Here is a 55,169-nt window from a genome sequence, read left to right as displayed (position 1 = left end):
CCGCCGAGCGCGGCCTGCACGGTCGAGAAGACGTTGGGCAGCGGCACGTTGAGCATGCGCGCGATGGTGCGGTCGATGTCGAGGTAGAGTTGCGGCGTGTCGTTGCCGAAGGTCGTGAAGACCCGCGTCACGTCCTTGCTCTGGTTGGCCTGCCCCATCACCTCGCCGGCAGCCGCGAGCAGCGGGCCGGTCGCCGAGGATTGGCGGCTCTCGATCTGCATCTTGAAGCCGCCGCCCTGGCCGAGGCCGCGCACCGGCGGCGGCGGGATGACGATGACCCGCGCCTCCTGGATGCCCGCGGTCGCCTTCATCACGTCGCCGGTGATCACCGCCGCGCTGCGGCCCTGCGCGGCCCGCTCCTTGGCGCCCTTGAGGGTGAGGAACATCACCGCCGCGTTGGTGGTGTTGGTGAAGGTGGCGCCGTCGAAGCCCGCGATGATGACGGTATTGGTGATGCCGTCGATCTTGCGGGCGATGGCGGCGGCCTTGTTCACGACCTCCGTGGTGCGGTCGAGCGAGGCGCCCGAGGGCAACTGCACGACACCGATCAGGTAGCCCTGGTCCTGGTCCGGGATGAAGCCCGTGGGCGTCGTCCGGGCGAGGTGTAAGGTTCCGGCGATCACGCCCGCATAGAGGATCAGCATCGCGATCAGGCCGATCGCCGTACCGGTCAGGAAGCGGATGGAGTGGCCGTAGGCGTTCGAGAGCCAGTCGAAGGCGCGGTTGAACAGATGCGCCAGCCAGTTGACGAAGCGCGTGAGGAAGAACTTCGGCGGCTTGTGCTCGTGGTGCGGCTTCAGCAGGATCTTGCAGAGTGCCGGCGAGAGCGTCAGCGAGTTGAAGGCCGAGATGATGGTCGAGGCCGCGATGGTGAGCGCGAACTGCTTGTAGAACTGGCCCGAGATACCGGGGATGAAGGCGGTCGGGATGAACACCGCCGAGAGCACCAGGGCGATGGCGATGACCGCGCCGCCCACCTCGTCCATGGTCTTGTGGGCGGCCTCGCCGGGCGAGAGCCCCTCGGCCATGTTGCGCTCGACGTTCTCCACCACGACGATGGCGTCGTCGACGACGATGCCGATGGCGAGAACGAGCCCGAACAGGGTGAGGTTGTTGAGCGAGAAGCCGAGCGCGGCCATGACCGCGAAGGTGCCGACCAGCGACACGGGAATCGCGATCACCGGGATCAGCGCCGTGCGCCAGCTCTGGAGGAAGACCAGCACCACGATGACGACGAGGAGCACCGCCTCGAACAAGGTCTTGTAGACCTCGTGGATCGATTCCTCGATGAACTCCGTCGGGTTGTAGGCGATGCGGTACTCGACGTCCGGCGGGAACCGCTTCTTCAACTCCTCCATCGTCGCCTTGACCGATTCCGCGGCCTCGAGCGCGTTGGTGCCCGGCCGCTGGAAGGCGCCGATGCCGATCGCGGGCGTGTCGTTGAGGAAGGAGTTCGTCGTGTAGTCCTTCTGGCCCATCTCGACGCGGGCGATGTCGCGCACGCGCACGAGGCGCCCCTCGCTCGCCTTGACGATGACGTCGGCGAACTCCTCCGGCGACTGGAAGCGCCCCTGCGACTGCACCACGAGCTGGAAGGCGGCGCCCGGCGCGGCGGGCGGCCCGTTGAGCTGGCCGGCGGCGACCTGGACGTTCTGCTCCTGGAGCGCGGAGGTGATGTCGGTGGTGGTCAGGCCGTAGGCGGCCATCTTCTGCGGGTCGATCCAGACCCGCTCGGCGTACTCGTTGCCGCCGAAGACCGTGATGTCGCCGACGCCGTTGAGGCGCAGCATCTCGTCGCGGATGTTGAGGTAGATGTAGTTGGCCAGATAGTTCTGGTCGTAGGTCCGCTTCGGCGACAGCAGGTGCACGACCAGCATCAGGTCGGGCGAGGCCTTGCGCACGGTGACGCCGAGGTTGCGCACGTCCGGCGGCAGGCGCGGCTGCGCCACCGAGATGCGGTTCTGGACCAGAACGTTCGCGATATCGAGGTTGGTGCCGACCTTGAAGGTCACGGTCAGCTGCATGGCGCCGTCGTTGGTCGACAACGACGTCATGTAGAGCATGTTGTCGACGCCGTTGATCTCCTGCTCCAGCGGCGTGGCGATCGTGGCCGCCACCGTCTCGGCGTTGGCGCCGGGGAAGGAGGCGCGCACCGTCACCGTCGGCGGGACGATCTCGGGATACTGCGCCACCGGCAGAGACAGGTAGGCGACGTAGCCGACGAGCAGGAAGACGATCGACGTCACCGAGGCGAAGATCGGCCGGTCGACGAAGAAATGGGCGAAACGCATCGTTCAAACCTCTCGCCGCCGGGATGCGCGCGCTCGCGCCACCCCTCGCAGCTTGCCGGTTGCGTTCAGGCCGGCGCCCCGATTGGTCCGGAGCGCCGGTGTTCGATTGTCAAGGTCCGCTCCGCGCCCACCCCCGCGGCTGGAGCGGCATCACTTCTTGGTCGGTGGCAGTTCGACCGTCTCGGCCTTCACCTGGGCGCCCGGGCGAACCTTGGCGACGCCGTTGATGACCACGAGTTCGTCACCCTTCACGCCCTCGTTGATCACCCGGTAGCCATCGACGATCGGCCCGAGCTTCACGGTCTTGGCCGCCACCTTGTCGCCCTCGAGCACGTAGACGATGCGCTTGTCCTGGTTGGCCGAGACCGCCTCGTCGGGCAGCAGGACGCCCTGGTAGGGCTTGGTCGCCGGCATCGAGACGATGCCGAACAAGCCCGGCTTGATGAAGTTGTCCGGGTTCTCGACGGTGGCACGCAGGAGCATCGTGCCGGTCTGGTTGTCGACGCGGTTGTCGACGAAGTCGAGCGTGCCCTTGCGGGTCGGCTTCGTCTCGCCGGACAGGGCGATCAGAACCGGAGCCCCCTTGCCGCGCTGCATCTGGCCCATGCCGATGCCGAGCGTGCCCTGATATTTCAGGAACGACCGCTCATCGACGTTGAAGCCGAAATAGACCGGATCGAGCGAGACGATCCGGGACAGGATCGTCTGGTCGGTGCTGACGATGTTGCCCTCGGTGACGAGCCGCTGGCTGATCCGCCCGTTGATCGGCGATTTCACTTCCGTGAAGTCGTAGTTGAGCTGGGCATTGCGAAGCGCCGCTTCCGCGCTGTCCACGTCGGCCTGGGCGGTCTGCGAAGCCTGACGGCGCTGGTCGGTGACCTGCTCGGAGATGTTGCCGCCGCGCGACAGCACCTGGGCACGCTCCAGATCCGTTTGGGTGAAGGAGAGCCGCGCCTTGGCCGAGGTGAGCGCGGCCTGGGCCTGCTCCAGCGCCGCCTTGTAGGGGCGGCGGTCGATGATGAAGAGCACTTCGCCCTTCTTCACGTTCGCGCCGTCCTGGAACATGATCTTGTCGAGGTAGCCGGTCACGCGGGCGCGGACCTCGACGAACTCGATCGGGTCGAACCGGCCGGTATACTGGTCCTGCTCGACGATCTCTCGCACCACCGGCTTGGCGACGGTCACGCCGGGCGGCGGCGCGCCCGGCATCTGCGCGCGGGCCGGCCCGGCACCCAGCAGCGCGGAAGCGATCAGCGGTGCGGTGAGAAGAAGAGGCCTGAGGCTACGCATCATTCGGTTCCCTGCATGGCGCGGCCTAGTCCCCGCAACCTCGAGTGGGGCGTGCGCTCCCGCACATGACTGTCCGTCGTGGAAGGAACTGGTCAACGTTCTGCAACGCAGGCGTGTTGAATCTACGATTCAACCGGCTCTCCGGCGGCGTACCAGTCCTTGAAGGCACCCGCGTAATGCTCGCTCACGTCGAGGCCGGACTGCTGCGCCGCGGCGATCGCGTGGACCGAGCGCACGCCCGAGGCGCAGGAGAAGACCGGACGGCGCCCGTCCGCCGCAATCAACGCCTTCAGCGCCTCGGGATCGAACCCCGAGAGCGGGTGCGAGACGGAACCGGGGATGCGCCCGCGGGCGAATTCATGGTCCTCGCGCACATCGATGAGCAGCAGCGAGCCGTCCGCCAAGCCCTGCTTGACCGTCTCGCGGTCGAGGTCGACCACCTTCATCGCAACCGAACTTTCCAGAGGGAGGGAGCCGCCGCGGAAGAGGCGGGTCACAAGGGGGTGGGTCACAGGGAGCGCGGAATTCTTAAGTCCTCTCGCCCGTGCGGCGCAACAGCGGCGGGCAGGTCGGCGAGTGCGGCATCGACCCGCTCGAAATGCGCGGTCCAGCTCGGCGGTTCGTAACCGGCGAGCCGCCCCGCCAGCTCCGTCCGCAGCCGAGAGCCCGGCTCGCTCAGGGCACACACGGCCTCCCTCCAGCCCGGACCGTCCAGGGGGTCGAGGAAATGGGCGAAGCCGCCGCCGATCTCCCGGTGGACAGGGATGTCGGAGGCCACGACCGGAAGGCCGCTGGCGGCGGCCTCGACCACCGGCAGGCCGTAGCCTTCGATGAAGGACGGCATCAGCAGGGCGGTGGCGCCGCGCATCAACCGCGCGAGGCCGTGGGTGGACAGGCCGACCACCTCGCTCACATGGGGGCCGAGGGCCTCGCAGCGGTCGAGCATGTCGGCGACATTCTCGATCTCCCAGCCGCGCCGGCCGATCAGGACCAGCCGCGGAGTTGCCGCACCGATGCGTCCGGCAAGATCGCGCCAGAGATTGAGCAGCAGCAGGTGGTTCTTGCGCGGCTCGATGGTGCCGCAGACGAGGAAGGTCGACCGCGCGAGCCCCGGCAGTCCCGCCTCGCCCGCTCCGCTCGAGAAGACGGGCTCGACGCCGAGGGGTACAACGGTCACCGGCTTCGGGCCCAAGCCCCGCCGCTGCGCATAGTCCGTGAAGCGGGCGCCGACATCGCCCGAATTGACGAGCACGTGCGCGGCGTGGCGCGCCACCGTCTCCATTCGCAGGGCGTGGCGCGCGGCCTCGCCCGGCCGGCCGTACTCGGGGTGGGAGATTGGGATCAGGTCGTGAACGAAGAAGACCGGCCGCACGTCGCGCCGGGTATAGAGCCAGTCGAAGCGTTCGGGCCGGTCGAGCCTCAGGTGCGAGGTGTGAAGATAGATCGTTCCCTCGGGAAGGCGCTCGATGCCGCCCGAGCGGAGCACCCGCAGGCCGGTTTCGGCCTGAAGGCGGCGGCGATCGAGCCCGCCCTCCCCCCGGCGTCTCGCTGCCGTCGGCGACGGGCGGCCATCGCCCGAAAGCGAGGCCGCAAGCGTCTGAAACACCGGATCGGCCTCGGCGGTCACATCCTCGACCCAGCCCGCGGCGACCGCCTCGACGATGCCGCGCGCGGTCTCGCGGTCGAGAACGCGCGGGCCGAACGCCGTCGAGACGAGCCCGAAGCGGGTGCCCTCCGTACCCTGCGACAGGATATGCCGGGCATAGGCCAGATCGACCCGGTCGATGCCGGTGGGGCTGGCATGACGGAGCCGGGTGATGAGACGGGTCAGGTCTATGGCGAGGCAGGCTTGCATGGCCCGCTGCATAGACCGGATTCCGTGATCCTGGCGACCGTCCCCGCGGCATCGCCACGGGTCTTTGGCTGCAGGTCTTTTCCCGCGGGCCTAGTGCTGGTGCCGATCCGCGTCGCCGCTGCGGCTCGCGATCTCCCGGCCGATTTCGAGCAGGAGGACATCGACGAGCTGGCGCAGACGAGGCCTGCCGCTGGCATCGATCGCACGGCGTGCCGCGATGACGAGTTCGGCGGCCTCGTCGATGGCATCGGCCTCGGCCGCGCATTCCAACTCCCGCAGGGTCCGCGCCGGCACGCCGGGATCGGCGGTATCGATCAGCGTCCCCTCCCCGCGCAGGGGTTGCTGCTGCGCGTCCCGGTAAATCCGGCCGCGGCACAGAAGCCGCCGCTCGGGTCCGGACAGGGACGGAACCCAGAGATCGACCGCGACGTCGTCCTCCTGACCGGCAGCGTGGCGGACGTCGCTGAGGAAGCGAGCCGCCGCCGACGCATCGAGGCCGGCGGTCGCCCGCTCGCTGCGCAGTGGGTGCCCGGCGAGGCCGGCATCCCCCGCCATCAGCTCGGCGGCACCCTCGTCCAGGATGAAGCATCCCGTCTCCGGGTCCCACTCCCAGGTTCCGACGGTTCCGGGCGTCGCCAGGGTTCCTGTGAGCCCCGGAGCGGTTGCGCACCGGGTGTCACTGCGTCTGCGTTTCAAGGTTCTACTCCCCGCGCACAATGCGTCAGGCTTGCTGATTTCTACGTCCCGCCATGGCGGCCGGATCGCGGTGGCGATGACCGGCGGCGGATGCGGCGCACCCGTCGCCGCGTCTGTCAGGAGGCGAGCCGTGCGATGCTGGCGCGCGGCGGAGCCAGCACCGAGCGGATGTCACCGCGCTTGTTCTGAAGCCGGCGCAGCGAGCGGCCGTCGAAGGCCGCCTCGACCGCGACGATCTCCTCACCCTCGATCTCGTGGGGCAAACCGAGAGGCATCGCGCGCAGATGCAGTTGCAGGAGGCGCAAGATCCAGCTCGTCGGCATTTCCGAGATGAAGCTGGTGATCCCCCGCGGCAGCCCCCACTCGACGATGGCCGTCATCAGGGCCAGGGCCGTCGGGTTGAGCCGCCGGCCCGAGGTCCGCGCGCATTCCGCAACGCAGATGCGGCCCCATTCGACGATATGCGTCCCCGACGGGGCCGCCCCTTCGCAAAGCTGCGGCAACACCATCGGCAGCAGGTAGGGTCGGGTCGTCGGCAACAGGCGCGAGTAGCCGACGACGGAATCGGCTTCGTCGAGGGCGAGGAGGTGAGTGGCGTGCTCGTCGTCGAATTCGTCGATCTCGCGCCGGTCCGGGCGGGCGAGGTTGGACCAGCCCAGTTCTTCGACGAAGACACGGTGTCTCAGGCGGAAGGCCTGATCGAGTGCACCGGCATAGTCCTGCATGTTCTCAGCGGTCACGACATGGATCATCGGAACACCTCTTCAGAAACTTGAAGGGGTCGTCCCAAATTCGGTCGTGCCGCGGCACTACGAGAACCCGTAGGTTTTCGTTCGATCAGCCTTTTGCCGTTCGAGAATTGAGCCCGTCCGCGAGCGCTTGTTCTTGCACCCTAGCGAATCGCGCTGCCAATATCTCTATCTTGGATTGAATGTCCAAAACAATACAGAACTTGCCGGCAGGCGGCGGCAATACGGCTCGCATCCATCGCCGTCGTGATCGGTGACGCGCGATCCTCCACCGCATCCGGGCCCTGGCGGACGTCGGCACCCTGTGCGGCGATCCGGATATCGCAACGGGCCCGATGCGCCGGATATTCAATCTTGCATTGTCTTTTCCGAAGGCACGCCGCACTCGGCCCTTCGGTCGCGCCGCGGCTCACCCTTTTGAGGGGGGGCTCTCGACCTGAGGCCGGCGGTCGGTGGCGACGCGGTCCGGTCCGCTCAGACGATCAGGCCGCGCCTGAACCCTTCGGCCACCGCCTGCGTACGGGAGACGCAGCCGAGTTTCACCCGGGCGGAGCGCAGGTGGAAATCGACGCCGTGCCGCGAGATGCCCATCAGCTCGCCGATCTCCCAATCGGTCTTGCCCTCGGCGACCCATTGCAGGCTCTCGCGTTCGCGCGGGGTCAGGCCCATCCGGCGCTCGCTGGGGCCGTTGTCGATGAGCAGCGTCTGCCCAACCACGTAGGAGGCGAGCAGGGTGAGCATCCCGCGCTGTCCCGGGCTGATGTCGAGTTGCCGACCGGCAAAGGTCAGGCCGCCGCGCTCCTCTTCAAGGGTGGCGAGCGGTACGGTGAAGCCGTCGCCGAGGCCGAACTCGCCGGCCTCGTTCATCACCTGCCGCGAGCGGGGGTCGAGTTCTCCCCCCGGTTCGATTTCCGACCAGCGGAAGCCGGTCGTGCTGGACAGGGTCGCCTGCACGATCGGATCCGTATACATATAGCCTTTCGAGAAGTAGAGCCGATTCCACTCGTCGGATGTATTCTCTAAAATTATGTAATTCTTCTGTGTTCGCGCAGGCAGGCGTTTCAGCGGAATCATGGCCGAGATGACGTAGTCGATGCCCAGCGCGTTGAGCCGCGGCATGATCGCTCGCAGAATATCCTCACGCGAATGCGCTCGATCGAGCGACTTTAAGATTTCCAACGTCAGGTCAAGTGATTTTCTAGACATGGCCCGGCAAAATCATCGTACTCCCATTACGATAAGTCGTTGCTACGCTTTTGAGAAGGGCGCTGGTAAATTTCGTTGAAGTTGCCTCGCTGTTGCCTGCGCGGAGTCAACGAAACCAATGGCTGGCGCGTCACCCTGCCTGCCGTCCTGCGCGACGCCGTGCGGCCCAGCAATGCGCTGAACTGAATTTCGAGGGTCGGCATGCGCTCATGCATCGGTTTCATCGAGCAAGTGCGAGACCGCGCTTCGTAGCTCCAGGGCCGCGGAAGGGCTTGCGCTGTCCGTAGCGGCCAGCTATGAGCCGCGGGCCGTAAGGGCGTCGGAGTGTAGCGCAGCCCGGTAGCGCACCTGTCTGGGGGACAGGGGGTCGTCGGTTCAAGTCCGGCCACTCCGACCATTACTTACCAACGACTTAGGGCCGGCTCAGCCTTTCGCCCCGTCGCCGTTTTGCAGAGCGTTTTGCACGCTCCTGTTCCGGCGGTGTTCGTCGAGCTTCGCGATCGCCGACTCGGCCAGCTTCTGAGTTCGAGCGAGATAGCGGTCCAAAAATCTTCTGGGCGTGCGCCTGCGAGTGGCCTGTAATGGTCGCGATTTCCGGCACCGTGCAGCCAGCCTCAGCCAGCATCGTCACGGCTGTTCCGCGCAGGTCGTGGAAGTGAAGATCGTCGGCGATCTTTGCCGCTGCGAACGCCTCGCTCCACAACTCATGGAAGTGCCGCTTGCGCCAAGCCGTGCCGCGGGGCGCAACGAGGATCGTGGTGGCACGCCGCGGTGCCGCATCGAGCGCTGCCTTCAGGGCGCGGGTCGCGGGCACTTAGACGAGACGGCGGCTCTTGCTCTGGCTGCGGACCGTAAGCGCCGTGCCGTCCTGACCTGACCTGTATTTTGGACCGAGCCGAGTGAGAGGCTACTGTATGGCCGCTGCCATGGGTAGCCGGAAGGCCAGATCGGGGAAGCTGACGGGCGCGGGCGGGCGGTAGCCTAGGGACGAGTGCGGCCGGACCCGATTGTAGGTGTTCTGCCAGAGGGCGATCACGGCTTGGGCTTCCTTGAGCGAGTAGAAGATCTCTTGGCGCAGGCACTCGTCACGCAGCTTGCCATTGAAGCTCTCACAGTACCCGTTCTCCCACGGCGAGCCCGGCGCGATGTACCGGATTTGCGAGCCAGCCTTGGCGCCCCATTTGCGCAGTGCTTTCGAGATCATCTCAGGGCCATTGTCGCAGCGGATGTACTCCGGGATGCCATGCAGGCACATGGCGTCGGCCAACGCCTCGATCACACCGAGGCTGTTGATGCGCCGCGCCACCTTCAGCGCAAGGCACGCCCGGCTGTGCTCATCGATCAGCGTTAGGATGCGTAGGCTTCGCCCATCGTGCGTCTGAGCCTGCACGAAGTCGAAGCTCCAGACGTGGTTGCGGTGGAGCGGCCGTCGTCGCACGCACGAGCCGTCGTTCAGCCAGAGGCAGCTGCGGGCTCTATCTCGGCTCGGGACCTTCAGCCCCTCGCGACGCCAGATGCGCTGAACCCGATCCTTGCCCACCTGCCAGCCGTCTGCCTGCAGCAGCGCGGTGACGCGGCGGTAGCCATAGCGTCCGTACTCAGACGCCAGGGCAATGACGGCGCGGGTCAGCTCATCCTCATCGGCCAGCACGGTCGGCACGTAGCGTTGCGTGCCGCGGTGCTGACCGACGATCCGGCAAGCGTGACGTTCCGAGAGGCCGTACTTCTCCCGAATGCCGTCGACCGCCTGCTGGCGTCGCTCGGGGGCTACAAGTTTCCCGAGGCGACGTCCGCCAGCACCTGCTTTTCCAGCGATAGGTCAGCCACAAGCCGCCGCAACCGAGCGTTCTCGCGCTCCAAGTCCTTCATCTTCCTGGCTTGATCGACCTTCAGGCCGCCGAACTCCTTGCGCCAGCGGTAATAGCTCTGCTCGGAGATCTCCGCCTCCTTGCAGGCTAGGGCCAAACTCTTACCCTGTGCCGTCTGAACCTCGATATGGCGCAGCTTCAGAACGACCTGCTCCGCGCTCGTCTTCTGTCCTCGCCGCATGTCCGACTCCTTCGGTCTTGGCTGATCCTCTCAATCAGCCCGGTCCAAAGCCAGCCGGTCAGGTCACAACCAGTGCCATCTCGGTCGGTCAGTACGATGCCCCTGACGACGGCTCGTCGGTCATCGACGGCATCACTCTCTGCTGCGCAAGCTTGGCACGCGACAATTCAATCATCGATTACACCAATAGCACCAATGGGATTGCCAACCTCGGAAAGCACACCGGTTCTGCTTTCACGGATGGATCGAACAGCTACACCAGCTTTAACAGCTATGGTGGCGCTGACATTGGCTTCCGGCATGCCGGAAACTCCGCTGTGGGTCTCAAGCTCGAAGGCACCTATCGCTTCTTTCAGGTCCAGGGCGTGGGCTGGAGCGTCAACGAGAGTGGCAACATCGCGACCACCGGCGATACAGTGAGCGGCAACTCTACGGTCACGGGAACCGCCACGGTAGGAGCCGGGCTGACGGTGACGGCAGGGGCTATCAAGCCCGCGCAATACACGGTCGCAAGCCTCTTCGCCTGTCTGGCCGCTTCAAAGGGCAGCATTGCTGTGGTGACCGATCTTGCGCGGGCACCTCAGTACCGGGAGGTCGGCGTGCCCGGCGGCGGCACCATTTCATCGCCCATGTTCTGCAACGGCAGCGCGTGGGAGGCCCACTGAAAAGCGCGACCGCGGCTCCTCGAAGATACGTGCGCGCCGCGCTCGACTAGGTTAAGGCTGCGCCCTCAATGGGGAGTGGCCTGAATGAGCGAGACTGCAACCGGTAGACCCTGGCTGACCGATTTTTCTGGGATCAAGGGTGCGCCAAGCGGTATGCTTGGCGGTCAGGAGGCGTCCCTCCTCTATCACCTCGCGCGAGACCACTACCAAGGTTACGGCGATATCATCGACGCCGGCGCCTTTCTCGGCTGCTCGGCCTACTGTCTCGCCAAGGGCTTGGACGAGAACCTGCGCGTCGGATCGAAATCCGGTCGCCTTCACTCCTACGATCTGTTCCACCTGTGGACCGAGCCGGGGGTGAGCCACGACGACATGTCCGACTTTCTGAAGCGGTCCTACGGGATCGAGACGGCCGGGCAGGAGAGCACCTTCCACATCTTCAGTCAGAACCTCGGCGCCCTGGCCCGCCATGTCCGCATCCACCAGGGCGACATTCTTCAGGAGCAATGGCCCGGCCGGCCGATCGAGATCCTATTCATCGACATCTGCAAGACACAGCCGGTCTGGCAGCACGTCATCCGCATGTTCTTCAAGAGCCTGATCCCCGGCGTCTCGCTCGTCGTGCATCAGGACTGGCATCACGCGTCACTACCTTACCTGCCGATCGCGCAAGAATACATGTCGGACTACTTCGAGATCTTCGAACCGAAGGCGAACGATAGCGCGGCCTTCCGACTGATCGACCGCATTCCGGACAACGTGATCGAGGCTGCGGCAGCGTATCGATTCACCGATCAGGAGCAGGTTGCCCTACTGGATCGGGCGATCCGTCGCTTCGAGGGCAACTCGCGGTTCCTGAAGCTACTGAAGGCCGAACTACTGCGGCGTCAGGGGCGGGCTCGCGAGGCGCTCGAACTCGTCGAGGACACCTACGCCAATCACGGCGAGCCCATGACGCCGGATGAGGCGAACTACTTCTCTGGTCCGGTCGATGGTACCGCCACTGCGGCAGCCCGCGATCTCGCCCGCCCCGGAAACACGATCGGCTTCGACGCGAGTAAATACCTTGCGCAGCGCCCCGAGGCAGCCGAGGCGATCGCTTCCGGCAAGTTCGACAGTGCCTTCCACCACTACATCCGATTTAACGCGCGTGATTTTCTTTCTCGCCAATAGCTTTGTTGTCTGATTTTAGCAAAAGCACGGCGTCGCGGCGAAAAGCAGCGGCGCCGTTTTAGTCTGCACCTCGCCAGCCGGACCCACTATACTCCTGCAACGTCTCGCGGTGCGGGCCGCTCTCGCTTGCCTCGTGCTCAGCGTGACGCCGGCCCGCGCCGAAATCGCATCGTGGTACGGGCCCGGTTTTCACGGACGGCTAACGGCCAACGGCGAGCGGTTCGACCAGAACGCGCTCACCGCCGCGCACCGGAGCCTGCGCTTCGGCACCCGCGTGCGCATCAACGATCGCGGCCCGTTCATCGCCGGCCGTTCCATCGATCTCGCCCGCGGCGCCGCCCGGGTGATCGGCTGCGGTACCTGCCGCGTCGCGATTCAGCCGCTCTGACCCTCCCGCGCCAGGACCGCCGATGTCCCGTCTCGCCTACTATGCCGACTTCGTGTCGATGCCGGCGCTCGCGCTGGTGCTGGTCCTGTTCGGCGGCGCGACGCTGCCGGGCATCGTCCTCGGCCTCGTCGGCTGGACGCTCGCCGAGTACGCGATCCACCGCATGCTGTTACACCGTCTCCCGCTGTTCAAGGCGGGCCACGACGAGCACCACACCAAGCCCTCGGGCCGCACGGGCGTCACGTCCTGGCACTCGCTCCTCGTGTTCGGGGCACTGTTTCTGATCCTGCCGGCGGGTGTGCTGGCCGGTCTCGCTCTCCGGTATCTGGCCTACATCGGGGCCCACCACGCTGTGCATCACTGGCGAATCGCTCCGGGTCACCCGGTCTACTCGCCGAAGATCCGGCACGCGATGCACCACCACGGCGACGAAGTGAACTTCGGCGTCGTCACTACCGCCCGGGACCGGGTGTTCAGGACATACCGGCCGCGCCGATAGCGCCCACCAATCTTCTCGCGCGGCGCGCACGCGCAGTTTCGATCCCCCACCCCGACAAATCGGAGACCACGATGGCTGCCCCCCCCTCCCCCCCGACGCGGGCGCCTTCGCACGCCTGCGCGCCGCCGGCTTCGTGTCGGCCGCGACTCGCCTGACCGATTACGACCTCCCCCGGATCGGCCACACCATCGGCGTCGGCGAGGACGAGATCCATGCCGTGATGGAGGTGGAGGTGGAGGCGGCCGGCGGCGGCTGTGACCGGCTCAAGCGGCCGAAGATGCTGTTCGAGCCGCACGTCTTCTGGCGCAATCTCGTGAGTGCCGAACGGACGCGGGCCGCCTCCCTCGGCATCGTCTACGCGGCATGGAAGCCCGGCGCCTACCCGACCGATAGCAATCCGCGCCTAATGCAGGCGATGGCGATCAACGAGACGGCGGCGCTGAAGGCCTCCTCCTGGGGCCTCGGGCAGATCCTGAAGAGAACTTCAAGGCTGTGGGCTACGCGAGCTCGCAGGCGATGGTGCTGGCCTTCTGCAACGGCGGCGAGGCCGAGCACCTGGCGGTGATGGTCCGCTTCATCGTCACCAACGGGCTCGACGACGAGCTGCGCCGGCACGATTGGGCCGGGTTCGCCCGCGGCGACAACGGGGCGAGCTACGCGAAGCACGGCTACCACACCAAGCTCGCGGCGGCCTTCGCCAAGTGGTCGAAGATCAAGGACACGCCGTGGTCGCCCGGCATGGGCGAGCCGATGCCCGACTCGTTGACGCCAATGACCGCCGCTCCTCCCCCGCCTGCCCCGCAGCCCGCCCCCACCGGCGGGCTTGTTCGTTCTGGGGTCCAGGCGACCGACGGCGCGGTCCGCTCGGGTCTCGCCGGGCTCTACGACCTGATCGACACCGCGTTCCGGAAAGGCTGACCCATGGCGCCCCGTCTCTTCCTCGCGCGGGCCCGTCTCGGCCTGCGCCGCTGCTGGCGCACGGCCTAGGGCAAGCGCGTCTTCCTGCTCGCGGGCATCATGGCGCTGCCCGACGTCCTCGATGCGCTGCCCGGCGTCGATTTCACGCCGCTGCTGCCGGGGTGGCTGCCGGGCGCGAAGGTGGCGACCTTCCTCGCGATCGCCCGGCTTGCCGCACGCGCTTACGCGACGAAGCTCGCCGCCCGGCCGGCGCGGGAGCCGCCGCGATGAACCTCCTCGGCTGGCTCTCGAACCCGATCGGCTCGGCGCTCGGCGCCGTCGGCTCCGGCCTGATCAAGGTGTTCGGTAACTTGGTGCTCGGGCCGATCCTCAAGGCGCTGGAGAACGGCCAAAACACCCAACGCGACGTGGCGGTGCAGGTTGTCCAGGCTGAGATTGCGGCCAATCAGGCGAAAGCGGCGATCGCGCCCGCCTTCAAGGGACTGATCTACGGAATCGGCATCCCGCCCGCGATCCATTTCGGGGCGATCTGTCTCTCGAAGACCTTCGCCCTTGGCTGGCCCATCGAGCCGCTGCCGCCAGAGTACGTGCCGATCGAGGCCGTGATCCTGACGGCCTTCTTCGTCTCCTCGCCGCTCACGACGTTGGCCCGCGCCGGCGCCGCTCGCCTGCGGGAGGCCTGATCCGATGGACACCTCGTTCCTCGCGCCCGGTCCGATCACATGGGTGCAGGTGATCGCGTTCGCCCTGTTCGTCGTCACGCTCCTGAAGGGCGTCGATTGGCTCGCCAGCAAGGTGAAGGGTGGGACCGCAGCCGCCGTGTCCCCGCTCACCATCGACATGGCGGCGGTGAAGATCCAGGTCGCGGCGCAGAACGAGGCCCTGCAAAACTTCAAGGTCGAGGTCGCTCGAACCTATGTCACCGGCGATGTCATCACCCGAATGGAGCGCCGCATCGACGACCTCGTAACCTTGATGCGCGAGGAGATGGCCGCGACCCGCCGGGAGATGCTCCAGGCGATCACGGGGCGCCGGGCCGACTGATCCCCGCCGTTAACACCCGTCAACTCACCGCCCCGGGGCTTCGGCCTCGGGGCATTTTTTGTGCGCGCTATCGGGCCTGATCCTGCATGGCGTGGACGGCAGCAACATCAAAAAAGCCATCCAGGCGATAGCGGCCATCGAAGCTTGGGGCATCGCCATGTGAGCGCAGGGCAGCGCTTACCGAAGCCTCAACCGCGGCGATCACCTGCTCGTCGGTGACGGCCTTGGCCTTGAAGAGTTCGCAGACGGTGGGGTTCGGATCAGGCATGCGCGGACCCTACCGCGCGCAACTTTGCGGGCCAAATCCGCTTTGCAAACCCCGTCTAAGCCACTGATCACTCTAGCGGCTAATATTCGGTCTTTTGCCGAAGTAGCTTTTATTTTCAGCATCAAAGGCCTGTCTGAGGGACAGGGGGGCGTCGGTTCAAGTCCGGCCACTCCGACCATTCATTGCCGAGACCGCGTTCCGTCTGGTGGACGAGGCCGTCTCGCACTTTCCCTTTCTTTCCGCCGTGATGCTCGCAACCGCTCCGTTGCCGACGCCGTGATGCCGGTTCACGGCTCGGATCCGTCCGTCGGCGACCGCAGGTCGGATTTTCGAAGCCTGACGATGGTGTCCCGGAGCCAGCGCTGGCTGGGGATGGCGTCGTTGGACGTGTGCCAGATCATCGAGATGGAGACGTCCGGCAGCGCGATCGGCGCCGGGCTCACGGTGAGGCCCATGCTCTCGGCGAAGAAGCGCGCGAGCCGGGAATGCATCGTCGCGATGACGGGGGCCTGCCGCACCACGAAGGGCATCACCGAGAACCGGGGCGAGGTCAGCGCGATGACGCGTTTGCGGCCGATCTTGGCGAGCGCGTCGTCGACCACGCCGTGGGCGCTCTCGACGAGGCTCGTGAGCAGGTGGGGAAGCCGCACGTAGTCGTCGAGCGAGATCGGTGCCGTCACCCCGACCAGCTCGGCGTTAAAGATGCAGAGGTAGCTCTCTTTGTTGAGGATGCGGCGCTTGTGGTGCGTCTGGCCCTGCTCGAACACGCCGATGCCGAGATCGACCCGCCCCGTATCGAGGTCATCCAGGATGCGGTGCCGATCGACCGTGTGCAGCAGGAGCTTCACCCCCGGCGCCACCGCCTGGAGATGTGCGATGAGGGTCGGCATCAGAAGCACTTCGGTCGAGTCCGGGATGCCGAGGGTGAAGGTGATGTCGGCTGTCGCCGGATCGAAGGCGTCGGGCGGCGCCGTGATCTGCTGGATCTGCGAGAGCGCCGCCTGCACCGGCCCCAGGAGCGCCAGCGCGCGCGGCGTCGGCCGCATGCCGTCAGGCCCCCGCGTCAGCAGCTCATCCGAGAAGGCGCTGCGCAGTCGCGCCAGGGCATGGCTCATCGCTGACTGACTGATGCCGATCCGCCCGGCGGCACGGGTCACGCTCCGCTCCGTCAGCAGCGCGTCGAGGGCGACGAGCAGGTTGAGGTCGAGGCGGGCAAGATGCACGTGATCGATGCGCATTATGAAATTGATCCATTTGATTCATGGGGCGTGACCCAGCACATACAGTCTCACGAAGCGACGGGGAGCCCGCCGCCGAACATGAGGCTGACCTCGATGTCCAAGACCCTTCTCTCGCTCACCACTGCCGCTCTGGCCTTCACCGCTCTCGCCACGGCATCCGCCCGTGCCGACGAGACCGGCGGCACCCACAACGTCAAGACGGTCGGCGCGCTGACCCTGGAAACTCAGGGTCTGGCCACCAGCGACCTCTCAGTCCACCGCCAGGGCGGCTTTGCCCTCCCCGGCTCGGTCCAGTGGATCGATACCCCCGCCGATCGGATGAGAACCCGTCAGGCCGCCTTCTGAGCCGGCCTCGTGGGACGCACGGACGGAACCGATGACCCTCCGGCGCCATACGGCGCCGGAGACGTTTTGACGGGTCGGCGACGAGCCCGCGGGCCGACGCCGCGTCAGGATGATAAGCGGAATCTCGCATCCGATCCGACGGTCACAGCCCGCTCTCCGCGGGGCTGAACCGGGCGAAGCGCAGGGCCAGCATCGGCAGCACCGCGAGGGTGAGTACCGTCGAGGTCGCAAGGCCGCCGAGGATGACCAGAGCCATTGGGCCTTCGATCTCGCGGCCGGGTTCACCCGCACCAAGCGCCAGCGGCAGCAGGCCGAGACCGGTAACGAGGGACGTCATCAGGATCGGCACGAGGCGGTCGGCAGCGCCCTCGATGGCGGCCGCGAGGTTCCAGGGGCGTCCTTCCAGCAGCACCAGATGCTCGTAATGCGCGACCATCATGATCGTATTGCGCAGCGAGATGCCGAACAGGGTCACGAAGCCGACGATCGAGCCCAGCGAGATCACGGCCCCGCTCAGCGCCACCGCCAGCACGCCGCCAACGAAGGCGAAGGGCAGGTTGACGAGGACGAGAGCGAGATTGGTCAGCGAGCCCGTCACGACGAGGAGCAGGAGCACGATCCCGAGGCCGGCGAGCCCTGCGTAGAGCGCGAGTTCGCGCCGCGCTTTCGCCTGCGTCTCGGCTGCCCCCCCGAAGCCGATATCGATGCCCGAGGGCTGCGCGACCTCACGGGCGATCTTCCGTTTCGCGGCCTCGGTGAAGGAGGCGACGTCGCGCCCCTCCACGTTCGCCGTCACCACCCGCACCCGCTGCGCGCCGATATGGCCGACAGCGTAGCGTCCGGCGGTCTCGTAGATGTCGGCCACCTGGGCGAGGCGAATATAGCTGCCGCTCGGCGTGCGCAGCGGCAGGTGGCCGAGCGTCGAGAGGCGGGCGCGCGCGGCCGGTTCGAGCACCACGACGACGTTGAACACGGCGTTGCCTTCGTAGGCTTGGCCGACGATGTCGCCCTGATACGCGGTGCGCACGATCTCCAGGACTTCGATCGCGTCGAGGCCCCAGTGGCGCAGGTCGGTCGGGCGCAGGCTCACATTCACCTGCGGCAGGCCCGGCGGCGACTTGAGCTGGACGTCGGCCGCGCCGCGCACCTCGGAGAGTTCGCGCGCCACGTCGCGGGCGGTGGCCTCGATCCGGTCGAGATTCGTGCCGGTGATGCTGACCACGACCGGCGCAGTGAACCCTGAGACGACCTCCTCAATGCGCTCGGTCAGGAAGGTCTTGAGCGAGAAGCTCGCGCCGGGCGTGGCCGCCATCAGCGCGCGGATGCCGGCCTCGGCCCGCTCTTGCCCCTCGCCGTCGAGGCCCGGTTCGAGATCGATATGGATCTCGCTGTCATGCGTGCCGCCGAGATCGTAGCCCGCCTCGGCGCGCCCGACCTGCTGGGCCACGGCGCGCACGCCGGGCACCGTCTTCAACCCCGCCGTGATGCGCTCGCCGAGCCTCAGCGTCTCCTGAAGGGAGGTGCCGGGCGCCGAGGCCATGTGCAGGATGAGGTGCCCCTCCTTGAGGTCCGGCAGGAACACGCCGCCGAAGAACGGCACCGGCAGGGCCGCTGCGAGGGTCAGGGCAAGGCTGATGCCGAAGACGAGGCGCGGGTGACGGTCGAGCCGGGCGAGTCCGCGGACATAGACGCCGCGCACATGCCGGATCACCGGCGGCTCGCGGCTTGCCAGGTTCGTGCGCCCGGCGAGCAGCAGACGCGCGAGCGCGGGCGTGACCGTCAGCGCCACGGCAAGCGAGGTCAGCACGGCGAGGATGTAGGCCAGCGCCAGCGGGCCGAACAGCCGGCCGGGCACGCCGGTCAGCGCCAGCACCGGCAGGAACACCAGCAGCACCGCGAAGGTGGCGTAGGCGACCGAGACGCGCACTTCCAGGATCGCATCGAGCACCACCCGTGCGCCGTTCGAAGGCACGGCGGCGCGGCGGTTCTCGCGCAGGCGGCGCATGACGTTCTCGACGCCGATCACCGCGTCGTCCACGACCTCGCCGATGGCGATGGCGAGGCCGCCCAGCGTCATGGTGTTGAGGCTCTGGCCGAACAGGCCGAGCATCAGTACCGCGCCGATCAGCGAGAGCGGGATTGCCGTGGCGCTGATGAGCGCCGTACGCCAATCGGCCAGAAAGACGAACAGCACCACGACGACGAGGATGCCGCCGAGCGCCAGCGTCTGGACCACGTTGTCGGTGGCCTGCGTGACGAAGCTCGCCGGACGGAACAGGTCGGTGCGTAAGCTGATGCCGTCGCGCTCCAGCCCGGGGCGCATCTCGGCGAGCGCCGCCTCGACCTGCGCCGTCACGTCGAGGGTGTTGGCGCCGTATTGCGCGCCGACCATCAGCAGCACGCCCGGCTTGCCATCGACGAGGGCCGCGCTGATCGCCGGCTCCGGCGCCACCGCGACGTCGGCGACGTCGCCGAGCACCACGCTCGCCCCGCCCTCGTTGATGAGCACGGTGCGCGCCACGGCCTCCGGGGTCAGGGATTGCCCCTCGGTCTGCAGGGTGATGCGCTGGTTGACGGTATCGACGAAGCCGGCCCCGCGCACGCCCGTCGCCTTGCGGCCGGCGGAGAGCACGTCGTTGAGGCCGATGCGGAAGCGCACCAGATCCTGCGGCCGGACCTGGATGCGGATCGAACGCAGGTCGCCGCCATAGACCAGAACCTCGCCGACGCCGGGGGCCGCGAGCAGGCGCAGGCGCAGACGCCAATCGGCGACCGTGCGCAGCTCCATCAGCGACTGCGTCGGGGAGGTCAGGCCGATGAGGAGCACCGAACTCGTCGAGGAGGTCAGCGCCGTCATGGTGGGGGGCAGCACGCCCTGCGGCAACCGCGCGGTGATGGAGGCCAGACGCTCGTTCACCAGCTGGCGCGCCCGGTAGATGTCGCTGCCGGAGGCGAAGGTGGCGGTGATGACCGACAGGCCCTGGATCGAGTTCGAGCGCATCGTCGCCAGACCCGGCAGGCCGCCGATCGCGACCTCCAGCGTCTGCGTCACCAGGGTCTCGACCTGCTCGGGGTTGAGGCCGGGCGCCTCGGTCTGCACCGTGACCGTCGGCGGGGCGAATTCCGGGAAGACGTCGTACTTGGCCGAACCCAAGGCGACGATGCCGTAGACGGCAAGCGCCAGGACCAGCGCCAGGACGATGCCGGGCCGGCGCACTGCGAAGGCGACCAGGGCGGCCTGAGGGCCCGATGCAACGGGCGCAGGGGCAAGCGCCGGCGGATCGTCGCGCGCCGGTCCGCGTGCGGGCCGTTGGTCGAGCATGCTCAATCGTCGTCCGCATCCGAGGACTGGATCTGCCCCTTCAATTCCTCGGAGAGGACGGCCTGCGGCCCGGTCACGACGATCTCCGCCTCCGGGCCGAGATCGTCCACGACGTAGGCATCGGCCGAGATCGGTGCGTCGGCCCGGAGGGGATGGCGCGCAAAGGCGTCGTCGCCGACGCTCCGGTAGATCCAGGCGCCGCCCTGCCAGTGCACTACGGCGCTTTCCGGCACGGCGATGCCCGTCGTCTCGCGCTCCGAAGTAAGGAAGGCGAGCGTGCTCATGCCCGGCAGGAGCCCGCTGTCGCCGGCCACGGTGTAGAAGTAGCTGACGCCCTGGATGCGCTGGTCGGTTCGGGTCGCGGGCGAGACGTAGCGCAGCGCCACGCGCTCGCTCTGCGGCGGCACCTCGGCATGGGCCGTGCCGGGCGGTGCTTTCAGGGTCTCGCCCGGCGGCAGTGTCACTTGCACCAGGAAATCGGTGCGCTCGATCAGCCGGGTGATGACGGGCGAACGCTCGATGATCGCCCGCCCGATCACCGTACCCCATTCCTGTTGCGCCGTGGCCGCGAGCGTCCGGACCTGCGACTGCGCCGCGGCGAGCGCCGCCTCATCGGTGCGGAAGGTACCCTCGGCCGTCTCCAGCTGCACCTGCGTCGCGTACTGGCCGAGGCTGCGCGCCCGGGTGTAGGCGGCGCGCGAGACTTCCGCCTTGGCTTCGGCCGTCTGCAACTGCGCCCTGGCGCTCGCGTAGCTGTTGGTGAGTTCCGTCACCCGCGCGAGGTCGAGGACCGAACCGAAAGCCTGGACCTCGATGCGGTGGGGCATCCGCTTGTGCCGCGCTGTGGCGACGCCGATCCGCGCCTGCTCCGCATCGGACAGCCGAACGACGGCCTGGCCGCCTTCCACCGCAACCCGCGACGGCGGGGGGCCCGGTTCGGCCGGCGGCTGATGGGCGGCAGGCGCCGGCACTCCGGAAAAACGATGATGCAGGTCCGAGAGGACGGGGCCGGCCTTCACGCGCAGGCCGATGCCGGCTTCTGTCAGCGTGAGCGCGCCAAGTGCGCCAAGCGCACCCGCGCCGAGCGCCAGCCCCACGGGCAGGACGACCCGCCGCATCACCACGCCTCCAAACCTCTCGCGTTCTCTGCGCGATTTGCCACTTTTGCCCGGTTTGTTCGGCGTGGTCTACTTGGTTCTTGTTGACCGATCCGCATGAAGCGGGACACGTGCCGTGACATCAGCGGAAGGCGCGGCCGCGCGTCGAACTGCTCTGCGTGCCCGATGTCGCCCGCCGGTACTGGACAGGCCGGCGCAATCCGCCGATGAGAGATCACCTGTCCAAGAGAGTCGTTGAGATCCGTGCGCGCGGTGAAGAAGTTTCTGAAGAAGCCGAGTCTGTCGGCCCTGACGACGCGGCGAGCGCCGCCGTCGATCGTCCGCGTCCCGCTCCCGGGTTTCGATCCGATCTATTACCTGTACTGGTATCCGGATGTGCGCGGGTTTCCGCAGGGGCCGCTGGTCCATTACATCCATTACGGTTGGCGCGAGGGGCGTGACCCGAGCGCCGGTTTCAGCAGCGAAGGCTACCTGAAGGCCAACCCGGACGTGCGCGAGAGCGGCTGCAATCCGCTCGTGCATTTCGTCGAGTTCGGCCTCGCCGAGGGCCGGAAGGGCTGGCAGAAGAATCCGGACGCGCCGCCGCCGAGGCCGCATCCGATGGATTACCAATCGGGTAAGCTCCTGCCGCCGCCGACCCGCCCTTCCGGCGGCTGAAGGCCCGCTAAGGTACCGATTTGCGAACCCCATCCTGTTGACGAGAGAGGACGACTTGTGGCTGTAGGCCCCATTGCGTCCCGCATGGGTTGAGAGCTCCCGTCATGTCCGAAGGCGATACGCTGGCCAAGGCCCTGGCCGATGTCCGGCAGCGGATGACCGATCTCCAAACTGAGTACGACCGCGTCTCCGCGGAGCTGACCAAGCTCCGGATCGCGGAAAAGTCGCTCGCTTCCATCGTGGAGGGCGGCCCCTTGGAGGCGGTGGCGAGCGGGCGCGGCGCGGTCGCACCGGCGTTTCCGGGTGAAGCGCGTTCGGTGCGCGGCGGCGGCCGGGGCAGCCGCGGCCCGCGGGCCAACTCGGCCAAGGGGCGGCTGAAAGCTCTCCTGGAGGAGGCCGGGCCGCAGGGCCTGTCGCATGCCGAGATCGCGCGGCGCCTGCCCGATGTCGCGCCCAACACGCTCAACACCTATCTCAGCGTGATGGCCAACAGCGGCGAAGCGGTGCGCCGGGGCGATTTCTACGCGGCCGGAACACCCCGCCCCGCATCCGACGAGACGCCGGAGGACGAAGCGGACGGGCACGAGCCGGCGGACGGGGATGAAGAGTCCGACGCGGCCGAGTGAGGCGGGGCCTCGCTACTCGGGCAGCGCGAACACCACGAGCGCGTCGCCCGTGCCGAAGCCGGACCCCTTGGTGAAGGAGGCGCCGCCCGCGGCGACCGCCACGTATTGGCGGCCCTCGATCGCGTAGGTGACCGGCGGTCCGCCGATGCCCGCCCCGCACTGGAAGCGCCACAGAATCTCGCCGGTCTTCGCGTCGTGCGCGTCGAGATGCCCGTCCTCCTCCCCTGAGAAGACGAGGCCGCCCGCGGTGGCGAGGGTTCCGCCGGAGAGCCGGCTTCCAGCCTTGTGCGACCACGCCACCGCCCCGCTCTTCGAGAGATCGACCGCGGTCAGGGTCGAGAAGGCCGGCTCGCCCTTGGCCTCGCCCGTCTCGGTGTAGCGGATCTCGCCGCGTCCGCCCGCGGCCGGCGCGGTCTTCACCGTGTAGGTCGCCGCCCCGTGCCGCACCTGCGCGAAGGCGAGCCCGCTGCCCGCATCATAGGCCACCGGATGCCAGGAGACCGCTCCGAGGGGGCCGGGACTGACCACCGTCCCCTCGGGGCTCGGGGGCACGAACAGATTCTTGTGGGTGATGAGCGGGGCGGATTTGGCGATGAGCCGCCCATCGGCGCGGTCGTGGACGTAGATCCAGCCGAGCTTGCTCGCCTGCGCCACCGCCTTCACCGGGCCTGTCTCGCCGGGGTAGTCGAGCAGGAAGGGCGGGCTCGCCACGTCGTAGCCCCACTGCTCGTGCGGCACCTGCTGGAAGTGCCAGCGCAAGCTACCGGTCTTCACGTCGAGCGCCACGAGGCTCATCGTGTAGAGGTTGTCGCCGGGGCGCGTCAGACCGAAATTCTGCGGCGCGGGGTTGCCGGTGCCGAGATAGATCAGGCCGAGATCGGCGTCGTAGGCCGGCGTCATCCAGAGCGAGCCGCCGCCGACCTTCCACGCTTCCCGGTGCTCGGGGGCTGCGGCCTTCTCCGCGGCGATGTCGCGATGGAGCGGGAGGCCGTCCGGCGTCTTCTCGACGAAGCCGCCCTCCCAGCCGTCGGCTTTGGTGACGTACCAGCGCCAGCGCTCCTCGCCGGTCTTCGCGTCGTAGGCGGCGAGCCAGCCGCGCCGGCCGTAGCCGCCCTCGATCCCGACCACCGCGCCGCCGTCGAGCCCGCCCTTCTCATCCTCGACATGGAGGCCGTAGCCCGCTCCCGTCACCCCGACGATGACGAGGCCGTCGGCGACCAGCGGCGGCATCTTGAAGCCGAGGCGGCTCGAACCCTGGACCGGCTTGTCGCCAAGGCTCGCCGCGAGCGCCGAGGCGGTCTCGGTTTCGCCCTCCTCCGGCCGCACCGCCTCGCGATCCCAGACCAACCGGCCGGTCTTCGCGTCGAACGCGATGACGCGCCCGTCCATGGTCGCCTCGAAGACGAGGCCGCCCGCGACCGCCACGCCCCGGTTCGAGGGCGGCCCGAAGATCTTTTCCGTGCGCGCCTTGTGGGTGTAGGTCCACAGCGTCTTGCCGGATTTCGCGTCCAGCGCCGCGACGTGGTTGCCCGTGGTCGAGACGTACATCACGCCCTCGATCACCACCGGCTCGGCTTGAAAATAGCCGGTGACGCCGGTCTGGAAGATCCAGGCCGGGCGCAGGCGGCCGACATTGCCGCGATCGATCTGCGCCAGCGGCGAATGATGCGTGTTGCCGGCATCGCGCCCGAAGGCCGGCCAATCGCCGGAGGAGCGGCCGGTCTCCTGCGCGGAAGCCTGCCCCGTCGGCAGAAGGTGCGCCGCAAGGAACAGCACGGCGGCAAGGCCGGCGCGTCCACGCTTTGGATGCATCCACCGGCACTCGGCAAGCGTATTCGTGCGGCGTTTCACTTTGCTTCTCCCGTGCTTCGCGTCTTGGTTACGGTCGGGCGGCGATCCTGTCGAACGGCGAAGGCGCTTTGGCCGCACGATCTTCTCGGACCCATCCTCCGTTTGTGTGGTTCCTCCATCACAGACCCAGCGCCGGCCTGTTCGACGGGCACCCAAGCGGCGATCACATCACTCGATACGTGAGGACTTGATGCGAACCCTGATCCTGGCCGCGACGCTGGCCTTTGCCGGACCGGCCTTCGCCCAGACCACGGCGCCGACGGCACCCCAGTCCGGCGCACCGGTCACCGGCGGCCAGAACAATACAGGTGCCGACTCGAACGTCACCATCCCACGCGGAAGCACCGGGGCAGACACGGTGCAGACCGATTCGGCCGCCGGCGGCAATGCCAACCAGCCCTCGCGCGCGGTGCCGCAGGGCAGCGGCGGCGGCGGAAGCGGCGGGGGCAACTGATCCTCGAAGACGGAGCCGGGGGCGGCCATGCCGCCGAATCCGGTTCACCCGCGCGGGGCCATCCGCAGTTCGAATTGAGCGCCCTTGCCCGGCTTCAGCGTCAGGATGCCGTCGAGCTGTCGGGAAAGATTGCTGACGACACGCATCCCGAGGCTCGCGCGGGTTTTGAGCGGGTCGAAGCCCGGCGGCAGCCCGATGCCGTCGTCACAGACCGAGACGGTGAGCCCGCCATCCGCGCGCATCACCGCCTCGACGCGGATTTCGCCGTGCCCGTCGGGATAGGCGTACTTGATCGCGTTGGTCACGAGTTCGTTGACAAACAAGCCAAGCGGAATCGCGAGATCGGCCGGCATGGTCACGGTCTCAGCGTGACAGATCAAGGCATGGGCGCCCGCCGTCTCCGTGAGCTTTTCGCATAAGGCTTCGAGGAAGCCGGCGACGTCGATGCGCGTCAGGTCCGGCTGGCGCCAGAGCTGGTCATGGACCTGAGCCACCGCCTCGACGCGGGCGCGCGCGTCGGCAAGGGCGCTTTTCACATCGTCGTTGTCGGTGCCGCGGGCCTGGAGCGCGAGAAGCCCCGCCACGACGGCAAGGCTGTTCTTGACCCGGTGGCTCATCTCGCGGCTCAGCAGGTCCTGCCTTTCGAGCGCGACCTTGAGCTGTGCCTCCGAGCGCTGACGCTCGATCGCGCTGCCGAGCAGATTGGCAAAGCCCTGCATGAAGGCGATGTCGGCGGGGCCGAACATGCCCTCGCGGGTGTCGTCCACCTCGAGGACGCCGTAATGGCCCTCGCGGTTGGTGATGAGCACGTTCACCGCCCGGCGGATGCCGTGTCTCGCCATCAGTTCCGGCGTACGGAAGCGGGTCTCGTTCTCCAGATGGTTGGAGATAACGGGGCGGCCGGTCTTCAGGGCATAGCCCGCGGGGGAGGCGAGGTCGGCACCGACGACCGCCCGTCCGATGCAGTCCGGCTCCCAACCGACGCCGGCACAGACGAGGAGCATGTCCTGCGTCGGCTGATATTCGAGCGCCTTGCAGAACTGCGCCCCGATGCCCTCGGCGCACAGTTCGGTCGCCCGCTGCAGCAACGGCAGCAGTTCGGTGGCGCGCAGGGCCTCGACGCCGAAATCGGATAGGATCGCCTGCTGGCGCAACCGGAGGTCCAGTACCTCCGGTGAAATCTCGGTCATACGGTCGTCTCAGGGTTCCCGAAATCGGGGCTCACGCGCGCGAACGATGCGCGATCGCAGAAGACGGTGTCGGCAATGTGAGAAGGGTGGGTGCGCAGAAAAAGAGGGAAGGAGATACGAGAGGGGAAAGGCACGATCGGTCCGCGCCCTCCCTCCGCAACCATCGTTGAATTTCACGAACGCGACGCGTTCCGCTTCCGGCTCAGGGCTTGGCGTTGAGGAGCTTTTCCGCGCGGGCGATGGCCGACTCGCAGCCCGCGGTGTCGCCCTTCTTGTCGGCTGTCAGGGCTTCTTCCATGGCCACGCGAGCCTGTTGCGCCTGCTCGGCGCCCTTTCCCGCCTCGGCGGATTTCTCTGGAGGCGCGGTGCCCTTATCGGTCTGACCGCCGGTGCCGGTCTGTCCCTCGCCCTCGCGCTGGGCGGCGACGGACTTGCCGCTCGACGAGGCGGAGATCGAATCCGAGGCCTCGGACTTCGCCCGGCTGTTCAGCGACGCGATCTTGTCCGAGCAGGGGGACGCGAGCACCGGGCCGGCCAACAGGATTCCGGCCAGCGACAGGCCGAGGGTGAGGCGGGCGGTGGATGTCATGAAGCGTGGGTCCTCGTGCAACACAGATGCCTGTGAAAGTCGCGAGGCGTCCCAGGGTTGCCGGTTACGCCAACACTCGGACGCCTCGAATGTGGGCCGACGCCCTCCCCGGTGAAGGGGAAGGGCGTCGGCCGGCGACCTCAGGAGCTGAGCTGGTCGCGCAGCGGCAGCTCGCGCACCCGGCGTCCGGTGGCGGCGAAGACCGCGTTGGCGATGGCCGGCGCGACCGGGGGAACACCCGGCTCGCCGACGCCGCCGAGCGGGCTGCAGTAGTCGTTGGAGGGCACGAGATGCACGCGCACCACCTTCGGGGCGGCGTCGATGCGCAGAACCTCGTAGCCGTCGTAGTTGGATTGCTCGGCCCGGCCGTTCTTGAAGGTGATCTTCGAGGTGAGCGCGAGGCCCATTCCCATGACCACCGCGCCTTCCATCTGCGAGCGGACGCGCTCCGGGTTCACCTGCGGCCCGCAATCGACGGCGATGTCGATGGTGTGGACCTTCACCTGACCCTTGTCATCGACCTCCACCTCGGCCGCGACCGCGGTGTAGGTCACGAAGCTGTAGTGGCCGGCGATGCCGAGGCCCCGGCCCTTCTCCAGCCTGCGGCCCCACTTGGTGCCGTCGGCTACCATCTCGATGACGCGGCGCAGGCGGCCGGTATCGACGGGGTAGCGCTTGGGATCCTCGCCGTAGTTCCAGACGTCGCCGATCTCGGTCGGGTCGATCTTCCGGGCGGGGCCGATGAGGTCGAGAAGGTAATCCTTCGGGTCGCGGCCCGCCGCGTGCGCGAGTTCGGCCACGAAGGACTGGATCGCGAAGGCGTGCGGGATGTTCGAGACCGAGCGGAACCAGCCGATCCGGGTATGGGCGGAGGCTTCCGGGTTCTCGAACCGCAGGTTCTTCAGGGCGAGCGGGTTGTTGACGAGGCCCATGCCGAGCTCGAACGGCAGCTCGTGCTTGGGATCGGGCGCGAAGATCGAGCCGATCGTCGGCGCCACCGAGCGGTGGAGCCACGCCACCGGCATGCCCTTCTCGTCGACGCCCGCCTCGATCCGCTCGACCGAGATGGTGTGGTAGTAGCTGTGCTGGATGTCGTCCTCGCGGGTCCAGACCAACTTGACCGGCTGGCCGTCCATGGCCTGCGAGCAAAGCGCCGCCTCGACCACGTAGTCGGGCTTCGACTTCCGGCCGAACCCGCCGCCGAGCAGCGTCACGTTCACCCGCACCTTGTCGGCGGGCAGGTTGAGACGCTTCACCACCCGGTCATGGGCGGCCTGAGGCCCTTGCGTGCAGGCCCAGATCTCGCAGGCGCCATCCTTGATGCGGGCGACCGCGGCCGGCGGCTCCATCGGCGCCTGGGCTAGGTGGGGCACGAAGTACTCCGCCTCGAACTTCGCCTTGGCGGTCTTCATCGCCCCATCGACGTCGCCCGCGACCCGCACGACCTTGCCGGGTTTCCGCGCGGCGGCTTCGAGTTCCTTGCGGAAGGCAGTGGTGTCGTAGGACGCGTTCGGGCCGTCATCCCAGGTAATCTTGAGGGCCTCGCGGCCCTTCATCGCCGCCCAGGTGTTCTTGGCGATCACCGCGATGCCGCCGAGCGGCATGAACTCGGACGGGATCTCACCGCCCTCGATCTTGATGATTTTCACGACGCCCGGGACCTTCTTGGCCTCGGTGTCGTCGAATGAGACGACCTTGCCGCCATAGACGGCGGGTCGCGCGACGACGGCGTAGAGCATGCCGTCGAGTTTCACGTCGAGGGCGTAGATCGCCTTGCCGGTGGTGATGTCGCGGTTGTCGATGAGGCCGATCTTGCCCTTGCCGATGTAGCGGAAGGCCTCGGGCTTCTTGAGCTGAACGCTCTCGCGGGCCGGCACCGGCAGGCTGGCTGCCGCCTCGGCGACGTCGCCATAGCCGAGCGTACGGCCCGACTTGGCGTGGGTCAGGACGTGGTTCTCGGCCTTCACCTCACCCGCGGGCACGCCCCATTGCTTGGCGGCGGCCTGGATCAGCATCAGCCGGGCGGCTGCACCCGCATGACGGAAATGCTGGAAGAAGTGGCGGAGCGAGCGCGAGCCGTCGGTGTCCTGGTTGCCGAAATGAGTCTCCTCACCCCAGGCCTGGACCACCTTCACCTTCGACCAGTCGGCCTCCAGCTCGTCGGCGACGGTGAAGGCGATCGAGGTGCGAACGCCCTGGCCCATCTCGGAGCGGTGGTTGGTGACGGTGACGGTGCCGTCCTTGGCGATGGCGACGAAGACCTTCGGATCGTCGCGCCAGCCGTTGGGCATGCCGTCGGCGCCGAACTTCTTCGCCTTCTGCTCCTCGGTCTGGCCTTCGTCGGCCTTGGCGCGATCGGGGAGCGAGAGGGCGAGCACGAGGGCGCCCATGCCGCCGAGGATGCCGCGGCGGCTGACATTGTCGATCCGGACCGGGCCGGCGGCGTTCTGGGAGGCGGCGAGTTCGGCCATCAGTTTTGCTTCGTGGATCACAGGCTGTCTCCCTTGGAAGCGGGCGCCTGACCGGCAGCCTGATGGATCGCGGCGCGGATGCGCGGATAGGTGCCGCAGCGGCAGATGTTGCCGCTCATGTTCTCGTCGATCTGCTGATCGGTCGGCTTCGGCGAGTCCTTGAGGAGGGACGCCGCCTGCATGATCTGGCCGGTCTGGCAGTAGCCGCACTGGGCGACGTTGAGGTCACGCCACGCCACCTGGACCGGGTGGTTGCCGTCGGGCGAGAGCCCCTCGATCGTCGTGATCGCCTGACCTTCCGCCGCGGAGATCGGCGTGATGCAGGACCGCGCGGCGGTGCCGCCGAGATGGACCGTGCAGGCGCCGCACTGGGCGATGCCGCAGCCGAACTTGGTGCCGGTGAGGCCGAGTTCGTCGCGCAGGTACCAGAGCAACGGCATCTCGGGATCGCCGTCGAAGCTGCGTTCGGCTCCGTTGACCGTGAGTTTTATCATCGTTGCCATCTGCCGTTTCAGAAGGGAGGGCGCGCGAGCGGAGGGAATGCCCGCCCGGCGGCCGGATCGATCTACCGTTCCCCAGGGATGCCGTACCGAGACCGGCCCGAAGCCCGACAGGCGGGTGGGCGGTGCCGTTGGCGACCGGTTTCACGGGCGATGCCGTCCGGCTCTTAGGTGTGCCTGCCGCTGGCCACAGCCGTTTCGCTGCGCCGCGACGATGCGGAGGCCGCAGGACGGCCTCGAATGCATTTCTTATCTGGAATTAATCAGAACTGGGACGCTCTGGCAATCGCGCGACACGGTTGTGTCCGTCGCATCGGCGTCACGAGGCGGCGAGTGGCCCTATCCCGAGCGATCGCTCGAAATCGTCTGTGCGGTCGCGCACATCGGGGCTTTAGCAAATGCTGCCCCCGCCCGTTCTCACCGACGCTCGTGCTCGGCCTTCACGGCGGCGGGCAGGGCCGTGTACCAAGCGGCATAGGGCGTGTTGGCGATCATGCGCCGGTTGAGGTCGGGCGCACCGTCCGTCCACCAGACCGGGCCGCGCTCGCCGAGCCCGTGCTTGGCGGCATCGACGGCCGCGCGGGCGCTCACGAGCGCCGCCTCGTCGCCGGAGCGCTTGGCGGCGCGCACCCCGCGGCGGGCATCCATCAGATCACGGACCAACCGGTCGCGCTGCAGCGGTTCGAGATCGGGCCGATGGCGTCGCCACAGACGGCCATGCACGACGATGTAGCGCCCATCCGGCGTTTCCAGCACCCGCATCGCCGCTCCTCCGCGCTGATTGTCGGCGTCCATTTCAGAACGCCCCGTCGCCGATCCCGACTTCTCCGGCCACGACGGTCCAGCGAAGGTTGCCCGAGGGGGGGACCGAGACGGGGACGCTTGTCCCGCTTGAAGGTTCCGGACGTCTCAGGCGAAGTCGCCCACCTTGTCGGCGACGACGTCGGGCGCCGTCACCGAGGCATGGCCCGCCTGCCAGAGGCGGTGATCGTCCGACCCCGAGGGATGCGGGTTGTTCTGCGCCTCCTCGCGCCGCTCGGCGGCCCGGCGCCCATCGAGATAGGCGGGCTCGTTGGTCTCGTCCCGGTCGATGCCTGCGCCGATACCGTCCATGGTGCCCCCTCCTCCGCGACCTGAAGCCGACGATCGAGAAGCAATGTATCGCTGCCCGCGCTGATGGCGAGGGGACGCAAGAACAACCGCACCGCGCCGTGGGCCGAGCGATGTTTGCGTTCGGTCGTGGTTCGCTTAAGCCGCGTTGCGTGTCTCTCACGGAACGGCCGCCACATCGTCAGGTCCGACGGTGGAACGGTCGGTGGCTCGGCGATTTGAGAGGCACGCCGAGGCTGCCTCCCGCCGGACACCGGACGGGGTGGGAGGCGTTTCATGCGTGTATCCGCATGGCCGGCCCTGCCGGCAGGATCACCCGACACCGAGTACGGCCCCGAGGACGCCCGATGAGTCGCCTGGACGAATTGAAGAACGACCCCGCCTTCCGCCAAGCCGTCCTCGCGGTGCGCGGCGCGGCCAGCACCCTGAGCGGGCGGGCGATGACCCTGGAAGAGGCCGAGTTGCTGGTGAGCTTCGCGCTCGCCACCTACGCCAATGCCGGGGGCCTCGCCGAACCGAGCCTGAGCCGGCTCGCGCGCTTCGCCGGCAAGGTCGAGCCCCACGAGAGCTTCGAGAGCATGATGAAGCACTGACGCCGGCAGGGGGGCGAGCCCCCTTACCTCTCGCGCGGGTCAGCCGAACGCGCCGACCTCGTGCTGGATGATCCCCGAGATCTCCCGCACCCGCTCGAACATCCGCCGGATCGGGCCGAACAGCGTGTTGTGCTCGGTCTCGTAGGTGCCGACGTCGCGCGGGCCCGGCGGCTCGCCGAAGTTGAGGCCCAGCGTCGGGTCGGGGGTGACGGGGTAGATCTCGTCGAGCAGCTTCAGGCATCCATCGATGTCGAGGCGCAGGAACCGCTCCAGCAGCGCCTCCCGGGTCAGCCCGGCCTGCGGCCGGAAGCTCGGAATATGGGCGGCCAGGAACCAGATCCGGTGGATCAGCGCGAGGCGGATCGCGTGGAGCAGGGCGAGACGGGTCGACATCGCGGGTAGATCCGGCGCCGCCGCCTGGAGGAAGAGCCCGTCGCGAGTGAGCCGTCCGAACAGGCGGCGCAGGTCGGGCGAGAGGTTCAGCCGCTCCAGTGCGGCGGCGATGGTGACGAGTTCGTCGCGCCGGGCGTCGCGCCGGGTGCGCCGGGCACGCTCCAGCCACACGGCCGGGTCGAGCGTGTCGATATAGGCGCGCATCACGTCGAGATCGCCGACGCTGGCGGCGTGCTGCACGAGGCGGAAGGCGCGCGAGAAGCGTACCGAGTTCGTCCGCATATGCCGGAACAGCTCCGGCGCCCGGTGCGCGGCGCGGCCGACGCCGTGCAGCGAGTTCGCGAGGTAACCGAGCTGCTGCAGGATCGCGTTGTTGGGGATCGCCCGCATCTGGCGTGGATGGGTGATCGTGGCCGGCCCGCCGCCATCCGACTGGCGCGCCACGGGGCGCGAGCCGGTGCGGTCGATCAGGCTGGGGCCGAAGGTGCCGAGCAGTGCCGCGTAGCCGCGATCATCGACCAGGATTTCCATGTCCTGGCGCACGACCCGGAAGAACTCGGCGGCGAAATCGGCCTCCTCGTAGATCGGGTCGGCGCCGGACGTGGCGGCCTTGCCCTCGTTGAGTGCGTAATCGGCGAAGGCCTCGTCCTCGGTCAGCGCGTCGGCGAAGATGTGCTCGGCGATGCGTGCCACCGAGGCGCCCGCGAGTTCGGGCGAGCCGAACATCAGGTAGCCGTCCGAGCCCTGGAAGCTCGATTCGAGCCGCTCCCGGATGCCCGCACGCGCGTTGCGCTGGCGCGAATCCTCCGGCGCGAGATAGGCGAGACGGTCGCGTAGACTCGTTGGGTGGGCGCCGCGGCCGATCGATTCGCCGTGGGTGTCGAAGATCACGAGTTCGATGTCGGAGAGCCCGTTCTGCGTCATCAGCTCGGTGATGCGCAGGCGCAGGCGCTCGATCCAGAAGGTGGCCGCCAACTGGCCGACATAGCGCCCGGAATCCGAGTAGCCGAACTGGACCGAGAGCCGGCCGAGCCGCTTGAGGTGGGCGCGCCAATGCGGGTTGCGCAGGGCATCGTCGAGGACACGGATGCCCTGTTCCAGCGCGCTCGCGGTCTCGAACAGCGGGGTGATCTCGAGCTTGTCCGAGATGCCGTAATGGCGCGCGAGCCAGAGTGCGGCGAGCAGGGTGTAGCCGGTCTCGGTCTCGGCGATGAGGAAGCGCACCGGGTGGGTGCCGTCGACGTGCTTGAGGATCTGGGTGATCGTCATCATCAGCCGTGCGGCCGAGGCCCGCTCGGCGGCGAGCGCCCCGAAATCGACGGGCACGGGGCGCACGTCGTTGAGCAGCGTGTTGATCGCCGAGAGGTGCGAGCGGCGCTGCGCCGCGTCGGTCGGCTCGCCTTCCAGATCGATGACCCGGCGCACCGCGTTGTGGATCTGGCTGGCGTTGAGCCGGAAATGCGGCAGGGCGTTCGACAGGCCGTGGGCGGCGATGCCTGAGCGCAGTACGGCGATGGCGCGGCGGTCCGCATCGGTCTCGGCGGCGCCGATCGCGGCGGCGAGCCCGGCCAGGATCGGCCCGGCATCGGTCTGCGCGCGCTCGCGCTCGATGATGAGGGCCAGGGCGAAGCGGTGGACCGCCTCCAGCGAGGGCTTGGTGCCGAGCAGCGGCGCGCCCGCGAGTTGGCGCTCGACGGCATCCCGCGCGCCCGCGGTCAGTTCGCGCACCACGCGGGTGGCCGGCACGTCCGGCAGGTCGCGCATCAGCCGGTCGAACTGCATGCGCTTCGAGATCAGCCGGTAGCGCATCGTGTCCCACCAGCCGATATCGGTGCGGCCGTCGGTGTCGCAGCCGACCCAGCTCGCGATGGCCAGCGGCTTGGGCACCAGTTCGGTCCAGCGGTCCGGCCAGCGGGCGCGGGCGGCGTCGAGGATCGCACCATTGAAGGCGTCGATCGCCGCGCGGCCATGGTTGGCGGCGACGCAGGCCTGCTCGAATTCGTCATCGAGGCTGATCTTCGGATCGGGCCGGGTCGAGCGGGCGGCAGCCTCGCCGATGATCGGCGCGCGCCGGTCCGCATCGGCGAGCGAGGCGGCCCGCGCGATCAACTCGGCCACGGCCCGCGGCATCCCGAAGGTGGGGTGCGCCGTGAACACGGCCGCAAAAGCGGTGCGGCCGACGCGCCCGCGAAACGCGTCGAAATCGCCCGAGCCCCGTGCCACCGCCGCCACGAGCCGGTTCGCGACTTCCACCGCGGGCGCTTCCCCCGTGGCGGCGTCGGCGTCGAGGCCGACATAGGCGCGCAGCCGCTCGGCCCGGTCCGTCAGCGCCCGCCGCCGCAGGGTGGCGAGCAGGGCGTCGAGATCCGATTCCCCGATCTCGTCCCGGTCGAGCCGGCGGGTGATGGCGAGGGTGACGGCGAGAACGGGGTTGCGGAACGGATCCTCGCTCGCCTGCTCGCGGGTGCGGGCGACGAGGTCAAGCAGCTCGGCCTCCAAGTCACGACCGGAGACGTCGCGATCCGCGGGCCGTGCGGGGGCGGCTGATGCCGTCGGGGGCCCGGATGTCGGCGTCGCGGGAAGCGGCGGGCCGGAATGGGGGTCTTCGAGGGGCATCGAGCGTTCCTGGGCGTGAGCGGCCGGTGACCGTCGGATGGCGGCGACCACGCGGTTCTCACCCTTCGGCGCGCGACGCAAGGACCGTTCCGGCAAGGGAGGTAGAAGGGCGTGGAGGGGGGATGGAAGGGATGTGCCGCCGTCATCGCGTGGCCTCGATCGTAAACCGTCGCGTCCGATCCCGGACCTCACTCGGCACGGCCGAAGCCGGCCGCGCGTGCAACGGCGCGCGATCCGGTCTAGGGTCGGCCCGATCATGGAAACCCTGGTGATCCTTGCCGCGGCGGCGGCGACCCTGCTCGCCTGCGTCTTCGTGGTAACGCTCTCCAAGGGGCCGCGCCGGCCGCCCCTGCGCCTTCCCCTCGAGGAGGAATGGGCCGACGATGCCGACGCCGTCGCGAAGGCGCTGACCCCGTCCCAGCCGAGTCCGATCGACCGCGGGGCGCAGGTGCTCGATGCGCGCGTTCTCGAAGGCCCGATCCGCGATGGCGACATCATTGACGGCCCCATCATCGATGGTGAAACGGTCGATAGGTCCGCGGCCGGTGAGCCCCGAAAGTTTCAAGCGGAAGAACTCGATAGCCGGATGCTCGATCACCTTCTCGAACAGCAGAACCAAGTGGTGAAGCAGACGCTCGCGCCGGACCCGCACCCGCCCTCCGAGGCGAAGGACCGGGCGGCGCGATGAGGCGGGTCGGCCTGCTCGCCGCTCTCGCAGCGGCCTCGATGATGCTCGTCCCCGGCCTGGTTTCCAGGGGCGTGGCACAGGACGAGGCAGCCCCGGCGCCCGCCGAGGCGGTGCCGGAGGCGCCCAAGCGCAAGATACGGCCCAAGCCCCGCCCGAAGCCGCAGGCCAAACCCGCGCCGGTCGAGACCGCGCCCGCGAAATCGGCGGACACGCCGCCCGCCGAACCGGCCGCGAACCCGATTTCCTCCGCCGTCCCCTCGTCCACGGGGATGAACTTTGCCGCGCCGCCGGTCGCCTGCGATCCGGGCCAAGCAGTCCGCTATCAGGGCGAGAAGAACCTCGATTTGTGGGTGACCCGCAGCGGCCGCATCACCATCGACAACCCCCTACGCCCGCTGACGCCCGACGTGACCCGCGTGCTGCAGGTCGTGGTCGCCGGCAAGGTCGCCACCGCCTACGGGCCGGATCTGCTGTCCCTGCGCCGGGGCGCGTCGCCGGCCACGCTGGAGGGGACCATCGGGGGGCGGATCCAGTGGGACGCCTCCGTCGTGGCCCTTCCCGACAGCCTGCCGATCAACGCGGAGACGGGCGAGCCCCTGGCCGAGCTGCGCTTTCGCGAATGCGGCACCGCGCCCTCGGGCAAGCTCCTGCCGCCGCCGAAGGCCCGCCGCATGGCGCCGACCCCCGAAGCTGTCGCAGCGGAGGCGGAGAAGGCGGAAAAGGCTGCCAAGGCCGCCGCGCGGGCGGCCGCGAATGCCGCGACTGCAGGCCGGGCGGCGCAGCCCCCGACCGGTGGCGCCCCGCAAAATCTCACGCCGCCACGGGTGCCGGGTTCGGCCTTGCCGCAGGGGGCGATTCCCTGAGCGGACCCGTGATCCTCGTGGTGGGCGGGGCCGGCGCCTTCGGGGCGCGGCTCGTCGCCGGGCTTGCCGCGACCACCGATCTCCGCGTGATCGTCGCCGGCCGCGATGTCGCAAAGGCGGAAGCCCAGGCCCGCACCGTGCCGGATGGGCGCGGGCGGGCGGTGCGCCTCGACGCGACGGAGGTGGATGCGGCGCAGTTGCGGGCGCTCGGCGCGACGGTCGTGGTGGATGCCGCCGGCCCGTTCCAGGGCGGGGCGCCCGTGCTCGCCCGCGCGGCGATCGAGGCCGGCCTGCCCTATCTCGATCTCGCCGACGGTCGCGACTTCGTGGCTGCCTTCCCTGCCCTCGATGCGGCGGCGCGGGCCAACGGCGTCGTCGCGCTGACTGGCGCCAGCTCGACCCCGGCCCTGTCGAATGCGGTGCTCGACGCGCTCACCGCGGGCTGGCGCACGGTCGAGACGGTGCGGGTCGCCATCGTGCCGGGCAACCGGGCGCCGCGCGGCCTCTCGGTGATGCGGGCGATCCTCTCCTATGCCGGGCAGCCCGTGCGGGTGCTGCGGGCCGGCACGTGGCAGAACCGGCCCGGCTGGGGCCTGCTGGACCGGATCGCGGTGCCGGGTCTTGGCCGGCGCTTCGCCAGCCTGTGCGAGACGCCCGACCTCGATATCCTCCCCGTCCGCTTCCCCGCCCTGCGCACGGCCCTGTTCCGCGCCGGGCTCGAACTGCCCCTGCTGCATCTGGGCCTGAGCCTCGCGAGTCTGCCGGTGCGCTGGCGGCTGCTGCCCTCGCTCGTACCCTTCGCCCGCCCCTTCCTGGCGATCGCCGGCTGGCTCGACCGCTTCGGCAGCGACCGCGGCGGCATGAGCGTCGAGGCTCTGGGAATCGACGCGGCCGGGCGGCCGGTCCGTGCGATCTGGAGCCTCGTCGCCGAGGCCGGCGACGGACCGTACGTTCCGACCCTGCCCGCACTCGCGGCGATCCGCCGGCTCACCGATCCGTCCGCCGCGCCGATCCCGCCCAGCGCCCGCCCCTGCGTCGGCGTGCTGCCGCTCGCGGCGATCGAGGCCGAGATGGCTCGCCTCGCCATCCGCACCCGCCGCGACCTCGATCACCCCGTGCCGCTGTTCGAGCAGGTGCTCGGGGACGGCTTCGCGCGGATGCCCGAACCGTTGCGCGCCGTGCACGGCGCGGTGGGCGATGGCGTCTTTCGCGGCCGGGCCACGGTGGCGCGCGGACGCGGCCCCCTGATCGCGCTCGTCGCCGGGCTGTTCCGGTTGCCGCCCGCCCTGGAGGGAGGGCCGATCCGCGTGACGATGGAGCCCGACCTCGACGCTCGCTCGGAACGCTGGACGCGGCATTTCCCGAGCCGCCGCTTTTCCAGCCGGATGCGGCGCGCCGGCCCCGACGGGAGCGGGCGGGTGCGCGAGCATTTCGGCCCGTTCGCGATGGATCTGGCGGTGAGCGCCCATGCCGACGGGCTCGACATGGCGGTGACGGGCTGGCGGCTCGGCCCGCTGCCCCTGCCGCGGTTCTTGCGGCCGACGACGCAGGCGAGCGAGCGTGTCGATGCGCAGGGCCGCTTCCGCTTCGACGTGGCCCTGTTCCTGCCGTTCCTGGGGCTGCTGGTGCATTATCGCGGCTGGCTGGTCTGCTGCGACGAGAGGGAGGAAGAAGCGCCATGAGCGATACGCTGACGGCCGCGCAGGTGATCGACGCCCTCGGGTTGGAGCCTCACCCGGAAGGCGGACATTACCGCGAGACGTTTCGCGACCCCCGTACGGTCGAGGGCCGCTCGGTCGGCACCGCGATCTACTATCTGCTCGACCTCGGCGAGACTTCGGCCTGGCACCGGGTGGATGCGGGCGAGATCTGGCACTGGCATGCCGGCGCGCCGATGGTGATCACGATGAGCCCCAACGGCCACGACGCCTCCGCCCACCATCTCGGGCCCGACCTCCTGCGCGGCCAGCGCCCGCAGATCGTGGTGCCCGCGGGCCACTGGCAGACGGCGACGAGTCTGGGCGCCTGGACGCTCGTCGGCTGCACGGTCTCGCCGGGCTTCGAGTTCGCCGGCTTCGAGATGGCGCCCGAGGATTGGCGCCCGACGCCGCGGCGCTGACGGACAGTCATCGGGGCGCCGATCGGATGGCATCATGCCGCAGAGCGGCGGCGCGGGACACGATCGGAGATCGGAAGTTTCGTGAGGCCCTGATCCCCCAGCGGAGCCGAACGATGCCGTTTCTCATCGCCGCCGCGGCCGCCATCGCCGGCATTCTCAACACGGTGCAGGCGGGCGCCAACGCCTCGCTGAACAAGGCGCTCGATCAGCCGATCCTCGCGGCGCTCGTCGTCACCGCGGCCAATGTCGCGGTCTATCTTGCGGCCGCGCCCTTCGTCGGGATCGGCTGGCCGGGGAGCCAGCGGCTCGCGGGCGTGCCGTGGTGGGCGTGGCTCGGCGGGGCGATGGGCGCGACCTACGTGCTCGCCACGATCTTCATCGCCGAGCGTCTGGGTGCCGCCGTCTTCACCGGTATCACCGTGACCGCCGCCATCGTGACCTCGGTTCTGCTCGACCATTTCGGCTGGGCCGGGTTCGCCCAGCACACCGCCGACCCCTGGCGCATCCTCGGCTGCGGGCTGATGATCGGCGGCCTCGTCCTCGTCTGCCTGCGCTGACGCGGCGGCCCATCGCTGCTGGAGAGCAGCTTGCCGGACCGCGTCACGCCGAGATCGGCCAGAATCCACTCGGCGAGACCGGATAAGTCCTCCGCAACCTCCCTACCTCGCCCGTCGCGCGAGGCCGCCGGCCGGTATCGGTGCCATGCGGCCATGAGGCGGGCGATCCCCCACCGCAGGATCCATCCAAACCGCTCGATCATCTCTGCCTCCCCTTCTGCGGCGGACAGCATGGGGCGTGTCTTGCGATGAATCGAACGAATTGATTTTATGGAAACGGTGAGGGATGCTCACCGCAAAGCAGGAGACGCAGCAGGATCATCATCGCCGTGAGTGCGCTCAATCCGTCGAACCTCGATCTCGAACTCGTCCGCACCTTCGTAACGATCTGCGAGGCCGGCACCTTCGCCCGTGCGGCTGAGCGGGTCGGGCGCACGCCCTCGGCGATCAGCCTCCAGGTCAAGCGCCTGGAGGAGCGCTTGGGCCGGGCGCTGTTCCTGCGCCAGCCGCGCGCCGTCGTGCCGACGGCGGATGGCGAGGCGCTGCTCGGCCTCGGTCGCCGCCTGCTCGCCTTGAACGACGAGGTCGTGGCCTTCTTCGACGCACCGCCGATGGAGGGGCGAGTGCGCTTCGGCGCACCCAACGATTCCGGCCTGTTCGCCCTGCCGGCGATGCTGCGCCGCTTCGCCGCCACCCATCCGCAGGTCGAGGTGGATGTGCGGCTCGATGCGAGCCGCCTTCTGGTGGAGGCCCTCGCCGAGGGCGAACTCGACCTCGTGCTCTACGCCGGCCATCTCCCGTCCAACCGCTCGGCGCAGGTGGTCCACTCCGAAGATCTGGTCTGGATCGGCCTGCGCGGCGGCCTCGCCGAGGCGCGCCGACCCCTGCCGCTCGCGCTCTGCCAGAGCGGTTGCACGTGGCGGGCGGCGGCGCTCGACGCGCTCGATGGGGCGGGCATTCCCTACCGGGTCGCCTATACGAGTGAGCATTGCCAGGGTCAGATCGCGGCGGTGGAGGCGGACCTTGCGGTGGCGCCGCTCCCCTTGAGCGTCGCGCGGCCGCCCTTCCAGCGGATCGCGGCCCTGCCCCCGCTCGGCAGCTACGACGTGTTGATGCGTCCGCGTGACGGGGCCGGCCCGGCGGCGCGGGCGCTCGCGGGCCATGTGGCGGACAGCTTTCGCGACCTCCCCGGCCTCGGCCACCGCCTCTTCGCCTGAACGGGTCAGAGCGTCACAAGAATTTTCCCGAACACCTTTCGCGATTCCAGGCGCTCCAGCCCCTGCGCGAAGTCGGCGAGCGGCAGCACCGTGTCGATGACCGGGGTGAGGCCGGCGGCCATCTTGTCGAGGCTCTGGCTCATGTTGGCGATGCGGCAGCCGAACGAGCCGGTGATGCGGTATTGCTGCTGGAACAACTGCATCAGGTTCATCTGCACCGAGACGCCCGAGGTCGAGCCGCAGGTGACGAGCCGTCCGCCGCGCTTCAGGCAGAGCAGCGAGCCGTTCCACGTCTCGGCGCCGACATGCTCGAAAACCACGTCCACGCCCTTGCGCTTGGTCAGCCGCCGCACCTCGCCCTCGAAGCGTTCCTCGCGGTAATTGACGACGTAATCGGCGCCGAGCGCCTTCGCCTTCTCGCCCTTCGTGTCGTCGCCCACCGTCGTGTAGACGGTGCAGCCGATCGCCTTGGCCATCTTGATCGCCGCCGTGCCGATGCCCGAGCCGCCGGCATGGACGAGGATTGACTCGCCCGGTTCCAGCCGCGCGTTGTCGAACAGCATGTGCTGCACCGTGCCGAAGGCGATGCCGGCGCAGGCCGCCTGGACGTGATCGACGCCCCCCGGCACCCGCACCACGAGGCGGGCGGGCAGGTTGACCCGCTCGCGGGCGAAGCCGTCGAGATGGAAGCCCATCACGCCCGAGACGTCCTCGCACAGGTTGTCGCGCCCCTCCCGGCAGGCGCGGCACCGGCCGCAGGTCAGCGCGCCGTAGGGCACCACCGCATCGCCGACGGAGAGGCCCTCGACGCCCTCGCCGATTGCGGCGACCTCGCCCGCCGCCTCCGCGCCGACGGTGAGCGGCAGCTTGCGCTTGGCGAAGGCCATGCCGCGAAAGCCCCACACATCGATGAAGTTGAGGCCGACCGCCCGGACCCGGATCTGCACTTCACCCGGTCCCGGCGCGGGCGGCGGCTCGACTTCGGTGAGGCGCAGGTCGCGGTCGCCGAAAAGCTGGAGGGCTTGCATCAGAACTGATCTCGTCTGCCGTCGGGAGGGGCCGGTCCCGACCGGGACCCTGGGGGGAAGCCGGCCTTTTGAGGCCGCGGCCTTCCCGTATCGCGAAACGGCAGCGGCGTGGAGGCCCCTGCGGCGCTCCGCGCCGATACGCGCGCAGTGGCCCGAACGGGCGCCGGTGGGAAGGCTCCCGCCTCGCACTGATCAGAATATTGTATAATTTGGACTCCGGCAGGCCATAGCAATCTGTGCTGAGTGACTTTTGCGAAGAGGCATGTTTCTTCGCCAAGAGATGCGACGACAGATGATCGACTGGCCTCGTGGCGGAGGAATGGCGGAGCGTATTCGCGCATTCGAGTGGGCGCGGACGCCGCTCGGGCTGATCGATGGCTGGCCTCAGAGCTTGAAGACAGTCGTCGAGATGATGCTCGGCGCCTCTCATGTCGGCGGCATTGCCTGGGGGTCGAATCTTAATTTACTTTATAATGATCATTATCATGAGATCCTCCGGGCGATCGATCCGCCGCCACTCGGACGGCCTTTCCTCGATTGCTGGCCCGCGCCGGAAGGGCAGCAGATCGCGGATCGGCTTCTACAAGGGCAGGCGCGCCACACGACCGACCGTTACTGGGATGTTGTGTCCCGCCCTGAGCGGCCCTTCGGCTGGTTCACCGCGAGCTGGACACCGTTGCGGGACGAGGCTGGCCATGTCGCCGGCTTCTACCTGGCGGCCTTCGAGACCACCGATCGGATGCTGGCCGAGTGGGCCCTGCGCGAGAGCGAGGACCACCTGCGCCACACGGTCGAGTCCAATCCCCAGATTTCATGGACCGCTTCGGCCGACGGGGCCGTCGACTTCGCGCCGGCGCGCTTCCGCGACTGGACCGGCGTCAGTGGCCTCGGCGAGACGTGGATGGCGGTGCAGCACCCGGAGGATGCCGACCGCATCGCCGAGCACTGGATGCATTGCGTCCGCACGGGCGAGCCCTCCGACATCCAGCACCGCGTGCGCATGCGCGACGCGCAGTTTCGCTGGCTGCGCTCGCGGGCCTATCCGCGCCGCGACGCCACGGGGCGCGTCGTCCGCTGGTACGGAACGAGCGAGGACATCCACGAGTACAAGCTCGCCGAACTGGCCCTGCGCGAGCGCGAGGAGCAGCAGGCTTTCCTGCTCCGGCTGAGCGACGCACTGCGTCCCCTGGCCGACCCGGCCGCGATCCAAGGCGAGGCCTGCCGATTGCTGGGCGAGCACCTGAAGGTGGACTACGCCTACTACGTCGAACTCTACGAGGCCCAGGGCGTCGCGATCATCCGCCAGGATTACGTGAGCGGCGACCGGCTCTCGCTCGTCGGCACCTATCCGATGTCCCTTATCGAGTGGGGCATCCCCCTGTACAAGCAGGGCCGGCCGATCGCCTTCGCCGACGTGACCACGTCGCCGCTGGTTCCCGAACCTTACCGTTCCGCGGTGGCGCGGGGCCTTGTGTGTGCCTGGATCGGCATCCCGCTGCTCAAGCACGGCGAACTGGTCGGCGTCCTCTCGGTGTCCATGGTGGCGCCGCGTGAGTGGACCGAGGCCGAGATCGCGCTGGCCCGTGAGACCGGCGAGCGCATCTGGGCGGCGATCGAGCGGGCCCGCGCGGAACGGACGGCGCGCGAGGCCGACATGCGGCTGCGGACCATGGCCGACGCCGCGCCGGTGCTGATCTGGGACGTGGACGCGAGCGGCACGCTCTTCTTCAACAACCACTACCTCGACTTCTTCGGCGTCGCGTCCTCCGGGTGCAGGGACTGGGAGCAGTTCCTGCACCCGGAGGACGCCGCCGGCTACATCGCCGCCTTCGAGGACGCCTACACGCGGCGGCGCCCCTTTACGCGCGAAGCCCGGGTCCGCCGCTCCGACGGCCAGTACCGCTGGCTCAGCAATTCCGGCCAGCCGCTCGGGGAGGACCGCTTCGTCGGCGTTGCGATCGACGTGACCGAGCGCCGACAGGCGGAGGAGCGTGTCCGGCGCAACAACGCCGTCCTCCAGGCGATCAACCTCGTCTTCAGCGAGACGCTCGGCGCCTCCTCGGAGCAGGAACTGGCACGCATCTCCCTCGACGTCGCCGAGGAGCTGACCGGCAGCGCCATCGGCTTCATAGGCGAGATCGATGAGACCACCGGCCGTCTCGACGGCCTGTTCTTCAGCGACCGCAGCCGGGCCCGCTCTGCCGCCCACGCTCCCGGGGGGGGAAGCCCCCTTCCGCCGGGCAAGCTGGCGCTGGGGCTCGAGGCGCTCGGCATTTACGGGCAGGTGCTGCGGGATGGCCGGGGCCTCATCGTCAACGAACCCGCCTCCTACCCCGATCGCGTCGGCACGCCGGCGGACCACTTGCCGCTGACGGCCTTCCTCGGCGTGCCGCTGAAGCAGGGTGACAGGACGCGGGGGATGATCGGGCTCGGCAACCGCGAGGGCGGTTACCGGACGGAGGATCTGGACGCGGTCGAGGCGCTGGCCCCCGCGATCTGGCATGCCCTGCGCAGCAAACGCGCCGAACTGCGCCTGCGTGAAAGCGAGGAGCGCTTTCGGCAATTCGCCGAAGCCTCTTCCGACGTGCTCTGGATCCGCGACGCGGAAACGCTCGAGATGGAGTACGTCAGTCCGGCGCTGAGCACGGTCTACGGCATCGAGCCTTCGGCGCTCGGGAAGGACGTCCGGGTTTGGGCCGGCCAAATGATCCCGGACGATCGTGCACGCGCCTTCGGTATCCTGAGGCGGGCCGCAGCCGGTGAATCCCTCGTGAACGAGTTCCGTATCAAGCGACCCAGCGACGGCGCCTTCCGCTGGATTCGCAGCACGCTGTTTTCCCTACGCGACGAGCAGGGCCGGGTGCGGCGCATCGGTGGCCTGTCCTCCGACATGACCGAGGCCAAACTGTTGACCGGACACCAGTCCGTACTGCTCGCCGAATTGCAGCACCGCGTGCGCAACATCATGGCGGTGACCCGCTCGATCGTCGCCCGCACGGGCGAGCGGGCGGAAAGCGTTTCCGACTACGCCTCCCTCGTGGGAGGGCGACTCCTGACGCTGGCCCGCGTCCAGGCCCTGCTGACCCGCTCTCCCAATGCCGGCGTACCGGCGGCCACCATCGTGCACGACGAGATCGATGCCCAGGCCCTGCGCGCCGACCAGTACGACCTGTCCGGACCCGAGGTCGAACTCTCGCCGAAGGCCGCGGAGATCCTGACGCTCGCCGTCCACGAACTGGCGACCAATGCCCTGAAATACGGTGCCCTGTCGGTGCCCGAAGGCTGTGTGCGGGTGCGCTGGACCGTGTTCGAGAAGCAGGGCGAATCCTGGTTCGGCTTCGACTGGGTCGAAGACGGTGTGCCGGCGCCGGAGACCGGGATCGACCGTCGGACAGATCGCCGCACGACCGTTCGCCGTGGTTTTGGCCGCGAACTGATCGAGGGTCGCCTGCCTTACGAACTCGGTGGGTGCGGTCGCCTGGAGATCGGTCCGGAGGGGGCGCGATGCCACCTCGAGTTTCCGCTCCGCGACGGCGCCAGCATTCTGGAAACCGATGCGCCGCAACGTGCGACCGTGTTCGGAGGAGCGCTCGACATGACCGGCGAATCAGACTTGAGCGGCTATCGCATCCTCGTAGTGGAGGACGACTACTACCTCGCCACCGATACGGCACGCGCGCTGCAGGGGGCGGGGGCGGAGGTGATCGGACCCTGCCCGAGCGAGGAGGCGGCGCGCGAGGCACTGGATGAACGTGCGCCGGCGGCGGCGCTGGTGGACATCAATCTCGGCTCGGGGCCGTCCTTCACCCTGGCGGCTCTGCTTCGGGAGCGCGGCGTGCCGTTCGTGTTCATCACCGGCTACGACGAGGGGGTGATCCCGCCGGACTTTGCGGATGTGGAGCGTCTCCAGAAGCCGGTCGAGTTGAGGCGCGTCGTCAATTTCCTCGCCGAGACGCTGCAGGCGCCGCCGTGAGACCGCCCCCAGCCCCGTAGCTTGGGGAAGACGCGCCTGTCTCCCTCGTTCGGGATATTGGCGCGGGCTCAATCCGGCGTCAGGTAGCGCCGCCGCGCCCAGCCGAGGGTGCGGTCGAACTTCACCCGGCACCATGTCAGCCCACTCGGCGTCTCGTTGGTGCAGCCGAAGCCGAGCACCCGGCGCCCGACCGGGATCTGTCCAAGAGCCGGCGCGCCCGCATCCGGCGTCTCGCGGATCGTCAGGCTGTCGTCCCGCGGCAGGCCCTCGACCCGGAAGGTCTCGGCGCCCCACGCGGATCCGCCGCCTGCGAGCAGCAGGGCGACGGCGAACGCGGGCAGGAAGCGGGGCATCGCGGGCCGGTTCAGGTGCGGTGGATGCCCATCATCGCGGTCAAGCCGCCATCGACGGGCAGCACCGCGCCGGTGATGTAGGCCCCGCCCTCCCCGATCAGGAAGGCGGCCGTCGCCGCGACCTCTTCCGGCTTGGCGAAACGCCCGAGCGGGATCTGGCGCTCGATCCCCTCGCGGTGGCTGGCGTAGGCGGCCAGCATCTCGGTGTCGATGAAGCCGGGAGCGATGACGTTGACGGTGACGCCGCGCTTGGCCGATTCGATCGCCAGCGTGCGGCAATAGGCGATCAGGGCACCCTTGGTCGCTGCGTAGGCCGCGTTGCCGGCATTGGCCTGAAGGGCCGCCACCGAACCGATGGCGACGATGCGCCCTGCGCGCGCCCGGATCATCCCGCGCACCAGCGCCTTGGCGATCCGGGTCATCGACCAGAAGTTCACCTGCATCGCCGCCTCGGCCCGCTCGCGGTCGAGCATGGCCGCGAGCGCGTCCGCCGATTGGCCGGCATTGTGGATGTAGCCGTAGAAGCCCTCGCCCTCGGCCCAATCGCAGAACGCCTCCACCGCGTCGCGGTCGGACAGGTCGAGGGCGCGGGCGGTGACGCTGCCTTCGCCGTGCACCGGCACGAGTTCGTCGGCGAGCGCCTGCGCCCGCTCCGGCGAGGAGCGGTAGGTGAAGGTCACGGCGTGGCCGGCTGCCGCCAGGGCGCGGACGGTGGCCGCACCGAGCCCGGAGGCGCCGCCGACGACGAGAACGGACTTACCGGTCGTGCTCATGTCCGCACTCATGCCGGCTCGTCTCCCAGTACGAGGCAGGTGTTCTGCCCGCCGAAGCCGAAGGAATTCGACAGGATCCGCGAGACGCGGGTGTCGCGGGCGGTTCCGACCACGTCGAGGAGCAGCGCGGGATCGGGGACCGCGTAGTTGATGGTCGGCGGAATGCGCCCATTCTGGATCGTCAGCAGCGAGACCACCGCCTCGATGGCGCCAGCCGCGGTCAGGGTGTGGCCGATCATCGACTTGTTGGAAGAGATCGGCAGGCGGCCCACCCGCTCGCCGAACACCGCCGAGCAGCCGAGCGCTTCCATCTTGTCGTTCTCCGGCGTCGAGGTGCCGTGTGCGTTGACGTGGTCGATGGCTTCGGGCGTGACGCCGGCATCGTCGAGGGCTGCGCGCATCGCGGCGATGACCGGCGCCCCATCCGGGCTGGATCGGGTGCGGTGGAAGCCGTCGCCCTTCTCGCCGCAGCCGAGCACGTAGCCGAGGATCCTTGCGCCGCGCGCTCGTGCCGAAGCGGCGCTCTCCAGAACCAGGGCGGCGGCGCCCTCGCCCATGACGAAGCCGTCGCGGTTCTTCGAGAACGGCTTCGAGGCGCCTTCCGGCGGATCGTTCTGCGTCGAGAGCGCCGAGAGCAGCGAGAAGCGGATCAGCGATTCCGGGTTCACCGAGCCGTCGGTGCCGATGCAGAGCGCGGCGTCCATCTCGCCCCGGCGGATCGCCTCGACGCCGAGCTGGATCGCGGTGGCGCCCGATGAGCAGGCGGTCGAGAGCGAGATCGGCGAGCCGCGCGTGCCGAAGCGGTCGGCGAGCCGATCGGCCACCGTGCCGAAGATGAACAGGTCGTGCCATGCGTCGAAGCGGCGGGACGCGGCGGCCCACTGAAGCCCCGAATAGGTCACGTTGTCAGGTTCGCCCGCGGCATCCGCCAGAGCCTGCCGCTGCGGCCATTCCATCTCGACCGGCGGCACCGCCACGAACAGCCCGCCCGGAAAGCCCGCGCCGATGCCGGATTGCGTCACCGCCTCCTCGGCCGCCACCATGGCGAAGCGCTCGGACAGCAGGGGGGCCACCAGCGGGTCGGTGTCGAGGAAATCGACGGTGCCGGCAATGCGGGTTCGCAGGCCCTCGGTGGGGAAGCGGCTGATGGCGCGGATGCCGGAGCGTCCGGTGGTCAGCGCATCCCAGTTCTCGGTGGCGCCGCGGCCGAGCGAGGTGACGATGCCGAGGCCCGTGACCGCGACGAGCGGGCGTCCGAGGGCGTCGTGGGTGGATGAGGAGCGCGGTTCTGGCATCGGGGCCTCAGACCATGGTTTCGGCCGGCACGCATCCGGACCGCCGCGGCGCGGTCTCCGAAGCGGCGGACACTCGTTCTCGCGTCGCCAACGTCCCAAAAGCCGGCGGCCACCTTTCGGGACGTTGCTCTAGATTTTCACGACGCGGATCACGCCCTCGCCGCGGCGGTGGCCGACCGAGGTGACCGCGACGTCCGCGGCCGATCCTGCCGCGCAAAGCGCCGCGGCGAGAGCTGCCCCGAACGGGGCCGTGACCTCCATCGGATGGCCGATCATGTCACCCGTGGCGCGGATGCGCGCGCCCGGCAGCGCCGCGCGGATGCCGGCGATCTCCTCCGCCGCGAGGTCGGCCAAGCCGGTGGCGCCGGAGAGCACCACGTCCGGCCGCTCGATCCCGGCCTCGCCGATGAGGCGGGTCAGGCTCGCGGACACGCTGCCCGGCGCGCGGGCCACCCGGTCGTTGGCCACCGGCATCAGCCGGGCCAGGGCCCTGGCGCCTCGCGCAGCGGCGTGTTCGGCCGCTTCCAGCACGAGGAAGGCGGCAGCACTCCCGAGTACCAAGCCGCCTCCGCCCCCATCCCCCCGCTCGAAGACCGGCCGGTAGCTGTCCTTGAGGAGGTAGCCGCCCATCTCGTGGACGACCATCACGTCCGGCCGCTCGGCGTTGTAGGAGCCGCCGACCATCATGGTCTCGACCTGGCCCGAGGCGATCCGGGCGTGCGCGATGCGCAGGGCATCGACGCCACTCGACTCCTCGCCCATGAAGGTGCGCGAGGCGCCGGTGACACCGTGGACGATGCTGATATTGCCCGCGAGCAGGTTCGAGAGCTGAGCCAGAAATAGGGTCGGCCGCAGGTCGTTGAGGAGCCGCTCGTTGAGGAAGGCGCCGGGATCGTTGGCCCCGCGCAGGCCGGTCAGGATCGCACCATCGACCGCGTAGTCGCGTTCGCCACCGCCCGCCGCCACCACAAGCGGCAGTGCCGACTTGAAGCCCGCATCCTCCTTCACCCCGGCCGAATCGAGTGCGAGGCCGGCGGCGTAGACGCCGAGCCGCTGCCACGCCTCCATCTGCCGCTGATCCGACTTCTTCGGGATCTGCGCATCGAGGCTCACCGGTGCCACCGGGTGCACCGGGTAGGGCGCAAAGGTCTCCGCATCCGTGCGCGGCTGCGCATGTGAGGCGAAGGCGGTCAGGTGAGGCTCGATCCCCTCACCGGCACAGGAGACAAGGCCGATCCCGGTAATGACGACGTCGCGGGCTTGGACGTCGCGGGCCTGCGGGCGGCTCACGGCTGGGCTCCATCCAGAAGGCCGATCTTCCGGGCGCGTTCGCGCATCGGCGCGTCCAGGCCCGCCGGAAACGGCATGGTGCGGAACCGCAGCTCCGCGTCGCACAAGGCCTTGCCCTCGTGGCGGATCGCGGCCTTCGTCACCGCGTAGCCGGAGCCGTCGTGCTCAAGGCTCGCCGTGATGTCGAGGGTCGCGCCGGGGCCGACAAAGGAGCGGAAGCGCGCCTTGTCCACTGCCATGAGGAACGGCATCTGCGCAAAGTCGAGATGGGCGAGCACGAGGTAGCCGGAGGCCTGCGCCATGGTTTCGGTGAGCAGGACGCCCGGCACCAGCGGGTGGCCGGGGAAATGCCCCTCGAAGACCGGGCTCGCCTCTGGCACGAGCGCCCGCGCCTCGATGCGGCCGGCGGCACGGTCGAACCGCACCACGGAGTCGATCATCTCGAAATATTCGAGCCGCATCGCGCGTGAATCCCTGAAGCCCGACGGATCAGGCCTTGGCGGCCTTCTCGGCGACCAGAGCGTCGATGCGTGCGCAGAGGTTCTTCAGCACGAAGTACTGCTCGGCCGGCACCTTGCCCTCGTTGACTTCCTGGGTCCAGCGCTCCAGCGGCAGCTTGATTCCGAAGGCTTTGTCGACCGCGAAGGCGATGTCGAGGAAGGCAAGCGAATCGATGCCGAGATCGTCGATGGCGTGGCTCTCGGGCGTGATCTTGTCACGCGGGATGTCCGCCGTCTCGGCAATGATGTCCGCGACGCGGTCGAAGGTGGCGGTCTCGTTCGACATTAGGGCTGGCCGCTTTCTTGATTCTTCATATCCGGCGTCGCCAAACCCTCGCGCGGCACGCCCCATGGCGCCCGAGCCGGTCTGCGGCCCCGCTTCGCCGCCGGTTCCCGATGGCGCTTATGAAAAGATCGCGACCCTTTACACGAAGCGATGGAGCGCGGGCAACCTCGGGCGTTGCGGCCGGCCCGGCTCCCGCGCTGCGCCTCAACCGGCCGAGCGGCTGAGGTCGAGCGCCGGCGCACGGGTGTCCGCACCCTGCCGCGGACGCTCGCGACCCGTGCGGCGGCCCTCCGCCGGCGGCGTCCGCTTACGCTCCGCCGTGCGCGGGCGCACCAATTCGCCGAGCGCCACGAACCGGTCGTTGTGCCGCTGGCCCGCGTCCTGAATGCCGAAGCCGAGGGCGAAGGAGCGGGCGAGATCCGTATCGGCCGCCACGCCGTAGCGCTCAAGGGCGGCCAGGAAGACCCGCCGGAAACCCAGCGGTGCGCACCACGACTTTTCGGCAAGCTGCATCGGCCAGGTCCACAGCCCGTCGCCGCGGCGGCCGGCTATTTCCTCGCGGGCAATGAAATAGCCGCTTGCCGGGTGTTCGAGGCCTTCCTCGAGGATGCGCCAGTCGCGGTCCGGGTACGGTTGCCGGTTTGCAGGCGCCGGCCGGTCGAGCCCGTGGTCGTCGAAGCCGATCTCGATCATGGAAGCCTCCTGCCTTGCGCGCTGCGCCGGGGCAGCGAATCAGTCCGGAACGTTCCATGAACAGTGCGTCTGGGCGGCGAACAGGTCAAGCCTTTGTTCGTAGTTCGTTCCAACTTGCGCCGGGCACGTTCGCGGCTTGCCGCCCGTCGGACGAGACGAGGGCGGGGCGACGAATCCTGTCGTTGCGGGAACCGAGAAGGAAGCCGACGGGCATCGTGAAAATGGGCCTTGCCGAAAAGTCTCGTTCTTAATTTTTTGGCGGCATGGTGCCGAATCGTATCACCCGGCATCCGAACGCTGTCTCAGGATCATGCCCGAACTGCCGAACATCCCGACGCTGGGTCTATGCAGCACCTTGTCGAGCCTCGCCTTTTTCGGCGTGTTCGCATGTCTCTGGGTCGGGCGGCGCGATGAAACCCACTTTCTGCACTGGGCCGGCGGCTCGCTGATCTACGCGGCGGCGATCCCGAGCTTCAACCATCTCGCTCAAACACCGTTTCAGATCGGCATGCTCTATTCCGGATTGTCCCTCAGCACGCTCGCGGTGCTGACGGGGGTGCGCCGGTTCGATGGACGCTCGCCCTTCCGCCCTTGGATGCTGCTGCCGATCCTCGCCTCCGGCCTCGGCTACATCCTGCCGGCCCTCGCCTTTGGCCCGGACAGCGCGGCCCCCCGGATCGGCGGCACATTCGGCAGCCTGCTCAACATGGCCATCGTCGGCGGCACGCTCGCCTTCGGCCGGATCTCCCCGCCGTCGCGGGGGCGGCGGATCGCCGGGGCCGCGCTGCTCGCCTACATTCCCGGCTTTCTCGCGGCGATCGCAGCAGAGGCGGTCGGCGGCACGGCCACCAACATGGCGGCGTTGATCCCCCTCGTGTCCGACCAAATGCTGCTGGCGGTGCTGAATCTCGGCCTCATCGCCATGCCGGGCGAGCGGGCACAGGCCGCGTTGCGCGAAGCGGCCCTGCGCGATCCGCTGACCGGCGCCTGGAACCGGGCCGGGCTCGCTGCCCTCGGCCCCCGCCTGCTGCGGTCCGGCACGGCGGTGATCGCGCTCGACGTCGATCACTTCAAGGCGATCAACGACCGACACGGTCACGCCGTCGGAGACCGGGTGCTCGTCGCCCTTGCCGCCTGCGCACAGGGCGTCGTCCCCGAGCCCGACGCGTGCCTCATCCGCCTCGGCGGCGACGAGTTCGTGCTGCTCGTGCCCGAACGAAGCCCGGCCGAGGCGCGCTGGCTCGCCGACGAGATCCGCCACGCGGTCGCTCGTACGGATAGCCTACCGGCCTGGACCATCAGCCTCGGCATTGCCGTGGTCGAGCCCGGCGAGGCCGATTTTTCCGCTGCCATCGAGCGGGCCGACCGCTCCCTCTATCGCGCCAAGGCCCAAGGGCGTGACCGCGCCGCGGCGTGACGCCGCCTCTGGATTGCCGCTGTGTCCGCCATAGGTCGCTCGCGCCGACGACAGCGGCGAAACGGAGTAAGGCGGCGATGAGCGGCACAGATCGGACGGAATCTGAGGCGGCGCGCAGCCAGAGGGTGCTGCGCGCCCTCCTTGTCGCCGGGCTGCTGGCGCTTGGCCTCTACATCCTGTCCGGCTTCCTGAGGGCGCTGGTCTGGGCGGTGGTGCTTGCCATCGCTCTCTGGCCACTCTTCGTCCGCGCCCGCCGCCGCTTCCCGCCGGGCCGGCACAACATCCTGTGGCCGGCCGTCTTCACCGGCCTCGTCGCCGGGATGCTGCTGCTGCCCATCGCGGTGCTCGCGGTCGAGGCGGGCCGTGAGGCGCACGAACTTCTGGCCTATGCCCGAGAGGCCGAGCGCAACGGCATTCCGGTGCCGGATTTCGTCGCACATCTGCCCTATGGGGCTGCCGCCATCACCGAGTGGTGGAACGCCCACCTCGCCCATGCCGGGCTGGCGCATGAATTGAGCGAGCGGCTCAACACGACCTCGAACCGCGACCTCACCCGAACCCTCGGGGCGGGTTTGGTGCACCGGGTGGTGCTGTTCGGCTTCTGCCTTCTGGCGCTGTTCTTCCTCTTCCGCGAGGGTGATACGGTGATCGCGCAGACGCTCCGGGCGAGCCATCGCCTGTTCGGGCCGCGCGGCGAGCGGGTGGCGCGCCAGATGGTGGCCTCCGTCCACGGCACGGTGGACGGGCTCGTCCTCGTCGGGATCGGCGAGGGCTTTCTGCTAGGGATCGTCTACGCTTTTGCCGGCGTACCGCACCCGGTCCTGTTCGGAGCGCTCACCGCGGTGGCCGCGATGATCCCCTTCGGTGCGCCGCTGGCCTTTGGCCTCGCCGCCGTGCTGCTCCTGGCGGGCGGCGCGGTCGTCCCCGCCGCGATCGTGGTGGCGGCGGGCTTCGTCGTCACTTTTGTGGCCGACCATTTCGTGCGCCCGGCGCTGATCGGCGGCACCACCCGCCTGCCCTTCCTGTGGGTGCTGCTCGGCATCCTCGGCGGCGTCGAGACCTTCGGGCTGCTCGGCCTGTTCGTCGGCCCGGCGGTGATGGCCGCCTTGATCCTGCTGTGGCGGGAGTTCACGGAAGGGCCCGAGGAGCCCGCCTGACCCGTCAGTGCTTCAGGGGCCGCCCGAGCTTCTTCGCCAGGATCCGTTGCGGGCTCTTCTCCGGGTCGGCTTGGTCGGCGACCGCGATGTAGGCGGTCTGCTCCAGCATGTAGCGACCGCCCATGGCACCGTGCATCACGAGGTCGGAGAAGGTCACCCAGGTCTCGCCGGGCTGGAAGCGCACATCGGCCTGGGGCGCGTTGGCCTGGTAGTCCAGGTCGCGCTTCAGGGCGTCGTGGAGGTGCAGCATCAGGTGGTCGTATTCCGTGCGCTTGGCCTTGGTGATCTTGAGCGCGGCCAATACGCTCGCCGAGAGGCCGGAATAGCCCGGGAGCTTGGGCAGAAACTTCTCCGCCATCGAGCCGAAATCCTCGCCGACCCGCCACAGCCGCGGTTGCCCCTCGGCGTTGATGTTGCGGAAGATGCGCAGGATGCGCCGCTCACCGATCGGGTTGGAGGGGAAGGCATCGACATGCATGCGCGTGTCGTCGCGCCGCCAGCTCAGCTTGCGCTTGTCCACGTCGAACGGCCGGTAGGAGGTGCCCGCGAGCGAGACCTTTTCGCGGTAGGCGGGGAGATAGGTGTCGATCAGGTCCTTCGCGAAGCGGCGGTAGCGCACCAGCAGGTCGCGCAGGCGTGCCTGCTCCTCCTCGGTGCCGGCCCCGCCCCGCAGCTCGGCGGTCTCGTTGCGGATCGCGACGTTCTTGGCCTTGCCGTCGGCGAAGGGGCGCTCGACGAAACGCTGCTCGAAGGCGTCGAAGGGGAAGTCGAGATCGCGGAAGACGAGGACCGAGCCGCTCTCCAGCGCCTCGACGAGACCGGGCGCGCCCGGCACCGCCTCGGCGCGGGAGACGGGATGAACGGGGCTGATCATGGCTGGCATTTCCCGCACGATTGGATGGTGCGCGGTGTAACCGACCGGCTCACCCTCTGCCAACACGCCAGCCCGCTGCGGCGTCTCGACCCGCCCCGGCGTTTTGCGGTGGACGAAACCTTGCCTCCGCTTGCTCCGCCGCTCGCGCCCGCGTCTCCTGATCGGCAACCTGGGGCATGGGCGGGGCGTTCTCTCCGCTGAACGTCCGCCCTTGGACGAGGAACCTTGGACGAGGAACCGGCCATGGCGACGCTGAAGGAATTCGAGGAGGCTCTGCGCGAGCACAGCATGCATATGGCGCTCGCCCTGCTGGAGCGCCTGCGCGAGCGCGACCGCCAGACCCGCACCATTCGCCCGGCCCGGCGCATCACGGGCCAGAAGATGACGCCCGACCTCGCCCGCGCGATCCTGGAACTGCACGCCTCCACCGGCATGACCCAGCAGGAGATCGCGTTCAAGGTCGGGGTGAACCAGGGCCGGGTCAACGAGGTGATCAAGCGCGGCAAGTGGCTCGACGACGATCCGCACGCCCCCGAGGCGGTGGCACGCGACAAGGCGAAGGCGCGGATGCGCGCCGACCCCAAACCGCGCCCGAAGCCGGCGGTTCGCAAGGAAACGCCGCGCGCGGCAAAGCGCCCGGCCGCCCCCCAGGGGCAGTTCGCGTTCGGGGATCTGTAGCGCGATGTCCGGCACGGGCGCGGCACTCTGCCGGGTGGTGCGGCCCGGAGAGCCTTTCATCGGCAAGCAGGGATTGTCCTACGCGCCCGGTATCTCGGCGGAATCGGCAGGTTCGACGGGCGTGCACCTGCAGATGGTGACGATCCCGCTGGGAGCGCGGGCCAAGGCGCACAAGCACGAGGGCCACGAGACGGCGATCTACGCGCTCGCGGGCACCTCCTGCACGTGGTGGGGCGAGCGGCTGGAGCACCACACCGCGCTGCGGCCCGGCGAATACTTCTACATCCCAGCCGGCGTGCCGCACCTGCCCTACAATCCGAGCCGTACCGAGCCGTGCACGGCGCTCATCGCCCGCACCGATCCGAACGAGAAGGAAAGCGTGGTGCTGCTGCCGGATCTCGACGGGATCCATCCGTGACCGGCACGGTTGAGGAATCGGATTTCCTCTCTCCGGACCCCCGTGATGCGATGCGCCCTGGTCTGCGTGGTCCTGCTCGCCGGCATCGGGCCTGCCCTGGCGCAGCGTCCCTCCACCACGACGCTCAGCTGCGCCGAGGCCCGCGCCGTGGTCATGCGGCAAGGCGCGGCGGTGCTCGGCACGGGCGGGCGGACCTTCGACCGGTTCGTGCGCGACCGCTCGTTTTGCGAGGCGACGGAGATCGGACGGCGCGCCTTCGTGCCCACCCGCGACAATCCGGGCTGCTTCGTCGGCTTCACCTGCTACGAGCCCGGCCGCGGCGACCGGTTCGGGGATTTTTGACCGAGCCATATGAAAACGCCCCGGCCTTGGCGGCCGGGGCGCTCCCCTGCGGGATCAGCCTCGCGGCTGAGCGGTTACGCGGCGTGCTGGACCGAGCCTTCGATCACCGGCTGGCTCGATGGCCGGCTGGCGATCTCGATGCGACGCGGCTTCTTCGCCTCCGGGACCTCGCGGACGAGATCGACATGGAGGAGGCCGTTCTCCAGCACGGCGCCGGTGACCTGGACGTGGTCGGCGAGCTGGAAGCGGCGCTCGAAGGCGCGGGCAGCGATGCCCTGGTAGAGCACTTCGGCGGATTTGCCTTCGGCGGGTTTACGCTCGCCCTTGATGGTGAGAGCGTTCTCTTTCACCTCGATCGACAGGTCGGCCTCGGTGAAGCCAGCCACGGCGACGGTGACGCGGTAGACGTTCTCACCGGTGCGCTCGATGTTGTAGGGCGGGTAGGTCGGAGCCGCCTCGGTGCTCACGAGACCGTCGAGGG

General features: G+C 68.9%; 57 protein-coding genes and 1 tRNA gene (2 of these 58 running past the window's edge). 27 read left to right on the top strand and 31 right to left on the bottom strand.

Going from position 1 to position 55,169, the window contains the following annotated elements; genetic code table 11:
- The 7 genes from MKK50_RS04855 to MKK50_RS04825 all read right to left on the bottom strand — a co-directional run.
- Positions 1-2,291 carry the 5' portion of an efflux RND transporter permease subunit gene (locus MKK50_RS04855; protein WP_499020784.1) on the bottom strand. It extends 934 nt beyond the left edge of the window, so only the first 2,291 of its 3,225 coding nucleotides appear in the window; its start codon is at positions 2,289-2,291; the stop codon falls past the left edge of the window.
- Positions 2,292-2,441: 150 nt separating this feature from the next.
- Complete coding sequence (locus MKK50_RS04850) at positions 2,442-3,584, bottom strand: efflux RND transporter periplasmic adaptor subunit (RefSeq protein WP_253368971.1); 1,143 nt, start codon at positions 3,582-3,584, stop codon at positions 2,442-2,444.
- 119 nt (positions 3,585-3,703) lie between these two features.
- Positions 3,704-4,027: a rhodanese-like domain-containing protein gene (locus MKK50_RS04845; protein WP_499020782.1), complete on the bottom strand. Its 324-nt coding sequence runs from the start codon at positions 4,025-4,027 to the stop codon at positions 3,704-3,706.
- A gap of 62 nt (positions 4,028-4,089) precedes the next feature.
- Positions 4,090-5,448, bottom strand: a complete 1,359-nt coding sequence (locus MKK50_RS04840) for a glycosyltransferase family 4 protein (RefSeq protein WP_499020780.1) — start codon at positions 5,446-5,448, stop codon at positions 4,090-4,092.
- Between the two features lie 78 nt (positions 5,449-5,526).
- Positions 5,527-6,132, bottom strand: coding sequence for a hypothetical protein (locus MKK50_RS04835; RefSeq protein WP_499020779.1), 606 nt, complete (start codon positions 6,130-6,132; stop codon positions 5,527-5,529).
- Between the two features lie 116 nt (positions 6,133-6,248).
- Positions 6,249-6,884 (bottom strand): acyl-homoserine-lactone synthase, encoded by a 636-nt coding sequence (locus MKK50_RS04830; protein WP_253368963.1) that lies wholly within the window; start codon positions 6,882-6,884, stop codon positions 6,249-6,251.
- Between the two features lie 471 nt (positions 6,885-7,355).
- Positions 7,356-8,087, bottom strand: coding sequence for an autoinducer binding domain-containing protein (locus MKK50_RS04825; RefSeq protein WP_499020778.1), 732 nt, complete (start codon positions 8,085-8,087; stop codon positions 7,356-7,358).
- 320 nt (positions 8,088-8,407) lie between these two features.
- Here MKK50_RS04825 and MKK50_RS04820 point away from each other — a divergent pair.
- Positions 8,408-8,484 (top strand) — tRNA-Pro (locus tag MKK50_RS04820).
- Positions 8,485-8,499: 15 nt separating this feature from the next.
- Here the strand turns inward: MKK50_RS04820 and MKK50_RS04815 are convergent.
- Together MKK50_RS04815 and MKK50_RS04810 are read right to left on the bottom strand one after the other, a co-directional pair.
- The gene (locus MKK50_RS04815) at positions 8,500-8,901 is read right to left on the bottom strand and encodes a tyrosine-type recombinase/integrase (RefSeq protein ID WP_499020775.1); all 402 of its coding nucleotides are present in this window, start codon (positions 8,899-8,901) and stop codon (positions 8,500-8,502) included.
- Between the two features lie 93 nt (positions 8,902-8,994).
- Positions 8,995-10,136 (bottom strand): IS3 family transposase gene (locus MKK50_RS04810; protein ID WP_499020774.1). Its coding sequence is split into 2 segments (ribosomal slippage): positions 8,995-9,869 and positions 9,869-10,136, totalling 1,143 coding nucleotides; the frame shifts between segments, so codons are not numbered across the junction.
- Positions 10,137-10,153: 17 nt separating this feature from the next.
- Here MKK50_RS04810 and MKK50_RS04805 point away from each other — a divergent pair.
- The 9 genes from MKK50_RS04805 to MKK50_RS04765 all read left to right on the top strand — a co-directional run bounded on the left by MKK50_RS04805 (position 10,154) and on the right by MKK50_RS04765 (position 14,823).
- Positions 10,154-10,801 (top strand): hypothetical protein, encoded by a 648-nt coding sequence (locus tag MKK50_RS04805; RefSeq protein ID WP_499020773.1) that lies wholly within the window; start codon positions 10,154-10,156, stop codon positions 10,799-10,801.
- Positions 10,802-10,885: 84 nt separating this feature from the next.
- Positions 10,886-11,974, top strand: a complete 1,089-nt coding sequence (locus MKK50_RS04800) for a class I SAM-dependent methyltransferase (protein ID WP_253368953.1) — start codon at positions 10,886-10,888, stop codon at positions 11,972-11,974.
- 109 nt (positions 11,975-12,083) lie between these two features.
- The gene (locus tag MKK50_RS04795) at positions 12,084-12,362 is read left to right on the top strand and encodes a septal ring lytic transglycosylase RlpA family protein (RefSeq protein WP_253368951.1); all 279 of its coding nucleotides are present in this window, start codon (positions 12,084-12,086) and stop codon (positions 12,360-12,362) included.
- Between the two features lie 22 nt (positions 12,363-12,384).
- Complete coding sequence (locus tag MKK50_RS04790; protein ID WP_499020770.1) at positions 12,385-12,861, top strand: sterol desaturase family protein; 477 nt, start codon at positions 12,385-12,387, stop codon at positions 12,859-12,861.
- Between the two features lie 133 nt (positions 12,862-12,994).
- On the top strand, positions 12,995-13,426 hold the full coding sequence (locus MKK50_RS04785; RefSeq protein ID WP_499020769.1) for an N-acetylmuramidase domain-containing protein: 432 nt from the start codon (positions 12,995-12,997) through the stop codon (positions 13,424-13,426).
- Positions 13,378-13,779: an N-acetylmuramidase domain-containing protein gene (locus MKK50_RS04780; RefSeq protein ID WP_499020767.1), complete on the top strand. Its 402-nt coding sequence runs from the start codon at positions 13,378-13,380 to the stop codon at positions 13,777-13,779. The genes MKK50_RS04785 and MKK50_RS04780 overlap by 49 nt, the downstream gene beginning before the upstream one ends.
- 99 nt (positions 13,780-13,878) lie before the next feature.
- Positions 13,879-14,049, top strand: a complete 171-nt coding sequence (locus MKK50_RS04775) for a hypothetical protein (RefSeq protein ID WP_499020765.1) — start codon at positions 13,879-13,881, stop codon at positions 14,047-14,049.
- Complete coding sequence (locus tag MKK50_RS04770) at positions 14,046-14,462, top strand: hypothetical protein (protein ID WP_499020763.1); 417 nt, start codon at positions 14,046-14,048, stop codon at positions 14,460-14,462. The genes MKK50_RS04775 and MKK50_RS04770 overlap by 4 nt, the downstream gene beginning before the upstream one ends.
- A 4-nt stretch (positions 14,463-14,466) precedes the next feature.
- On the top strand, positions 14,467-14,823 hold the full coding sequence (locus MKK50_RS04765; RefSeq protein WP_499020761.1) for a hypothetical protein: 357 nt from the start codon (positions 14,467-14,469) through the stop codon (positions 14,821-14,823).
- Positions 14,824-14,890: 67 nt separating this feature from the next.
- Here the strand turns inward: MKK50_RS04765 and MKK50_RS04760 are convergent, their stop codons facing one another.
- A complete protein-coding gene (locus MKK50_RS04760; RefSeq protein WP_499020759.1) occupies positions 14,891-15,091 on the bottom strand; it encodes a hypothetical protein in 201 nt (66 codons plus the stop codon).
- A 287-nt stretch (positions 15,092-15,378) separates the two neighbouring features.
- Positions 15,379-16,329 (bottom strand): LysR family transcriptional regulator, encoded by a 951-nt coding sequence (locus MKK50_RS04755; protein WP_499020757.1) that lies wholly within the window; start codon positions 16,327-16,329, stop codon positions 15,379-15,381.
- 96 nt (positions 16,330-16,425) lie between these two features.
- On the opposite strand from MKK50_RS04755, the gene MKK50_RS04750 reads away from it, so the two are divergent.
- A complete protein-coding gene (locus tag MKK50_RS04750) occupies positions 16,426-16,677 on the top strand; it encodes a hypothetical protein (RefSeq protein WP_499020756.1) in 252 nt (83 codons plus the stop codon).
- Positions 16,678-16,819: 142 nt separating this feature from the next.
- Here MKK50_RS04750 and MKK50_RS04745 read toward each other — a convergent pair whose 3' ends face one another.
- Together MKK50_RS04745 and MKK50_RS04740 are read right to left on the bottom strand one after the other, a co-directional pair.
- On the bottom strand, positions 16,820-19,999 hold the full coding sequence (locus MKK50_RS04745) for an efflux RND transporter permease subunit (RefSeq protein WP_499020755.1): 3,180 nt from the start codon (positions 19,997-19,999) through the stop codon (positions 16,820-16,822).
- A 2-nt stretch (positions 20,000-20,001) separates the two neighbouring features.
- Entirely contained in the window at positions 20,002-21,117 is a 1,116-nt protein-coding gene (locus MKK50_RS04740) for an efflux RND transporter periplasmic adaptor subunit (protein ID WP_499020753.1), read from the bottom strand.
- Between the two features lie 243 nt (positions 21,118-21,360).
- On the opposite strand from MKK50_RS04740, the gene MKK50_RS04735 reads away from it, so the two are divergent.
- Entirely contained in the window at positions 21,361-21,774 is a 414-nt protein-coding gene (locus MKK50_RS04735) for a hypothetical protein (protein ID WP_253373981.1), read from the top strand.
- Between the two features lie 104 nt (positions 21,775-21,878).
- Positions 21,879-22,400 (top strand): hypothetical protein, encoded by a 522-nt coding sequence (locus tag MKK50_RS04730; RefSeq protein WP_499020752.1) that lies wholly within the window; start codon positions 21,879-21,881, stop codon positions 22,398-22,400.
- A gap of 12 nt (positions 22,401-22,412) precedes the next feature.
- Here MKK50_RS04730 and MKK50_RS04725 read toward each other — a convergent pair whose 3' ends face one another.
- Complete coding sequence (locus MKK50_RS04725) at positions 22,413-24,251, bottom strand: pyrroloquinoline quinone-dependent dehydrogenase (RefSeq protein WP_499020751.1); 1,839 nt, start codon at positions 24,249-24,251, stop codon at positions 22,413-22,415.
- 190 nt (positions 24,252-24,441) lie between these two features.
- Between MKK50_RS04725 and MKK50_RS04720 the strand changes: the two genes are divergently transcribed.
- The gene (locus MKK50_RS04720) at positions 24,442-24,705 is read left to right on the top strand and encodes a hypothetical protein (protein ID WP_499020749.1); all 264 of its coding nucleotides are present in this window, start codon (positions 24,442-24,444) and stop codon (positions 24,703-24,705) included.
- Between the two features lie 44 nt (positions 24,706-24,749).
- Here the strand turns inward: MKK50_RS04720 and MKK50_RS04715 are convergent, their stop codons facing one another.
- The 6 genes from MKK50_RS04715 to MKK50_RS04690 all read right to left on the bottom strand — a co-directional run bounded on the left by MKK50_RS04715 (position 24,750) and on the right by MKK50_RS04690 (position 30,568).
- Positions 24,750-25,895, bottom strand: a complete 1,146-nt coding sequence (locus MKK50_RS04715) for a sensor histidine kinase (RefSeq protein WP_499020747.1) — start codon at positions 25,893-25,895, stop codon at positions 24,750-24,752.
- Positions 25,896-26,097: 202 nt separating this feature from the next.
- Positions 26,098-26,484, bottom strand: a complete 387-nt coding sequence (locus tag MKK50_RS04710; RefSeq protein WP_499020745.1) for a hypothetical protein — start codon at positions 26,482-26,484, stop codon at positions 26,098-26,100.
- A gap of 140 nt (positions 26,485-26,624) precedes the next feature.
- On the bottom strand, positions 26,625-28,976 hold the full coding sequence (locus MKK50_RS04705) for a xanthine dehydrogenase family protein molybdopterin-binding subunit (protein WP_499020743.1): 2,352 nt from the start codon (positions 28,974-28,976) through the stop codon (positions 26,625-26,627).
- Complete coding sequence (locus MKK50_RS04700; RefSeq protein ID WP_253373980.1) at positions 28,973-29,449, bottom strand: (2Fe-2S)-binding protein; 477 nt, start codon at positions 29,447-29,449, stop codon at positions 28,973-28,975. Before MKK50_RS04700 ends, MKK50_RS04705 begins: the two co-directional genes overlap by 4 nt.
- 423 nt (positions 29,450-29,872) lie before the next feature.
- Positions 29,873-30,217, bottom strand: a complete 345-nt coding sequence (locus MKK50_RS04695; RefSeq protein ID WP_253373979.1) for a hypothetical protein — start codon at positions 30,215-30,217, stop codon at positions 29,873-29,875.
- A 147-nt stretch (positions 30,218-30,364) separates the two neighbouring features.
- Positions 30,365-30,568, bottom strand: a complete 204-nt coding sequence (locus MKK50_RS04690; protein ID WP_253368926.1) for a hypothetical protein — start codon at positions 30,566-30,568, stop codon at positions 30,365-30,367.
- Positions 30,569-30,912: 344 nt separating this feature from the next.
- Between MKK50_RS04690 and MKK50_RS04685 the strand changes: the two genes are divergently transcribed.
- Positions 30,913-31,158 (top strand): hypothetical protein, encoded by a 246-nt coding sequence (locus MKK50_RS04685; RefSeq protein WP_060771797.1) that lies wholly within the window; start codon positions 30,913-30,915, stop codon positions 31,156-31,158.
- 39 nt (positions 31,159-31,197) lie between these two features.
- Here the strand turns inward: MKK50_RS04685 and MKK50_RS04680 are convergent, their stop codons facing one another.
- Positions 31,198-34,167 carry a phosphoenolpyruvate carboxylase gene (locus MKK50_RS04680; RefSeq protein ID WP_499020741.1) on the bottom strand — a complete coding sequence of 990 codons (2,970 nt, stop codon included), beginning with the start codon at positions 34,165-34,167 and terminating at the stop codon, positions 31,198-31,200.
- A gap of 37 nt (positions 34,168-34,204) precedes the next feature.
- Here MKK50_RS04680 and MKK50_RS04675 point away from each other — a divergent pair, with 37 nt between their 5' ends.
- The 6 genes from MKK50_RS04675 (at position 34,205) to MKK50_RS04650 (ending at position 39,611) form a co-directional block, all read left to right on the top strand.
- Complete coding sequence (locus MKK50_RS04675) at positions 34,205-34,855, top strand: hypothetical protein (RefSeq protein ID WP_499020739.1); 651 nt, start codon at positions 34,205-34,207, stop codon at positions 34,853-34,855.
- Complete coding sequence (locus MKK50_RS04670) at positions 34,852-35,718, top strand: hypothetical protein (RefSeq protein WP_499020737.1); 867 nt, start codon at positions 34,852-34,854, stop codon at positions 35,716-35,718. The genes MKK50_RS04675 and MKK50_RS04670 overlap by 4 nt, the downstream gene beginning before the upstream one ends.
- Before the next feature lie 8 nt (positions 35,719-35,726).
- The gene (locus MKK50_RS04665; RefSeq protein ID WP_499020736.1) at positions 35,727-37,400 is read left to right on the top strand and encodes a saccharopine dehydrogenase family protein; all 1,674 of its coding nucleotides are present in this window, start codon (positions 35,727-35,729) and stop codon (positions 37,398-37,400) included.
- Entirely contained in the window at positions 37,397-37,837 is a 441-nt protein-coding gene (locus MKK50_RS04660; RefSeq protein ID WP_499020734.1) for a cupin domain-containing protein, read from the top strand. The genes MKK50_RS04665 and MKK50_RS04660 overlap by 4 nt, the downstream gene beginning before the upstream one ends.
- Positions 37,838-37,950: 113 nt before the next feature.
- Entirely contained in the window at positions 37,951-38,394 is a 444-nt protein-coding gene (locus MKK50_RS04655; protein ID WP_499020732.1) for a DMT family transporter, read from the top strand.
- Positions 38,395-38,723: 329 nt separating this feature from the next.
- Positions 38,724-39,611, top strand: coding sequence for a LysR family transcriptional regulator (locus tag MKK50_RS04650; RefSeq protein WP_499020730.1), 888 nt, complete (start codon positions 38,724-38,726; stop codon positions 39,609-39,611).
- Positions 39,612-39,616: 5 nt separating this feature from the next.
- Here the strand turns inward: MKK50_RS04650 and MKK50_RS04645 are convergent, their stop codons facing one another.
- Complete coding sequence (locus MKK50_RS04645) at positions 39,617-40,639, bottom strand: zinc-binding dehydrogenase (protein ID WP_253368911.1); 1,023 nt, start codon at positions 40,637-40,639, stop codon at positions 39,617-39,619.
- A gap of 319 nt (positions 40,640-40,958) precedes the next feature.
- Between MKK50_RS04645 and MKK50_RS04640 the strand changes: the two genes are divergently transcribed.
- Positions 40,959-44,612: a PAS domain-containing protein gene (locus MKK50_RS04640; RefSeq protein ID WP_499020729.1), complete on the top strand. Its 3,654-nt coding sequence runs from the start codon at positions 40,959-40,961 to the stop codon at positions 44,610-44,612.
- Positions 44,613-44,680: 68 nt separating this feature from the next.
- Here MKK50_RS04640 and MKK50_RS04635 read toward each other — a convergent pair whose 3' ends face one another.
- The 7 genes from MKK50_RS04635 to MKK50_RS04605 form a co-directional block, all read right to left on the bottom strand.
- Positions 44,681-44,965 carry an SH3 domain-containing protein gene (locus MKK50_RS04635; RefSeq protein WP_499020727.1) on the bottom strand — a complete coding sequence of 95 codons (285 nt, stop codon included), beginning with the start codon at positions 44,963-44,965 and terminating at the stop codon, positions 44,681-44,683.
- Between the two features lie 11 nt (positions 44,966-44,976).
- The gene (locus MKK50_RS04630; protein WP_499020725.1) at positions 44,977-45,750 is read right to left on the bottom strand and encodes an SDR family NAD(P)-dependent oxidoreductase; all 774 of its coding nucleotides are present in this window, start codon (positions 45,748-45,750) and stop codon (positions 44,977-44,979) included.
- The gene (locus MKK50_RS04625; protein WP_499020724.1) at positions 45,747-47,033 is read right to left on the bottom strand and encodes a beta-ketoacyl-ACP synthase; all 1,287 of its coding nucleotides are present in this window, start codon (positions 47,031-47,033) and stop codon (positions 45,747-45,749) included. Before MKK50_RS04625 ends, MKK50_RS04630 begins: the two co-directional genes overlap by 4 nt.
- Before the next feature lie 129 nt (positions 47,034-47,162).
- A complete protein-coding gene (locus tag MKK50_RS04620) occupies positions 47,163-48,323 on the bottom strand; it encodes a beta-ketoacyl-ACP synthase (RefSeq protein WP_499020722.1) in 1,161 nt (386 codons plus the stop codon).
- The gene (locus MKK50_RS04615; RefSeq protein ID WP_499020721.1) at positions 48,320-48,784 is read right to left on the bottom strand and encodes a 3-hydroxyacyl-ACP dehydratase FabZ family protein; all 465 of its coding nucleotides are present in this window, start codon (positions 48,782-48,784) and stop codon (positions 48,320-48,322) included. Before MKK50_RS04615 ends, MKK50_RS04620 begins: the two co-directional genes overlap by 4 nt.
- A gap of 28 nt (positions 48,785-48,812) precedes the next feature.
- Positions 48,813-49,109, bottom strand: a complete 297-nt coding sequence (locus tag MKK50_RS04610) for an acyl carrier protein (RefSeq protein WP_003601886.1) — start codon at positions 49,107-49,109, stop codon at positions 48,813-48,815.
- A 204-nt stretch (positions 49,110-49,313) separates the two neighbouring features.
- Positions 49,314-49,802 carry a hypothetical protein gene (locus tag MKK50_RS04605; protein WP_499020719.1) on the bottom strand — a complete coding sequence of 163 codons (489 nt, stop codon included), beginning with the start codon at positions 49,800-49,802 and terminating at the stop codon, positions 49,314-49,316.
- Between the two features lie 310 nt (positions 49,803-50,112).
- On the opposite strand from MKK50_RS04605, the gene MKK50_RS04600 reads away from it, so the two are divergent.
- Together MKK50_RS04600 and MKK50_RS04595 are read left to right on the top strand one after the other, a co-directional pair.
- Positions 50,113-51,219 carry a GGDEF domain-containing protein gene (locus tag MKK50_RS04600; RefSeq protein WP_499020717.1) on the top strand — a complete coding sequence of 369 codons (1,107 nt, stop codon included), beginning with the start codon at positions 50,113-50,115 and terminating at the stop codon, positions 51,217-51,219.
- Between the two features lie 77 nt (positions 51,220-51,296).
- Positions 51,297-52,376, top strand: a complete 1,080-nt coding sequence (locus MKK50_RS04595; RefSeq protein WP_499020715.1) for an AI-2E family transporter — start codon at positions 51,297-51,299, stop codon at positions 52,374-52,376.
- 4 nt (positions 52,377-52,380) lie between these two features.
- On the opposite strand, the gene kdoO is transcribed toward MKK50_RS04595, so the two are convergent.
- Complete coding sequence (gene kdoO / locus MKK50_RS04590; RefSeq protein ID WP_253368892.1) at positions 52,381-53,250, bottom strand: Kdo hydroxylase KdoO; 870 nt, start codon at positions 53,248-53,250, stop codon at positions 52,381-52,383.
- Positions 53,251-53,493: 243 nt separating this feature from the next.
- On the opposite strand from kdoO, the gene MKK50_RS04585 reads away from it, so the two are divergent.
- The 3 genes from MKK50_RS04585 to MKK50_RS04575 are packed head-to-tail and all read left to right on the top strand — an operon-like array spanning position 53,494 to position 54,688.
- The gene (locus MKK50_RS04585; RefSeq protein WP_253368891.1) at positions 53,494-53,928 is read left to right on the top strand and encodes an RNA polymerase subunit sigma-70; all 435 of its coding nucleotides are present in this window, start codon (positions 53,494-53,496) and stop codon (positions 53,926-53,928) included.
- A gap of 4 nt (positions 53,929-53,932) precedes the next feature.
- On the top strand, positions 53,933-54,346 hold the full coding sequence (locus tag MKK50_RS04580; RefSeq protein ID WP_499020713.1) for a cupin domain-containing protein: 414 nt from the start codon (positions 53,933-53,935) through the stop codon (positions 54,344-54,346).
- Positions 54,347-54,391: 45 nt separating this feature from the next.
- Entirely contained in the window at positions 54,392-54,688 is a 297-nt protein-coding gene (locus MKK50_RS04575; protein ID WP_499020712.1) for a hypothetical protein, read from the top strand.
- 74 nt (positions 54,689-54,762) lie between these two features.
- Here the strand turns inward: MKK50_RS04575 and MKK50_RS04570 are convergent, their stop codons facing one another.
- A protein-coding gene (locus tag MKK50_RS04570; protein WP_499020710.1) for an Hsp20 family protein crosses the window boundary here: on the bottom strand, positions 54,763-55,169 show its 3' portion. The gene runs 64 nt beyond the window's last position; 407 of the gene's 471 nt are visible here — the last part of the coding sequence; the start codon falls outside the window, past its right edge — the gene reads right to left on this strand; the stop codon is at positions 54,763-54,765.

This window comes from Methylobacterium sp. J-043 (assembly GCF_022829505.1).
GTDB classification, from domain to species: domain Bacteria; phylum Pseudomonadota; class Alphaproteobacteria; order Rhizobiales; family Beijerinckiaceae; genus Methylobacterium; species Methylobacterium extorquens_A.
Note: the sequence above shows the minus strand (reverse complement) of the source record. Positions and strands in the feature narration are given on the sequence as shown.

Bases quoted from the DNA above. Each gene is read 5' to 3' on its own strand.
- MKK50_RS04740 (WP_499020753.1), bottom strand. From the start codon at position 21,117: ATGCGGCGGGTCGTCCTGCCCGTGGGGCTGGCGCTCGGCGCGGGTGCG.
- MKK50_RS04655 (WP_499020732.1), top strand. From the start codon at position 37,951: ATGCCGTTTCTCATCGCCGCCGCGGCCGCCATCGCCGGCATTCTCAAC.
- MKK50_RS04675 (WP_499020739.1), top strand. From the start codon at position 34,205: ATGGCGGCGACCACGCGGTTCTCACCCTTCGGCGCGCGACGCAAGGAC.
- MKK50_RS04775 (WP_499020765.1), top strand. From the start codon at position 13,879: ATGGCGCTGCCCGACGTCCTCGATGCGCTGCCCGGCGTCGATTTCACG.
- MKK50_RS04700 (WP_253373980.1), bottom strand. From the start codon at position 29,449: ATGATAAAACTCACGGTCAACGGAGCCGAACGCAGCTTCGACGGCGAT.
- MKK50_RS04750 (WP_499020756.1), top strand. From the start codon at position 16,426: ATGTCCAAGACCCTTCTCTCGCTCACCACTGCCGCTCTGGCCTTCACC.
- MKK50_RS04585 (WP_253368891.1), top strand. From the start codon at position 53,494: ATGGCGACGCTGAAGGAATTCGAGGAGGCTCTGCGCGAGCACAGCATG.
- MKK50_RS04670 (WP_499020737.1), top strand. From the start codon at position 34,852: ATGAGGCGGGTCGGCCTGCTCGCCGCTCTCGCAGCGGCCTCGATGATG.
- MKK50_RS04625 (WP_499020724.1), bottom strand. From the start codon at position 47,033: ATGCCAGAACCGCGCTCCTCATCCACCCACGACGCCCTCGGACGCCCG.
- MKK50_RS04830 (WP_253368963.1), bottom strand. From the start codon at position 6,884: ATGATCCATGTCGTGACCGCTGAGAACATGCAGGACTATGCCGGTGCA.
- MKK50_RS04690 (WP_253368926.1), bottom strand. From the start codon at position 30,568: ATGGACGGTATCGGCGCAGGCATCGACCGGGACGAGACCAACGAGCCC.
- MKK50_RS04800 (WP_253368953.1), top strand. From the start codon at position 10,886: ATGAGCGAGACTGCAACCGGTAGACCCTGGCTGACCGATTTTTCTGGG.
- MKK50_RS04635 (WP_499020727.1), bottom strand. From the start codon at position 44,965: ATGCCCCGCTTCCTGCCCGCGTTCGCCGTCGCCCTGCTGCTCGCAGGC.
- MKK50_RS04780 (WP_499020767.1), top strand. From the start codon at position 13,378: ATGGTGCTGGCCTTCTGCAACGGCGGCGAGGCCGAGCACCTGGCGGTG.
- MKK50_RS04710 (WP_499020745.1), bottom strand. From the start codon at position 26,484: ATGACATCCACCGCCCGCCTCACCCTCGGCCTGTCGCTGGCCGGAATC.
- MKK50_RS04730 (WP_499020752.1), top strand. From the start codon at position 21,879: ATGTCCGAAGGCGATACGCTGGCCAAGGCCCTGGCCGATGTCCGGCAG.
- MKK50_RS04765 (WP_499020761.1), top strand. From the start codon at position 14,467: ATGGACACCTCGTTCCTCGCGCCCGGTCCGATCACATGGGTGCAGGTG.
- MKK50_RS04595 (WP_499020715.1), top strand. From the start codon at position 51,297: ATGAGCGGCACAGATCGGACGGAATCTGAGGCGGCGCGCAGCCAGAGG.
- MKK50_RS04695 (WP_253373979.1), bottom strand. From the start codon at position 30,217: ATGCGGGTGCTGGAAACGCCGGATGGGCGCTACATCGTCGTGCATGGC.
- MKK50_RS04715 (WP_499020747.1), bottom strand. From the start codon at position 25,895: ATGACCGAGATTTCACCGGAGGTACTGGACCTCCGGTTGCGCCAGCAG.
- MKK50_RS04615 (WP_499020721.1), bottom strand. From the start codon at position 48,784: ATGCGGCTCGAATATTTCGAGATGATCGACTCCGTGGTGCGGTTCGAC.
- MKK50_RS04745 (WP_499020755.1), bottom strand. From the start codon at position 19,999: ATGCTCGACCAACGGCCCGCACGCGGACCGGCGCGCGACGATCCGCCG.
- MKK50_RS04610 (WP_003601886.1), bottom strand. From the start codon at position 49,109: ATGTCGAACGAGACCGCCACCTTCGACCGCGTCGCGGACATCATTGCC.
- MKK50_RS04850 (WP_253368971.1), bottom strand. From the start codon at position 3,584: ATGATGCGTAGCCTCAGGCCTCTTCTTCTCACCGCACCGCTGATCGCT.
- MKK50_RS04720 (WP_499020749.1), top strand. From the start codon at position 24,442: ATGCGAACCCTGATCCTGGCCGCGACGCTGGCCTTTGCCGGACCGGCC.
- MKK50_RS04600 (WP_499020717.1), top strand. From the start codon at position 50,113: ATGCCCGAACTGCCGAACATCCCGACGCTGGGTCTATGCAGCACCTTG.
- MKK50_RS04790 (WP_499020770.1), top strand. From the start codon at position 12,385: ATGTCCCGTCTCGCCTACTATGCCGACTTCGTGTCGATGCCGGCGCTC.
- MKK50_RS04630 (WP_499020725.1), bottom strand. From the start codon at position 45,750: ATGAGTGCGGACATGAGCACGACCGGTAAGTCCGTTCTCGTCGTCGGC.
- MKK50_RS04605 (WP_499020719.1), bottom strand. From the start codon at position 49,802: ATGATCGAGATCGGCTTCGACGACCACGGGCTCGACCGGCCGGCGCCT.
- MKK50_RS04660 (WP_499020734.1), top strand. From the start codon at position 37,397: ATGAGCGATACGCTGACGGCCGCGCAGGTGATCGACGCCCTCGGGTTG.
- MKK50_RS04755 (WP_499020757.1), bottom strand. From the start codon at position 16,329: ATGCGCATCGATCACGTGCATCTTGCCCGCCTCGACCTCAACCTGCTC.
- MKK50_RS04825 (WP_499020778.1), bottom strand. From the start codon at position 8,087: ATGTCTAGAAAATCACTTGACCTGACGTTGGAAATCTTAAAGTCGCTC.
- MKK50_RS04760 (WP_499020759.1), bottom strand. From the start codon at position 15,091: ATGCCTGATCCGAACCCCACCGTCTGCGAACTCTTCAAGGCCAAGGCC.
- MKK50_RS04680 (WP_499020741.1), bottom strand. From the start codon at position 34,167: ATGCCCCTCGAAGACCCCCATTCCGGCCCGCCGCTTCCCGCGACGCCG.
- MKK50_RS04575 (WP_499020712.1), top strand. From the start codon at position 54,392: ATGCGATGCGCCCTGGTCTGCGTGGTCCTGCTCGCCGGCATCGGGCCT.
- MKK50_RS04840 (WP_499020780.1), bottom strand. From the start codon at position 5,448: ATGCAGCGGGCCATGCAAGCCTGCCTCGCCATAGACCTGACCCGTCTC.
- MKK50_RS04580 (WP_499020713.1), top strand. From the start codon at position 53,933: ATGTCCGGCACGGGCGCGGCACTCTGCCGGGTGGTGCGGCCCGGAGAG.
- kdoO (WP_253368892.1), bottom strand. From the start codon at position 53,250: ATGATCAGCCCCGTTCATCCCGTCTCCCGCGCCGAGGCGGTGCCGGGC.
- MKK50_RS04770 (WP_499020763.1), top strand. From the start codon at position 14,046: ATGAACCTCCTCGGCTGGCTCTCGAACCCGATCGGCTCGGCGCTCGGC.
- MKK50_RS04645 (WP_253368911.1), bottom strand. From the start codon at position 40,639: ATGCAAGCCCTCCAGCTTTTCGGCGACCGCGACCTGCGCCTCACCGAA.
- MKK50_RS04845 (WP_499020782.1), bottom strand. From the start codon at position 4,027: ATGAAGGTGGTCGACCTCGACCGCGAGACGGTCAAGCAGGGCTTGGCG.
- MKK50_RS04640 (WP_499020729.1), top strand. From the start codon at position 40,959: ATGGCGGAGCGTATTCGCGCATTCGAGTGGGCGCGGACGCCGCTCGGG.
- MKK50_RS04685 (WP_060771797.1), top strand. From the start codon at position 30,913: ATGAGTCGCCTGGACGAATTGAAGAACGACCCCGCCTTCCGCCAAGCC.